The organism is Cellulomonas phragmiteti (assembly GCF_016862775.1).
GTDB classification, from domain to species: domain Bacteria; phylum Actinomycetota; class Actinomycetes; order Actinomycetales; family Cellulomonadaceae; genus Cellulomonas; species Cellulomonas phragmiteti.
The window spans coordinates 1-55,077 of sequence record NZ_BONP01000025.1 but is presented as its reverse complement, the minus strand read 5'-3'; the positions used below and the strand labels follow the sequence as shown (position 1 = coordinate 55,077).

Below are 55,077 nucleotides of genomic sequence, written 5' to 3'. Positions count from 1 at the left end.
CGGTCGGCCGGTCGTCTGGTCGGTCGGCCGGTCGTCTGGTCGGCTCGTCGGCTGCTCGGGCGGGCACAGCGGTTCCACGTCGAGCATCGGCGCGACCACCCTGTGTCCTCCGGCATGGGATGTCCCGCCGCACGGCGGGACCGACCGGTGAGGCAAGGCGGGCATCACTCGAGGGCTGGTAGTCGCCCGGTCGCTCAGGATGGACGGCGACCTGCGCCCGCCTCGCGGCGTGGCCCGGAGCCACCGTCCCCCGGGTCGGGCGCCCGCCGGTCGGCGCCGTGCCTTCCTCCCTATGGCCCACGGTGGTTCCGTGGGAGCCGTGCTGCGTTGACACGACACGGACGCGGACCGCAGCCCTCTGCGGGGGAGGCGTCGCGCTCACTCGCCGCTCGCCCACGACGAGCGGTGTGATGAGGTCGAGACCGCGGCGTGCTGGGCACGAGTGGCGCAGGGTCATCCAGGGGGAGACGACCACTCCTGGTCGAGACGAGCGTCGACCAGCCCGGGTGCCGCGTCCTTGGCGGACATGCCCCGGGCGCAGGCCGCCCGCGGCGCATGTGGACGGTCGATCGAGGACGTGCCGGACACGCGACGCGGGCCTGGACGCCAGCCCCTAACGCCCCGGCGCGAGGTCGTCGGCACGATGGACCGCCAGGGCCGGCCTCTCCCACGATCCCCGTGCCCCGTGCCCCGAGCCCTGTGCTCCTTGCCCCTTGGTCCCTGCCACTTGCTCCGTGCTCCTTGCCCCCTGCCACTTGCTCCGTGCTCCCTGCCACTTGCTCCTCGCTACTCGCTCCTTGCTCCGTGCCCGTCCTCCTTGCTCCGTGCCCCGCCCTGCGTGCCCCGTGCTCCGTCCTCCTTGCTCCGTCCTCCTTGCTCCGTCCTCCTTGCTCCGTCCTCCTTGCTCCGTGTTCCGTGTTCCATGCCTTGCACCACGGACGCCGCCCGTCCTCACGCGACCACGCACGGCGGGAGTGGCCGCAGATGCCAGCGGGGCGGCGGTCGCATCCGCGACGACAGCGTCGACAGGTGTCGATGTGCGCAGACGACCACGACCACGACCACGACCGAGACCCCAGCGGCGGCCGACCGACACGGTGGCCGGTGGTTGCCCCCTGCTGGCGGGTGGCTGGACGATCGGGTCTCGGCCACGCGCTCCGCCGAGGTACGCACCGAAGTCCACGGCCAGGGGCGGTCCACCCGGTGCCACGCGATGGTCGGCAAGGACGCATTCTCCGTCGAGCCCGACGTCAGCAAAGCAAGCGCGAGACACCCGGCCTCTTGCGACTGAGGAGTCGACGGGATCCCCGCTCGCCAGAAGGGCTCCGCGCGCTCCTCCACCCCAGCGCGACGCCGCCAGCCTGCTGTGGCAGCCCTGTCGTCGAGTGTCGGAGTGCCTCGCCCGAGCAGCACCGACGACCGGCTGCTCGCCACCACGAGGTCGCCGTCATACGGGCGGGATCCCCGTCCTGGCTGTCGACGTCCCCCGGTCGCCGCATCGGGGCACTCCTCCGGGCGGCCGGCGGAACGGGCCCCATCCGCCGGCCGGCTGACGCCGTCCCGGTCGTGCCCTGCTTGATCCCGAGGCACAGCTTCTCGGTCTGCTGCGCTCACGTCGTGCCACCCACGCGCGGACAGGTCACAACGGATCATGGCGAGGCACCCACCCGGCGCGGAGCGGCCCAGTCACACCCTGCCCCGGAGACGCCAGCCGGAACCAAGCTCTGGTGTCATCGATCACCGACACAGCTGACGCCCGGCGCCGGGCGGCCCCGGTCGCCATGGCAACTGTTCCGAGCGACCCGACCTGAGCGGCCTCAAGAGCACTCCGGAACGTCCCTGAAGTGGTGCCTCCCCCCTCGGGACGACCTCGTCGTTCTCAGGACGAGCTCGTCGTTGGCCGCCCACCAGCGGGGCGTGAGAGTTGGCCGCCCACTAGCGGTGCATGAGAAGGGATGACCGGTGATCCGGCCGGAGGCAACCAACGAATGATCTGAGCGTCGAGATGACTGAGCGCACCGAAACGTCTCCTGCCACTCGACGATCCGAGCACGGTCCACGTGAAACCTCACAACGGCCATCCACCGGGCCGGGGCGCCATCCTCGTTGGACATCCCGCTCCCCCCACCATCGCGGCTCCTGCCGGTGGGGCGCCGTCCATCGGTGCTCGCCCACGTCCGGTGTCCTCGCGGATCCCCGCCTCGCCGACTAGCCACCGCGTCGCAGCGGGAGCCGGGTGGTGTCCGCCGGGGCAGGCCGTTCCTGCCGACGTCGCCACACTCACCAGGGTCGGCCCAGAGCGCCTTCTTCTACGACGCTCAGAGTGAGCCGACCGACAGCGAAGCACAGGCCCGACGACGAGAGGAGAGGCCGACACAAGAGACCGGCCCGCACGAGCTCGCGACGTGCGCGACGATGCGAGAACGTCGCAGCCCTGGTTCGGAGCCGTGGCGCTCTGGCGAGCTACACGTCGGAGGGCGCGATGACCTCCACGAGGAACGGGCCTCCGGCGAAGTCTCTCGAGCGCCTCCGACGTTCCACGTGAAACACGCGCGTTCCGCGCACTCAGAGCCCTGTCATGCCTCCACTGCGCGGCCCGGCCGGTTGCAGAGGCCCTTTGCGCCGAGAGACCGCCACCGTCACCGCTCACGGCTCAGGGGCGTCGCTCCGAAGAGCGCGGAGCGGACTTGGGCAGATCGGCCGCCTCGAGGGTCAGACGCAACTCCCGACCATCCTCGGGGGCGACCTCGATCGCTGTGGCTGAACGGACCCGGAGGTCCGTGCCCAGATGACGAGAGTGGTAGCGGGACGAGGAGACGCTCGCCCAGGTCGAGCCGGCACTGGCCCCGTGTGCTCTCGGACGTCGCGCCGACAGTCGTCGCTGGAACTCGGTGGCAGCGTTCGCTCCCTAATCCCCTGGTGGCGGTCCACCGTGGTGTCGGACTCGTGGAGCGGTCGACGAACCACACCTCGTCGACCGATGCAGACGCTTCGTCGCAGGTCACGAGGCCGCCGTACTACCGCAACCGATACTGCCGGCCACCTCCGCCCTCGCTCGCGCCTCAGAGCAGGTGCTTGGCCATGAAGAGACACGGGGTACCGGGCCAGAGGTCGGTGAACTCCTCGAGCCGCACGAACCCCTGGGCCTCGTAGAACAGCCGGGTTCGGCGGTACCCCTCGTCGGGGTCGGCTGCCCCGAGCGTCTTCACGGTCAGCATGCGCGTGCCGCGGGACAGGAGATCGCCCTCGACCTTCGTGAGCAGGGCGCTGCCGACGCCCTGGCGGTGCCAGGCGCGCTTCACGGCCATGAGGTGGATCTCCGCCGTCTCGGGAAAGTGCTGCTCGATGAGCACGACGCCGATCTGGTCACCGGCTGGGGTAACCGCGACGTAGTTCGGGAACCTGTCGGCAGCGGTGATGTACGCCTCGGTGGATTCGGGACGTCCGAACCACTGCGGCAGGTCCTCCAGGATCGTCCGGACAGCGTCACGGTCCCCGGCCTTGTGCCGTGCGATCTGTAGGCGTGGCTCCCTCATGCGTGGAGGCGAGATGACGAGGTTCAGCTCTGGAGCCAGGTGAGGATCGAAACCGGGACCGACGCCGCAGGAGGGCCGGGGAGCTACGGCTTCACCGTCACGGGTACCGAGGCTCGCATCAGTGCTCGCACCGGGCACTCCCCTGTTCCACGTGAAACGCTGGCGCGACCGCCGTCGCGAGGTCGCTCGGCCACCGCCCCGAAACAAGCGAAAGGGCGGATGGCTCCTGCCATCCGCCCTTCTCGCCCGACCGTCAGCTCACGCGGTACGGATCACCACGCGCCGCTCGGGTTCGACGCCCTCCGAGTCGCTGACGAGCCCCGCCTCTGCGACGGCGTCGTGCACGACCTTGCGCTCGAACGGGTTCATCGGTGCCAGCGACTCCGGTGCACCCGACGTCTTGACGCGCTCGATGGCATCGCGAGCGATCGCGATGAGCTCGACACGACGTGCGGCACGGAAGCCGGCGATGTCGAGCATCAGGCGGCTCCGCTCGCCCGTCTTGGTCTGCACGGCCAGGCGCGTGAGCTCCTGGAGCGCGTCGAGCACCTGTCCCCCGGGGCCGACCAGTCGCCGCAGCGAGTCGTCCGTGGCGTCCTCGGCCACGATCGCGACGGCCGCACGACCGTGATCGACGTCGATGTCGATGTCGCCGTCGAGGTCCGCGATGTCGAGGAACTCCTCGAGGTAGTCGGCCGCGATCTCGCCCTCCTCCTCGAGGCGCGTCACGAGGTCGCCGTCTGCAGCTGTGCCTGGCTCAGTTGTCGCCATGTCTTCTCCGTTCAGCGAAGTCGCACCGGCGCCGCCCGGCATCGGACGGCGCCCGGTGGGTGGTCAGGGTGCGGCGGGACCGTCCGTGGGTGCCGAGGACGTTCCCTTGCGCTTCTTCTTCGGGGCCGGCGCGGGGAGGATCTCGTCCACGGGGGCGTCGGAGATCGCCTCGGGCGTCACGTCGTCCGCGGGCACGTCATCAGGGACGGCCGCGGTGGCGCCCGCCGGACCCTGGACCGGGCGGGGCCGGTTGCGGTCCTTGCGCTTGGGCTGCTGCCGCTGCCCGCGCGGCTTCTCCTCGATGACGGCGGTGGTGGCCACGTCCTCCGTGACCTCGCCGCGCGCCGACGCCTTGCGCGACTGCCGGGCCTTGAACGCCTTCTCCGCCTCCGACCCCGGGGTGGGCATCCGCCGGATCGTGTAGAACTGCTGACCCATCGACCAGAGGTTCGTCGTGGTCCAGTACAGGAGCACACCGATCGGGAAGTTCACGCCGGAGAACGCGAAGATCAGCGGGAGCATGTAGAGCAGGATCTTCTGCTGCTGCGCCATGGGGCCCTGCAGCGCGGCCGGCGGCATGTTCTTCATCGTGAGCTGCCGCTGCGTGGTGAACGTCGTGACGGACATCGCGATGATGAGGACGACGGTGACGATGCGGATGTGCCAGTTGTCGCCGGCCTGCAGGAACGTGCCCGACAGCGGGGCTCCCCAGATCGTCGCCGCCTCGGCCTGAGCCGCGAGCTCCGCCGTCATCGGGCCGATCGCGTCAGCGCGGGCGTACGTCCCCTCGGCGAGCCGCGGCAGCTCGAACAGCACCCGGAACAGCGCGAAGAAGATGGGCGACTGCAGGAGGATCGGCAGGCACGACGCGAACGGGTTGGTGCCGTGCTTCTTGTACAGCTCCATCATCTCGCGGCTCATGGCCTCACGGGACGCGGGGTCGCTCTTGCCCTTGTACTTCTTCTGCAGCGCCTGCATCTCGGGCTGCACGAGCTGCATGCCGCGCGAGGCCTTGATCTGCTTGAAGAACAGCGGGATCAGCAGGATCCGCATGACGATCACGAGCCCGACGATCGACAGACCCCAGGCCGCGCCGCTGGTGGGGTCGAGGCCGGCCCACGTCAACAGCTCGTGGAACCGGACCATGATCCAGGCGACCACGACCATGAGGGGGAACAGCAGGCCGTCCATCCAGTCCATGAAGCAGTGCTCCTCGCGAGCGTCAGTGCGCGGCCGTGGCCGCGTCGAGAGAGTGGTGCTGGTGGCGCGACGGTGGAACGTCGTCGACGCCGCCGGGGTTCCAGGGGTGGCAGCGCGCGACCCGGCGGACGGCGAGCCATCCCCCGCGCAGCGCCCCGTGCCGGGTGACGGCGACGACCGCGTACTGGGAGCACGACGGGTAGAACCGGCAGGTGGGCGGCGTCCACGGCGAGATGACACGCTGGTACACCCACAGGAGACCGAGCAGCGTCGCTGTCGGCAGCCGTCGCACGGCGCGCCACGCCCGGGTCCAGGTCATCGCCGCGCGGACCCGTCCGTGCGGCGCTCCAGGCGACGGGACGCCGTGGCCACCGCGCCGTCGAGCTCGCGGCCCAGGCTCGCGGACGTCGCCGACGCCGCCGGCGGCTGGGCCCGGACGACCATCAGGGCGCCGTCGGGCAACGAGGTCATCCTCGCCGCCACGAGGGCGCGCAGACGTCGCTTGACCCGGTTCCGCGTGACCGCGTTGCCGACGGCCCTGGACACGACGAGACCGACCGCCGGCGGGCCGGGGTCGGTCGTGGTCGTCAGGTGCACGACGAGGGTGTCGCGTCCCCCGCGCGCGCCCCGGCGCACCGTCTGCTGGAAGTCGGCAGAGCGGCGCATCCGGTGCGCTGCGGGGAGCACCGGGACGTGCGTCAGGCCGAGAGCTCGGTGCGCCCCTTGCGGCGACGCGCCGCGAGGATGGCGCGACCGGCACGCGTGCGCATGCGCAGACGGAAGCCGTGGGTCTTGGCCCGGCGCCGGTTGTTCGGCTGGAAGGTGCGCTTGGTCACGACGTTCTCCACACGTTTGTCGTAGCGATCGCACGCAGTCGCGCGACCAGGTCCTGGTGCCGGGCTCCACAGCTCCAGGGAACGCACGCGGTGAGGCGTGCGACGGCGTCTGGGCGCGCCGGACGGAGCCGTTGAAAGGCTGGACCACGCTACGCTCCATGCCCGGACGCGGTCAAATGGAGCCACCCCCGAGGCGGGAGTGCGCGGGCCATACCCCAGATCACCGCTCACAGCGTAGCCCTCGCCCCGGCGTGTCGGCCCTCTCACCCGCACGCGCGCTTCTGCCGGGCGACCCTGCCCGTTAGCATCGGGTTCGTCGTGCGTCCTCGACCGGATCCCTCCGGGCGGACCGTACGGGCAGCAGGACGTGGGAGCGCCGCCGGGGCAGGCGGCGGACGCCCCGGGCACCGGCGACAGCTCATCGGACGACCCGTTACCACGCGCGCGCACAGGTGTGGACAACTGTGTGGACGACGGTCGCCCGTGCCACACTCAGCCACCCCGCAGCACCGACCATCGAGGTAGACGTTGTCACAGGACGAAGAGCCGGCCCGCCTCTGGGGTCACGTGGTGACGAGCCTCGAGGCGAGCCCTGACATCACGCCCCGTCAGCTCGCGTTCGTCCGCCTGGCCCACCCCCTCGGGCTGCTCGACGGGACCATGCTGCTCGCGGTCGGCAACGACCTCACCAAGGAGTACCTGGAGACGCGGGTGCGGTCCGAGGTGACGCAGGCGCTCACCGAGGCGCTCGGGCGTGAGGCCCGCTTCGCCATCACCGTCGACGCGGACGTCGCCGACGACGTCCCGCCGGCGCTGCGCGTGGTACCGCCCTCCCCCACCGGCTCGGGCTCCTACGAGCGCAACGGCGAGCAGCGGCCCGACCTCGCGCTCGTCACGTCGCACCCCGGCTTCGGCCGTGACGACTCGGGCGACGGGGCTCCGGCCGCCGACGACGACGGGCACGGAGAGCGGCACGCCGACGCCCGTCCCAACCTGCGGGCGATCGCGGGCTCCGCGCACGACGCGCCGGCACCGCGGCGAGGGCTGTCCGAGCCCGCACGCCTGAACCCCAAGTACCTCTTCGAGACCTTCGTCATCGGGTCGTCCAACCGGTTCGCGCACGCGGCGGCCGTCGCGGTCGCCGAGGCGCCGGCCAAGGCGTACAACCCCTTGTTCATCTACGGCGACTCGGGGCTGGGCAAGACCCACCTGCTGCACGCCATCGGGCACTACGCGCAGAACCTCTACCCGACCGTGCGTGTGCGGTACGTGAACTCCGAGGAGTTCACCAACGACTTCATCAACTCCATCGGCGAGGGCAAGGCGGGCGCGTTCCAGCGCCGCTACCGCGAGGTCGACGTCCTGCTCATCGACGACATCCAGTTCCTGCAGGGCAAGGAACAGACGATGGAGGAGTTCTTCCACACGTTCAACACCCTGCACAACGCGAGCAAGCAGGTGGTGATCACCTCCGACGTCCCGCCCAAGCAGCTCAACGGGTTCGAGGACCGGATGCGCTCACGCTTCGAGTGGGGACTCATCACCGACGTCCAGCCGCCGGACCTCGAGACCCGGATCGCGATCCTGCGCAAGAAGGCCGCCAGCGAGCGGCTCCAGGCCCCGGACGACGTCCTGGAGTACATCGCGTCACGCATCTCGACGAACATCCGCGAGCTCGAGGGTGCGCTGATCCGTGTCACGGCGTTCGCGAACCTCAACCGTCAGCTCGTCGACGTGTCGCTCGCCGAGATCGTCCTCAAGGACCTCATCACCGACGACCAGACGCAGGAGATCACCGCGACCACGGTCATCGGCCAGACCGCCGCGTACTTCGGCCTGTCGATCGAGGACCTGTGCGGGTCGAGCCGCTCGCGCGTGCTCGTCACCGCCCGCCAGATCGCCATGTACCTGTGCCGCGAGCTCACCGATCTCTCGCTGCCGAAGATCGGGCAGGCGTTCGGTGGCCGGGACCACACGACGGTCATGCACGCGAACCGCAAGATCCGCGAGCTGATGGCCGAGCGGCGCTCGATCTACAACCAGGTCACCGAGCTCACCAACCGGATCAAGCAGCAGCACCGCGGCTGACGGGGGCGCTCCCCCACCCCCGGGCGCGTCGGCGATCTGCACCGCTTGCGACGGATCGACCGTCTCGATCCACCGCGCCCCCGACTTATCCACAGGTTTGCCCACTGCCTGGGGACACTTGTGAACGGCTTCACCCAATCGGGCCAATCGGACACGCCACACTGTGCACAGAGCTCCCTCCGCATGGCGCTGACCTGCAACGACGCACGCCGCTCGCATCCCCCGCCACCACGTGGCGACCCTCGTCGGGCTCTCCCCCGGGGCCGATTCGATGAGAGGACTCTCACTACCAAACCGGACGAACCACTTGACGACCCTGTGAGGGACCGGGTGAGACATGCATGGGACGAATGTTCACACCTGTGCACACACCTGTGGACGACGGTGGACGACACGCCATCGCCATGTGGACGCAGCACCCCTGGCCGGTGGACGGTGGAGGACGGCGCTCGGGCCGTCCACCGACGTCCACCGGTCGCACGGCGTGGCGTCCCCACCGACCGCACAGGCCGACACGCCTGCTGACCAGCACCAGGACCGCTTGTCCACATCATCAACAACCCCGATGACGATGACGACCCATCTATCTCAGAGGGATCCACACACCGACGTTGGGCGACCGGCGGCCGACGCCCCGGCGAACGGCAGGTGCCCGCACCCGCACGGTGCCCCGACGGTGTACCGAGCGTCGGACCTGTCGCGTAGTGTTCGGACCAGCCCCGCCAGCGCCCGCTGACGTGCCCCGACGTGCTCGCACCCGCCCGCACCGAGGAGCACCCGCTCCTCGGGCCGGACGACGAGAAGGTGAAGCATGAGGTTCCGCGTCGATCGTGACGTGCTCGCCGATGCCGTCACGTGGACCGCACGCAGCCTGCCGACGCGCCCGCCGGTGCCGGTCCTGGCCGGTGTCCGCATCGAGGCGGACACCACGGGCACCGTCCAGCTGTCGAGCTTCGACTACGAGGTCTCGGCGCGTGCGCAGCTCCCGGCGGACGTGAGCGAGCCCGGGACCGTGCTGGTCTCGGGCCGCCTGCTCGCCGAGATCTCCCGGTCGCTGCCGGCCAAGCCGGTCGACGTCGTGCTCGACGGCACCAAGGTGCAGGTCACGTGCGGTGCGAGCCGCTTCACGCTGCTGACGATGCCGGTGGAGGACTACCCGAACCTGCCCGTCATGCCCGAGCTCACGGGCACGGTCGACGGCGACGAGCTGACCCACGCCGTCGCCCAGGTGTCGGTCGCCGCGAGCCGGGACGACACGCTCCCGCTGCTGACCGGCGTGCGCGTCGAGATCGAGGGTGAGCGCGTCACGCTCCTGGCGACCGACCGCTACCGCCTGGCGCTGCGCGAGATGACCTGGAAGCCCGCGAACCCCGGGGTCGAGGCGGTCGCGCTGGTGCGCGCCCGCACGCTGTCCGACGCGGCCAAGTCGCTCGGTGGCTCGGGCTCGGTGTCCGTCGCGCTGTCCACCGGTGGTGGGGTGGACCTCATCGGCTTCGAGGCCGCGGGGCGGCAGAGCACCAGCCTGCTCGTCGACGGCGACTACCCGCCCGTGCGCCGGCTGTTCCCGGACGAGACGCCGATCCACGCGATCGTCAACCGCCAGGCCCTCGCCGAGGCGGCCAAGCGCGTCGCGCTCGTGGCCGAGCGCAACACGCCGATCCGGTTGACCTTCACCGACGGCCAGGTCGTGCTCGACGCCGGCCAGGGTGACGACGCCCAGGCGTCCGAGGCGCTCGAGGCCGTGCTGTCGGGTGACGACATCTCCGTGGCGTTCAACCCGCACTTCCTCGCCGACGGCCTGGGAGCGCTCGACACGACGTTCGTGCGGATGTCGTTCACGCACCCGAACAAGCCCGTCGAGTTCACCGGTCAGGAGTCCCTCGAGGGCGACGACCGCAAGGACTACCGCTACCTGCTGGTGCCGATCCGCTTCGCGAGCTGAGACCCGCGCGCGACGCGCAGGTGAGCCGCAGGTGCGGCACAGTGGCCGGGACAGCCGTGGGCACGACCACGGCGCACGGCGGAGAGGGGCGAGGCATGCACATCGGTCTGGTGGGCCTGGGCAAGATGGGCGCGAACATGCGCCAGCGGATCCGGGACGCGGGTGTCGAGGTCACGGGCTTCGACCGCAACCCCGAGGTCACCGACGTGCCGACGCTCGAGGACCTGGTCCGTGCCCTGCCGGCCGGTGAGCGCGTGGTGTGGGTCATGGTCCCGTCGGGTCCGATCACCGACGCGGTGATCCGGGACCTGGCCGGCCTGCTCGCCCCGGGGGACCTCGTCATCGACGGCGGAAACTCCTACTACCAGGACGACGCGCCGCACGCCGCGATCCTGGCCGAGCACGGCGTCGGCTTCATCGACGCCGGGGTCTCGGGTGGCATCTGGGGCCTCGAGAACGGCTACGGCCTCATGGTGGGTGGCGCCCCCGAGGACGTCGCGCGCGCGATGCCGGTGTTCGACGCGCTGCGCCCGCCCGGCGAGCGCGCGGACGGGTTCGTGCACGCGGGCCCCGTCGGCGCCGGCCACTACGCCAAGATGGTGCACAACGGCATCGAGTACGGGCTGATGCAGGCGTACGCGGAGGGCTACGAGCTGCTCGCGGCGAAGGACCTGGTCACGGACGTGCCCGCGACGATGCGCGCCTGGACCACGGGGACCGTCGTCCGGTCCTGGCTGCTGGACCTGCTGGTCCAGGCGCTCGACGAGGACCCGCGCTTCGGAGCGATCGACGACTGGGTCGAGGACTCCGGCGAGGGCCGCTGGACCGTCGACGAGGCGATCGACCTCGCCGTCCCCGCCCCGGTGATCGCCGCCGCGCTCTTCGCGCGGTTCGCGTCCCGCCAGGGCGAGTCCCCGGCGATGAAGGCCGTGGCGGCGCTGCGGCAGCAGTTCGGCGGGCACGCGGTGCGCGCCGCGGGCGCCGAGACGGTCACCCCGGCGGCTCCGCCCACGTCGGAGGCCTGAGCCGCGTGTACGTCGCGCACCTGTCCCTCACCGACTTCCGGTCCTACCCGCAGGTCGAGCTCCCGCTCGAGCCGGGCATCACCGCGCTGGTCGGCCCCAACGGGCAGGGCAAGACCAACCTCGTCGAGGCGGTCGGGTACGTGGCGACGCTGGGCAGCCACCGGGTGCCGTCGGACGCGGCGCTGGTCCGCGCGGGGGCGAACCGCGCGGTGGTGCGCGCCAAGGTGGTGCGCGACGACCGGTCCACGCTCGTCGAGGTCGAGGTGACGCCGGGGCGGGCCAACCGGTCGCGCATCAACGGGGGCTCCCCCGGGCGGGCGCGCGACGTGCTGGGGATCCTGCGGACCGTGCTGTTCGCGCCGGAGGACCTGGCGCTCGTCAAGGGCGACCCCGACGGCCGGCGCCGGTTCCTCGACGACCTGCTGGTGCAGCTGACCCCGCGCATCGCCGGGGTGCTGGGCGACTACGAGCGCGTGCTGCGCCAGCGCTCGGCCCTGCTGAAGTCCGCCGGTGCGGCCGCGCGGGCCCGCGCGGGCGCCGACCTGCGCACGCTCGACGTCTGGGACGCGAAGCTCGCGCAGACCGGCGCCCAGGTCGTCGTGGCGCGCCAGGCCCTCGTGGCGGCGCTGCGCCCGCGCGCGGCTGACGCGTACGAGCAGGTCAGCGCAGGGCAGGGCGAGCTGCACCTGCGGTACCGCTCGTCGCTGGACTCGGCGCTGGGGCCCGACGCGGACGAGCCGGCGCTGGACCCGGGCGCGGGCGTCGAGCTGGTCGAGGCCCGGCTGCTCGACGCGATGGGCCGGCTGCGTAGCAAGGAGATCGAGCGCGGCGTGTGCCTCGTCGGCCCGCACCGCGACGACCTGGCCCTGAGCCTGGGGGACCTGCCCGCCAAGGGGTACGCGAGCCACGGCGAGTCGTGGTCGGTGGCCCTGGCGCTGCGGCTCGCGTCGTACACGCTGCTGACCCACGGCGTCGACGACGCGGGCGCGTGGTCCGCGGACTGGGGGCCGGACGGCGAGCCCGTGCTGATCCTCGACGACGTCTTCGCCGAGCTGGACACCCGGCGCCGGGAGCGCCTCGCGGGGCTGGTCGCCGGTGCGCGGCAGGTGCTGGTGACGGCGGCCGTGCCGCAGGACGTCCCCGAGCCGCTGGCCGGTGCGCGCGTCGACGTCATGGGCGGTGAGGTGGCGCGTGTCCTCTAGCGACCGCCACGGCCGGGACGACGACGCGCTGCTGCCGGCGCCGACGGCGGTGCCTGACGGCGTACCGGTGTCCGAGCTCGTCGCCCTGACCCCGCCGGAGCAGGTGGTGCGTGCCGCCCTCGCGCGCGCGAAGGCCGCGGCGCGGGCGCGCGGGCTGCGGCCCGGGGTGGTCCGCAGCAGGCCGGTGACCAGCGGGTCCGCCCCCGGGCCGCGCGATCCGCAGCCGCTCGCGGTGTCCGCCGGCCTGCTGGCGCGGGACCTGGGCTGGGAGCCGGGCCTCATGGTGGGCGACCTGGTGCACCGCTGGGCGCAGATCGTCGGGCCGCAGGTCGCGGACCACTGCGAGTTCGTGTCGTTCGCGTCGGGCCTGCTGACGGTGCGGGCGTCGTCGACGGCCTGGGCGGCGAACCTGCGGCTGCTGGCGCCGACCATGCTCGCGCGGTTCGACGAGACCCTCGGGGAGGGCGTCGTGGTGCAGGTCGACGTCATCGGGCCGGCCGGTCACGGGTTCGGCAGGGGCCCGCGGCGCGTCGCGGGGCGCGGTCAGCGCGACACGTACGGCTGACGGGCCGGGCGACCGCTCCGACGGCGCGCGCCCCCGCTGCCCGTGACGGGGCATCCAGCGGGTAGACTGGACAGGTCAACGAAGGCGCCTGCGCGCCCCCGTGAGCCCAGAACTTCGCCGCTGTGGGGTGATCCGGACTCTCGGGGAGTTCGCAGCCGCTCACGACGCGCCTGGCGCGTATCGAGCTCTCGAGGAGAACCGCCGCCCGTGGCCGACCAGAGCACCCCTCGCGACCCGCACGACGAGACCGCCGAGGGGCAGGACGCGGCGGCCCCCTACCGCGAGCGTCTGACCGACGACGGGTCGTACGACGCCAGCGCGATCACCGTCCTCGAGGGCCTCGAGGCCGTGCGCAAGCGCCCCGGCATGTACATCGGCTCGACGGGCGCCCGCGGGCTGCACCACCTCGTCTACGAGGTCGTCGACAACTCCGTCGACGAGGCGCTGGCCGGGTACTGCGACACGATCGACGTGACCCTGCTCGCCGACGGCGGCGTGCGCGTCACCGACAACGGCCGCGGCATCCCCGTGGCGATCCACCCGACCGAGGGCCGGCCCACGGTCGAGGTCGTCATGACGATCCTGCACGCGGGCGGCAAGTTCGGCGGCGCCGGGTACGCGGTCTCGGGCGGTCTGCACGGCGTCGGCATCTCCGTGGTCAACGCCCTGTCCTCCCGGGTCGAGACGGTCGTGCGGCGCGACGGGTACGTGTGGAGCCAGGACTTCGCCGACGGCGGCAAGCCGGTCGGCGAGCTGCGCCGCGGCGAGCAGACCGACGTCACGGGCACGTCGCAGACGTTCTGGGCCGACGGGACCATCTTCGAGACCGTCGACTACGACTTCGAGACGCTGCGCGCGCGCTTCCAGCAGTACGCGTTCCTCAACAAGGGCCTGCAGATCTCGCTGACCGACGAGCGCCCCGCGCACACCGGGACCGAGGACGAGGTCACGGGCGACGGCGGAGCGGAGCAGGCGGCGACGCCGGCGCGCCGCGTCACGTACCGGTACGACGGCGGCCTCGTCGACTACGTCACGCACCTGAACTCGGCCAAGAAGGTCGACCACGTGCACCCCGACGTCATCGACTTCGAGGCCGAGGACACCGCGCGCCGGATCTCCGTGGAGATCGCGATGCAGTGGACCACCGCCTACTCGGAGTCGGTCCACACGTTCGCCAACACGATCTCGACGACCGAGGGCGGCACGCACGAGGAGGGGTTCCGGGCGGCGATGACGTCGCTGATGAACCGCTACGCGCGCGAGAAGGGCATCCTCAAGGACAAGGACGAGAACCTCACGGGCGACGACATCCGCGAGGGCCTGACGGCCGTCATCTCCGTCAAGCTGGGCGAGCCGCAGTTCGAGGGCCAGACCAAGACCAAGCTCGGCAACACCGACGCCAAGCGGTTCGTGCAGCAGGTCGTCAACGACCAGCTCGGTGCCTGGCTCGACGCGCACCCGGTCGAGGCGAAGGACGTCATCCGCAAGTCGATCCAGGCCGCGGCTGCCCGCATGGCGGCCCGCAAGGCCCGTGAGGCGACGCGCCGCAAGGGCCTGCTGGAGTCCAACTCGATGCCCGGCAAGCTGCGCGACTGCCAGTCCAACAACCCCGCCGAGTGCGAGGTGTTCATCGTCGAGGGCGACTCCGCCGGTGGCTCGGCCGTGCGCGGCCGCAACCCGCGGACGCAGGCGATCATGCCGATCCGCGGCAAGATCCTCAACGTCGAGCGGGCGCGGCTCGACAAGGCCCTGGGCAACGCCGAGGTGCAGGCGCTCATCACCGCGTTCGGCACGGGCATCGGCGAGGACTTCGACGTCTCCCGCCTGAGGTACCACAAGATCGTGCTGATGGCCGACGCCGACGTCGACGGCCAGCACATCCGCACCCTGCTGCTCACGCTGCTGTTCCGCTACATGCCGCAGCTCATCGCGGGCGGGTACGTCTACATGGCGCAGCCCCCGCTGTACCGCATCAAGTGGAGCAACGCCCCGCACGACTACGTGTACTCCGACCGGGAGCGGGACGCCGTCATCGCGGACGGGCGCGCGAACAACCGCCGCCTGCCCAAGGAGAACAGCGTCCAGCGGTACAAGGGCCTGGGCGAGATGGACTACACGGAGCTGTGGGAGACCACGATGTCCCCGGAGCACCGCACGCTGCTGCAGGTGACGCTGGACGAGGCCGCGGCCGCCGACGAGACGTTCTCCGTCCTCATGGGCGAGGACGTCGAGGCCCGTCGCGCGTTCATCCAGCGCAACGCCAAGGACGTGCGCTTCCTCGACATCTGACGCGGACGCCGGGGTGACCCCGGCGACGCGACCGAGCTGGTACCGACGACTGGAGTGACCCGCACGTGACCGAGACCCCGGGCGAGATCGAGCACGGCCGTATCGACCAGGTGGACCTGCAGCTCGAGATGCAGCGGTCGTACCTGGACTACGCGATGGCCGTCATCGTCGGCCGCGCGCTCCCCGACGTGCGCGACGGCCTCAAGCCCGTCCACCGCCGGGTGCTGTACGCGATGTACGACGGCGGGTACCGCCCGGACCGGCAGTTCTCCAAGTGCAGCCGCGTCGTCGGCGACGTCATGGGCAAGTACCACCCGCACGGTGACACGGCGATCTACGACGCCCTCGTGCGCCTGGTGCAGGACTGGTCGCTTCGCTACCCGCTCGTGGCCGGCCAGGGCAACTTCGGCTCCCCCGGCGACGACCCCGCGGCCGCGCCCCGGTACACCGAGTGCAAGATGGCGCCGCTGGCCATGGAGATGGTCCGCGACATCGACGAGGACGCCGTCGACTTCCAGGACAACTACGACGGCCACACGCAGGAGCCGTCGGTCCTGCCCTCGCGGTTCCCGAACCTCCTGGTCAACGGCTCGGCCGGCATCGCGGTGGGCATGGCGACCAACATCCCGCCGCACAACCTGCGCGAGGTCGCGGCGGGCGTGCAGTGGCACCTGGCGCACCCGGAGGCGTCCAAGGAGGAGCTCCTCGAGGAGCTCATGAAGCGCATCAAGGGGCCGGACTTCCCCACTGCTGCGACGATCCTGGGCCGGCGCGGCATCGAGGACGCGTACCGCACAGGACGCGGGTCGATCACGATGCGCGCGGTCGTCGAGGTCGAGGAGATCCAGGGCCGCCAGTGCCTCGTGGTCACCGAGCTGCCGTACCAGGTCAACCCCGACACCCTGGCCAAGAAGATCGCGGACCTCGTCAAGGAGAACCGCGTCCAGGGCATCGCCGACATCCGCGACGAGACCTCCGGCCGCGCGGGCCAGCGCCTGGTCATCGTCCTCAAGCGGGACGCCGTCGCCAAGGTCGTCCTCAACAACCTGTACAAGCACACCCAGCTGCAGGACACGTTCGGCGCGAACATGCTGGCGCTCGTCGACGGCGTGCCGCGCACGCTGAGCATCGACGCGTTCGTCCGGCACTGGACCTCGCACCAGATCGACGTCATCCAGCGCCGCACGCGGTACCGCCTGCGCAAGGCGGAGGAGGACATCCACATCTACCGCGGGTACCTCAAGGCGCTCGACGCGCTCGACGAGGTCATCGCGCTCATCCGCCGCTCCCCCGACGCCGAGCAGGCCCGCAACGGCCTCATGGAGCTGCTGGAGATCGACGAGCTGCAGGCCCAGGCGATCCTCAACCTGCAGCTGCGCCGGCTGGCCGCGCTGCAGCGCCAGGAGATCCTCGACAAGCACGCCGAGCTCGAGGCCGTCATCACCGAGCTCAACGCGATCCTCGCCTCCCCCGAGCGGCAGCGGCAGATCGTCAGCGACGAGCTCGAGACGATCGTGGAGAAGTTCGGCGACGAGCGGCGCACCCACATCCTGCCCTTCGACGGCGAGGTGTCGATCGAGGACCTCATCGCCGAGGAGGACGTGGTCGTCACGATCACGCGCGGCGGCTACGCCAAGCGCACGCGCGTCGACGCGTACCGGGCGCAGCGCCGCGGCGGCAAGGGCGTGCGCGGCGCGCAGCTGCGCGAGGACGACCTGGTCGACCACTTCTTCGTCACGACGACGCACCGCTGGCTGCTGTTCTTCACGAACCTCGGCCGCGTGTACCGGGCCAAGGCGTACGAGCTGCCCGAGGCCGGCCGCGACGCGAAGGGCCAGCACGTCGCGAACCTGCTGGCCTTCCAGCCGGGCGAGAAGATCGCCCAGGTGCTCGACCTCAAGGACTACCAGCAGGCGGAGCACCTGGTGCTGGCCACCAAGCGCGGGCTGGTGAAGAAGACGCGCCTGACGGAGTACGACTCCAACCGCAGCGGCGGGGTCATCGCGATCAACCTGCGCGAGGACGACGAGGGCCGGCCCGACGAGCTCGTCGCCGCGCGGCTCGTCGACTCGACGCAGGACGTGATCCTGGTCTCCCGGCTCGGGCAGTCCGTGCGGTTCACCGCGTCGGACGAGGCGCTGCGGCCGATGGGCCGGGCGACGAGCGGCGTCACGGGCATGAAGTTCCGCGACGACGACGACCTGCTCGCGATGGACGTCGTGCGGGAGGACGCCTTCCTGTTCACGGTCACCGAGGGCGGCATCGCCAAGCGCACGGCCCTCACGGTCGAGAACTACCGCCAGCAGGGACGCGGCGGCCTCGGCATCAAGGTCGCGAACCTGCCGGAGGCGAACGGCGAGCTGGTCGGCGCGCTCGTCACCGACAGCGACGACGAGGTCCTCGTCATCATGGAGCGCGGCAAGATCGTGCGGTCGGCGACGTCCGAGGTCAACGCGACGGGACGGACCACGCAGGGCGTCATCTTCGCCAAGCCCGACGCCGGCGACCGGATCATCGCCGTCGCCCGGAACAGTGAACGACACCTCGAGGACGATGGCGGTACCGTGGTGGAGAACGTGCCCAACCACGACGCAACCGACGTTCCGGACCCGGACGGGTCGGTTCCTGACAGCGCCGACCGGCCTGCGGAGGACGCATGAGCGACACGCCCCCCTCGATACCGCCCCGCAAGCGGCCGACCACGCCCGTGACGGGCAGCAGCGGTCGCTCGGGCGAGCAGGGCGGCTCGGTGCAGGCGGCCGACCACGACGGCAGCTCGTGGGCGTCGATCGGCTCGACGGACGGCGCCACTCCCCCGACCTACACGGTCGACGTGCGCAGCAGCGCCGTCCCGACGTCGGGGCGGTCCTCCGCGCCGTCGGGCCCGCGTGCGGACGACCGCGCGCGGCCGGCGTCGGCGGAGCCCCGCCGGGCACCGCTCGCGGCTCCGACGGCGGGTGAAGACGGCACGGGGGACGAGCAGCCGTCGCCCCTGGTCACCGCGGTGGACGCGACGACGGTCTGGCTGAAGAAGGCGGCCGAGGTCACCGGATCCGGCTTCACGAGGGCGTACTCTCAGCTGACCCGCCCCCGCACCGAGGACGCCTCCATGACCACGACGCCGACGACAGCAGGTGCCGCCACCGCCCAGCGCCCCGCGCAGCGGTCCACGGCGCCCGTCACCGGAGCGACCCCCCGCCCCGCGACCGGCCGCATCCCCAGCGTGGGCGGCGGTCCGCGCCGCGTGCGGCTCGCGATCTCCCGCGTCGACCCGTGGTCGGTGATGAAGCTCGCGTTCCTGCTGTCCGTGGCGATCGGGATCATGATCGTCGTCGCGGCGATCGTCGTCTGGTTCACGCTCGACAGCCTGCAGGTGTTCTCGCAGGTGGACGGCCTGATCCAGCAGGTCGTCGGGCCGGAGAGCCCGCTCGACATCATGGCGTACGTATCCTTCGAGAAGACCGTCTCGGCGGCCACGCTGGTGGGCGTCATCGACGTCTTCCTGCTCACGGCGCTCGCGACGATCGGCGCGTTCCTCTACAACATCGTGGCGGCGCTCGTCGGCGGCGTGCACGTGACGATGACGGACGAGTGACGGCACCGATCCACCCTGCGGGACTCCCCGGCGGTCCCGCGCCCGTCGGTTTGGGCGCGGCGCCTCCGCTGGGGTAGTCTCGACCGTCGCGCCCACCGGTGCTGATCTCCTCGCCGAGGTCGATCCGGCGGTCGTGTCACGGGCCTATAGCTCAGACGGTTAGAGCGCTTCCCTGATAAGGAAGAGGTCACAGGTTCAAGTCCTGTTAGGCCCACGCTGCCGGCACGCACGTCGTGCCGCGGATTGCCGGCACCCACCCGAGACGGGGGATCCGATGAAGAAGCTCTTGCTCCTCGCTGCGGTTGCGGCGGTCGGCTACATCGCCTGGCAGAAGTACGCGGAGGACCGTGACGAGCGGGACCTCTGGGCCGAGGTCACCGACACCTTCGAGTGACCGGGCCCGACCGGGGGCCATGGCGCAATTGGTAGCGCACCTGCTTTGCAAGCAGGGGGTTAGGGGTTCGAGTCCCCTTGGCTCCACGTCGACGACGAGGCGGGACATCGGTCACGATGTCCCGCCTCGTCGTTTCCGTGGCTGTTCTTTCGAGAGTGCGCGCCCGTCGGCGCAGCGGCCCGGGACCGCGGACCGGCTCAGAGCACCGGGAACGTGGCCCAGATGTTCTTGGTCGTCTCCGTCGTGTACCAGCCGACGCTCAGTGACAGCTGACGGGCGAGGTGCAGACCGAGGCCGCCGGCCCCGGTGATGCGCGTCCCCGCGTACACGGGCTGCGACTCCGGGTCGTGGTCGGCGACGTCGAGCAGCCACTGCTCGTCCGTCCGCGACAGCACGACGATCGTCGGCGGCAGACCGTGCGTGAGCGCGTTCGCCGCGAGCTCGGTGGCGATGAGCACGAGCTTGTCCGGCGTCGCCTCGAGGTCCTGGCGGTCGCGCGTCGTGCTGGTACCGATCTGGTCGGCCAGCTCGTGGCGCAGCGTCCGCAGCTGGGCCGTCGACGAGAGCGCCCACGTCCGGACCGGCTCGAAGCCGTCCGGCGGGTGGCTGAGGTGCAGCCCGGCGTCCGAGTCCGTGAGCTCGAGCCGCTCGGGCTTGGGGTCAGTCACTCTGTTCCTCCTGTGTGCTGGAGCACCGAGCATCACAGCCCCGGCGGCCGTGCGCATCCGGAGTCATCGTCGCAGGAAAACCTCGGGACACCGGGTGTCACGGTCCGCGATCCTCGTCGCACCACCCCGCACGCCCGGCGGGCGCACCCGCGCCCGGGCTGGCGCGCGACCACGCCCCGAGGAGGGACGAGATGACCAGCACGTTCCCCGTCGAGCTGCGCGGCGCCGTGGCGCCCACCCTCATGTGGGCCCACGAGCACGACGTCGAGCCCGCCGCGCTCCAGCAGCTGCGCAACATCGCGGCACTGCCCTGGGTGCACGGGGTCCGGGTGATGCCGGACGTGCACCTCGGCAAGGGCGCGACGGTGGGTTCCGTCATCGCCATGCGCGACGCGGTCTCCCCTAACGCCGTCGGCGTCGACATCGGCTGCGGGATGATCGGCGTGCGCACCTCGCTCACGGCCGACGACCTCCCCGACGACCTGCACGCGCTGCGGACGGCGGTGGAGTCCCGTGTGCCGGTGGGCTTCCGTGCGCACGACGAGCCGGTGGACCTGCGCCGGCTGCGCCCGATCGGTGCACGTGCCCGCACGGCCGAGGCGCTGCGGGGAGCGGACGGGTTCTGGGCGCGCTTCGACGCGCTGACGCCGCGGGTCCGGGACCTGGAGGGTCGCGCGCGGCGTCAGCTGGGCTCCCTCGGCGGGGGCAACCACTTCCTCGAGGTCTGCCTCGACGACGACGGCACGGTGTGGCTCCAGCTGCACTCGGGCTCGCGGAACATCGGCAAGACGCTCGCGGACGTGCACGTCGCGGTCGCGAAGGACCTGCCCCACAACCAGGGGCTGGTCGACCGCGACCTCGCCGTGCTGCTGGCCGGGACGCCGCAGATGGACGCCTACCTGCACGACCTGTGGTGGGCCCAGGAGTACGCGGCACGGTCGCGCGCGGTGATGATGACGCTGTTCGTCAACGCCGTGCGGGCGACGTTCGCCGACCGTGACGTGACCTTCGAGGAGGTGGCGAACGTCCACCACAACTACGTCGCGACCGAGCGCATCGACGGCGCGGACCTCGTCGTGACCCGCAAGGGCGCGATCCGTGCCGGCGCGGGCGACGTGGGCCTGATCCCGGGGTCGATGGGCACCGGCTCGTACATCGTCCGTGGGTTGGGCAACCCGGCGTCGTACTGGTCGGCGTCGCACGGCGCGGGGCGGCGCATGTCGCGCAACGCGGCCAAGCGGGCGTTCACGCTGGAGGATCTCGCGGCCCAGACCGCCGGCGTCGAGTGCCGCAAGGACGCCGGCGTCCTCGACGAGATCCCCGGGGCGTACAAGGACCTCGACCAGGTCATCGCCGCCCAGGAGGACCTGGTCGAGGTGGTCGCGCGGCTGCGCACGATCGTCTGCGTGAAGGGCTGACCACCCGCTGACCTGCGCACACACGCCCCTGGCGCCCCGGGACCCCGGGGCGCCAGGGCCGCCGGGGGTGCGACGACGAGCCGTCGTGTACAGTCGTTGATGCGTCATGCCGCGCGAACACGTCCGCGGCGCACTTCGGGCCCTCCGCATCGAAGCGAGGACCATGCGCACCCGGCAGCACCACCGCCGGCCAGGATCTCCGCCCCACCGGGTGCGGAGCGGAAGCAGAGAACATCACACACACCATCTTCGAGAGTCCCTCGACCGCCACGGCGGCGAAGGTGACCTCCGGTCCGGCCGCAGTCTGGCGCGCCGCTGACGACGACCTCTGGGTCGGCACCGTCAGCGGTGAGTACGCCGGTCTGATCGCCCGCCACCCCGACGGCTTCCACGCTCACGACCGCTGGACGCGGCCCGTGGGCGTGGCCCCGACGTTCGACCGTGCGACGTGCCTCCTGGCACCGGCCCGCACGAGCTCTCCCCGAGCGCGTCGCTCGTCGACCCTCCATCGTCTGCGCCCTTCGGGGCGCGGCAACCGGCGCCGCACCAGCGCGCCGGCAGACACAACGAGAGAAGACATCATGGCCACCGGCACCGTGAAGTGGTTCAACGCTGAGAAGGGCTTCGGCTTCATCGCCCCCTCGGACGGCTCCGCCGACGTCTTCGCGCACTTCAGCGCGATCGTCTCGACGGGCGGCTTCCGCACGCTCGAGGAGAACCAGCAGGTCGAGTTCGAGGTCACGCAGGGCCCCAAGGGTCTGCAGGCGTCGGACATCCGTCCGCTCTGAACCACGAGCACCCGAAGGCCGCGCAGCGACTCGCTGTGCGGCCTTCGTCGTCCCCGGGCCGCACGCGGGGCGTCCCTCAGCGGGCCGCTCCCCGGCGGGCCCGCGCGACGACGCTCGCCAGGACCTCGTCGGTGTACACCGGGACGGGCTCGTCGGTGACGGCACCGTCCTCGAGCGTCGCCCACTGCCAGTGGGGGAGCACGTCCGCGGTCGTCGCGTCGTCGGCGAGCCGCAGGTCGAGCAGCACGGCGTAGCGGTACCCGAACCGCTGCTGGATGGCGCGGGCCACGGCGAGGTCGGCCGCGCCGGGCGCCGCCGCGGTCGCGTCGGCCGTCAGCTCCACCAGCAGCAGGTTGTGCTCGGGCCCCAGCCGGCCGCGCTGGTGGACGATGAGGTGCGGCGGTCGGTGCGTGGCGCCGTCGAGCCGCACCGACGACTCCAGGACCATGCCCGAGCGGTCGTAGTCCGCGTCGACGTCCCACGTCTTCTCGATCGAGCCCCGCAGGGCCCAGCCGAGGTGGAACGAGATGGTGCGTGCGGAGGGGCGGCTCGTGCCGGCGGAGGGCGCGAACAGCGTCCACTCGTCGACGAGCGTCGTGGTGAGCGCGATACGCACCCGGGCCTGCAGGTCGGCGAGCAGCATGACGGGACGCTACTCCCGGACGTACCGGCACGGACAGGACCTCCGGCGGATGGGACGCGCGTCACACGGCGCGTCCCATGGCGCGTCCCACCGCGTCACACCATGCCGAGCTGCTCCCGCACCGGCGCGAGGCCCTCGATCCGGACGTCGAGCCGCAGCGCGTCGGGCCGCGCGTCCCAGTCCGCGCGGTCGAGGACGAACAGCTGGCTGTCGACGGGCCCGCCCTCGCGCGCCTGGTGCAGGATGCCGTTGGGCCGGTAGCCGATCTTGCGGCTGACGCCCGACGAGCCGGGGTTGTCGACGAACGCCGAGCTGGTGGCGTGCAGCGCGTCGAACCCCTCGAAGAGCAGGTGCAGGATCAGCAGCCGCATGCGCGTGCCCACGCCGCCGTGCTGGTGCGCCAGCCCCAGCCACGAGCCGGTCTCGGCCGTCCGCGTGACCAGGTAGTCCTTGCCGTAGACGCCCTGCGTGCCCAGCGGACGGCCGTCGCGCACCACCGCGAGCTCGAACGCCCAGTCGGTGGGGGACATCCGCTGCCGCAGGCCCCACTGGTAGGTCATGACGCTGCGCGCCACCTGCGTCGGCGTGCCACGCGTCCACGGTACGAGGAACGGCATGGCGTCCGGACGGTGGACGCCCTGGGCCGCGAGCCGTGCCAGGTCGAGCAGCATCCGGTCGTCCGGTGCGCGCAGCTCGAGGTCCCCGCTGACGACCCGCAGGCCGGTCAGCGGCCAGATGTCGACGTCGGTGAGGTCCGTGGCGGACGGCGGGGCGGAGGTCGTGTCACTCACCCCCGCAGCGTCCCGGTCCGGCGTCGACGCGTCAACCGACGGACCACGAGGGCGCCGCGCGCAACACGCGACGCCCTCGCGCGGCGTCCGACCGCCCCCGCGCCGGACACCGGGCCCGGGCGGACGGAATCGGGCCGCCCGCCCGGGTCGTGAATCGGTCCCGGTCCGGCGACCTCGGGGATCGAGCCGGACCGGGACCCGTCTGTCACCCCGCCGCGCAGGTGGCGCCGTTCACCGTGAACGACGTCGGTGCGGGGTTCTGGCCGGTGTGCGACCCGTTGAAGCCCAGGTCGACCGACGCGCCGGGCGCCAGCGTGGCGTTCCAGGCGGCACCGGTCGCGGTGACCCGGGTGCCCGTCTGGGACCACGTCGCGCTCCAGCCCTGCTGGACCTGCTGCCCGGCCGTGAGGTCGAACGCCAGGGACCACGTCAGCGGTGCCGTGCCCGTGTTCCGCAGCCGCACGGACGCCGTGAAGCCGGTGTTCCAGCTGCTGGCGGTGTACGTGACGGCGCACGTGGCCGGGCCGGAGGTCGGCGTGGGTGTGGGTGTCGGTGTGACCGTCGGCGTCGGCGTGGGTGTCACCGTGGGCGTGGGTGTCGGTGTGGGTGTCACCGTCGGTGTGGGTGTCGGCGTCACCGTCGGCGTCGGTGTCGGCGTCGGAGTCGGCGTCGGCTCCACCGACCCGTCGGGCACCGTGCCCCACAGCAGCGTGGCGCCCTCGTGCAGCGTGATGCCCCGGGTCTTGACCGGGTCGCCCGTCGCCGGCAGCCCGACGAACGACGGGTCGTTGGTCGCGTTCCACTGCAGGGTCCCCTGGACGCGGAACTGGATCTCGCGCCGGTGCTGCGACTGTCCGCCGGGGTGGATGTTCTGCCCCGCGCAGCCGATCTCGGCGTAGTAGAGCGACCCGGACGCCTGCTTGACGGCGGCGGGCTGGCTGCCGCACTCGCTGTAGTTCGTCGAGACGGACAGGCTCGAGGCCGGCACGCCCTCGTCGAGCGTGAACCAGTAGCGGATCGACGCGTTGGTCAGGGAGCGGGCGGGGAAGGCCGAGCGGTTCCGGATGATGGCCTTGACCTCGGTGAAGGCGCCGGACTGCGGCTGGTTGAGCTTCGCCTCGACGAAGAACTCGTCCTGGTCGGGCGTCTCCGGCTGCGGGAAGGACGCCAGCGGCGTGCCGCCGTACTCGGCCGTGAGGTAGGCCAGGGCGCTGGTGAACCCGGCGTTGTAGTCCGTGGCGACCTCGTTGGCCACGTAGTCGCCGCGGTCGTCGACGTACGCGTCGTTGGCCGAGCCCGGACCGCCGACGAGCGCGCCGTACAGCACGTGCCGTGTCTCGACCGGGTCCTTCAGGGAGTCGAGCCAGGAGCCGTGGGCCGTGCGGTGGTGCGGGTTCTTCGGCGGGTTGGCCCCGAAGCCGACGACGTACGACGACTTGCGGGGGTTGTCACCCAGCGCGTAGTTGATCTGCCGCACACCGAAGTCGTGGTAGCGGGCCTTGCGGGTCGCGTCGGTCAGCCAGTCCGCGTAGACGAGCGCGACGAACGAGGTGTTGGCGGCGTACCGCAGCGCGCCCCAGGAGTCCAGGACGGCCATGCCGCCGGGGGAGTAGGTCACGCGCTGGCCGTTGACCCCGACGGTCCAGTAGTCGAGCCAGCGGTTCGTGTCGTCCACGTACTTCTGCTTGCCCGTCTCCATCGCCAGCAGCGCGTACGCGGCGTAGGACTTGTCGTCCCAGGCCACGGTCCACTTGTACGACTTCGTCGACGTCTGGTTCTCGTTGCTGAGCTTGTCGTACTCCGCCTCGGCCTTGGCCAGGTACGTCGCGTCACCCGTGGCCTTGTACAGCCAGTACGCGCCCCAGACCAGCTCGTCCTGGTAGCCGGACCACGACCGGTAGAACGACTGGGCGTCGGTGACGCAGTCGGAGTACTTGCCCCGGTAGGTGTCGGCGAACGTGTAGAGCTGCTTGGCGTGGGTCAGCAGGGTCGCGGAGTAGGCGGGGTCGGCCTGCCGGAAGACGAGCGACGCGGAGGCCATCGACGCGGCGGTCTCGGCGGCGGCGTCGGACCCCGGGCACGCGGCGGTGATCTTGTAGGCGGGGCGCGCCATGGTCATGACCTCGGCGGGGCCCCACCACTTGTGGTCGTCGTCGCCCTTGCCGACCTGCACGTAGAGCTCGTTGGGCGCGGTGTGCGCCTTGATGAAGTAGTCGTTGACGGTGCGCAGGTTGTCGCGCAGCTCGTCGGTCTGGCCGGCCTGGGTGTAGCCCGCAGGGCTCTCGAGGGCGCCCCACGCGAGCATCGTCGCGGTGAAGGCCATCGGCAGGCCGAACTTCACGTGGTCGCCGGCGTCGTACCAGCCGCCGGTGAGGTCCTTGCCGACGTCCTTGCCGTCGTCGAGCGCGGAGTCGCCGCGCCACGAGACGGGGTAGTTCGCCGGCAGGTCGCCCGAGCGCTGCGCCTGGTAGAAGAACATCGACTTCTGCAGCGCCTCGGCGTAGTTGTACGCGGGCGCGGCCTGCGCGGCCTGGGCCGGCAGCGTGACGGCTCCGGCGACGACCGCGACGGCGGCGGCGCCGGCCCACAGCGCGCGTCCTCGCGAGCGGCGGGTGGAGGTGCGGGGCATGGCACGTCCCTTCAGACGGGGAACGAGCGCTGGTGGAGCGCTCCCACGGGCGCGGCACGCGGGACGACGCCGACGTCGCACCAGGTGGGGGCCCGCGCTGATGGTGCTGAGGCGGGGCGGCGGCGGTCAACGCCTGAAACATTTAGCCATCACGCACGCCGGCCCCGGACCGTCGAGGACGGGCCGAGGCCGGTGGTGCGGTGCGCCGTGCGGCGCGGTGCGTCAGGACGCGGGCGTCTCGCCGGCGTCCGGCGTCGTGTCGGGCGTCTTCGGGGTGGAGCGGCGGGTGGCCTTGCGCGCGGTCTCCTGCGCGACCTCCTTGGCCTCCTTGGCCTTGTCGCCGATCTCCTCGCTCGCGTGGGCCACCGCCTCGGCCGCCTTGTCGGCTGCCTCGCGGCCCTTGGCGACGGCCGTGCCGGCGGCCTCGCCCACGGCGTCCGCCGCGTCGCCGACGGCCGTCTGGGCGCGCGCCTTGAGGGACTCGCCACCCAGGGAGTCGGCCGGCTCCCAGGGCTCGGCCCACGGGTCGGTCGTCGAGCGCGAGCGCATCCAGGCGAACGCGGCGGCGCCCGCTCCGGCGAGACCCGCGACGACCCAGAACACCTTGGCGCCCGAGTGCTTGCGCTCGGCCTTGGCGGCCTGCTTGGCGGCCTTCTTCGCGGCCTTGGCCAGCTTCTTGGAGTGCTTGCCGGCGTGCACCGCCGCCGCGTCCGCGGCGTGCTCCACCTGGGCGCCGGCCTTGACGGCAGCGTCGTTGAGAGCGGCCACCAGCTTGGGGATCAGCTCGTCCACGAGCTTGTCGTGGGCGTTGTCGATGGCCGGGGTGGCCTTCTTCGCGGCCTTCTCGACCTGGGGCGCCGCGGACTTCACGCTCTCCTTGTAGAGGTGGTCGACGCGCGGCAGCAGCCAGGCGACGAACGCCTCGACCTTGGGCGTCGTCCACTCCTTGGCGTGCCCGGCGGCGTCGCCGGCCCGCGCGGCCGCGTCCTTGGCGCCGTCGGCGAACGAGGCGCCGAGGTCGGCTGCCTGCCCCTTGAGGCGTTCGGTGTCCACGTCGATCTTCGGACGATGGGTCATGTGCCACTCCCGCGCTGTGTTGGCTGGTCTCGGCTTGATCGGTTCGACGCTGTGACCTCCCACTCTGCCACTGTCCCCGTCGTCCCGCTCGGCGCGCGCCGGTGGTTCGCCCGCGGCGAGTCCGCCGCCCGCCAGGGCGCGGGGTCGGCGTCGGGTGCCAGACTGGACCCATGTTCGCGACCATCCACACGTCCGCCGGTGACATCCGGGTCGAGCTCTACGAGAACCACGCGCCGCGCACCGTCGAGAACTTCGTCGGTCTGGCCACCGGCTCCAAGGAGTGGGTCGACCCGTCCACGGGCGCACCCCGCACGGACCCGCTGTACGCCGGCGTCGTCTTCCACCGCGTCATCCCCGACTTCATGATCCAGGGCGGCGACCCGCTCGGGAACGGGCGCGGCGGCCCGGGCTACCAGTTCGACGACGAGATCCACCCCGAGCTGACCTTCTCGGAGCCCTACCTGCTCGCCATGGCCAACGCCGGCAAGCAGCTCAACCCGGTGACCGGCAAGGTCGGCGGCACCAACGGCTCGCAGTTCTTCATCTCGGTGGCGGCCACCACGTGGCTCAACGGCAAGCACACGATCTTCGGCAAGGTCGCGGACGACGCGAGCCGCGCGGTCGTCGACGCGATCGCCGCGACGCCCACGCGCCCGGGCGACCGCCCGGTGCAGGACGTCACGATCACCTCGATCACGGTGGAGGACTGAGATCAGCACCCCTGGCGTGCCGGGCGGCCCCCTCGCGGGGCCGCCCGCCGTGCCCGGTGACGGCACCGGGCCACCGCCCGTGTGCCCGCGTCACCCCGACCGCGAGGCCTACGTCCGCTGCCAGCGGTGCGCGCGACCCACGTGCCACGACTGCCAGCGAACCGCCCCCGTCGGTGTGCACTGCGTGGACTGCGTCGCGCAGGCCGCCCGGACCTCGCGCGAGGGGCGCACGCTCTTCGGTGGCCGGGTGCGCGGCGGCCGACCGGTCGTCACGCTGACGCTGATCGGGCTGTGCGTCGTCTCGTACGTGCTGCAGCTCGCCGTGCCGGCGTGGACGCCGCAGTGGTGGTTCGTCCCGGCCTGGGGCGCCCTCGAGCCGTGGCGGTTCCTCACCGCCGCCTTCCTGCACTCGCCCGGGCAGGTCTTCCACATCCTGTTCAACATGATCGCCCTGTGGATGATCGGCCCCTACCTGGAGTCGACGCTGGGACGGGCCAGGTTCGCCACGCTGTACCTGGTCAGCGCCCTGGGTGGCTCGGTCGGCGCCGTGCTCCTGGCCCCGGTGACGGGGACGTGGGGGACGGCCATGGTCGGGGCGTCCGGCGCCGTGTTCGGCATGTTCGGCGCCGTGCTGGTCGTGCTGCGGCGCACCGGGCGCGACGCCGGCCCCATCATCGGGATCCTCGTGCTCAACGGCGTCCTCGGGTTCGTGCTGCCGGGGATCGCCTGGCAGGCGCACCTCGGCGGCCTGGTCACCGGCGCGCTGCTCGGCGCCGCCTACGCGTACGCGCCGCGGGAGCACCGCGCGGTCGTCGGGTGGGCCGCGCCCGTGGCCCTGCTCGTCGTCCTGCTGGGGACGACGTGGGCGATGTACGCGTCGTACGGGCTGGCGTGACCCCGACCGGCACGATGCCGCCGGTGCGAACTACACCGGTGTAGTTCTCCACAGGTGTGTGCACCGCCTGTGGACGACGAGCGGCGCGGGATGTGGACGAGGCTGTGGGTACGCGGACCCACAGCCTCGGCACGGCGCCACCGCGGACCGCGAGGTCAGCGCCAGCGGGTGAGCATGCTGAAGCCCGCGATGATGATCGCGAACCCCACGGCCAGGTTCCACTGGCCGATGCCGGGGACCGGGTACGCGGCGCCCGGCGACAGGTACGTGACGACCAGCCACACGAGGCCGAAGATCATCAGGCCCAGCGACAGGGGCAGGAACCAGCGCGGCAGCGGCTTGGGCGCGGACGCCTTCGAGGGCGGCGGGGTGTACGTCGCCTTCTTGCGCGACTTCGACTCGGGCACGGGCGTGGCTCCTGTCTGCGACGGTGCGGTGAGCAGGCGGGGTGTCGACGTCACCGGACCGTCGGTACGGTGGGCCGTCCGGGTTCCCTGGTGTCGTCGACCTGCGGACCGGTGTCGGCGGGCCGCCGAACGTGACCTAGCGTAGTGCTGTCGTCCCGGTCCCCGTGCGGGGGCCCAGCGGAAGGAGGCGGTGATGACCCCGACCGCCGATGCCCGCGCCCCGCGCCCGCGCCGTCGAGGGCTGGGTCGCGGCGCCGTGTCCGTGGGCCTGGTGCTCGGGATGTCCGGCCTGCTGTTCACGGTCAACGCCCGCAGCTCCGGGACCGACGAGGTCCGCCACCCGCAGAACCTGCGTGAGCTCACGCAGAAGCAGGCGGCCAACGTCGAGCGGCTGTCCACCGAGGTCGACGCGCTGCGCGCGGAGGTCGAGGGGCTCACGGCCGAGCAGAACGCGCTCGCCGGCCGTCCCACGCTGACGGTGGGCGCGGGCGACCTCGTCGCGGGCGGCTCGACCCCCGTCACCGGGCGTGGGCTGACCGTCACCCTCGACGACGCCCCGGTCGACGCCCGGCGTGAGGAGCTCAACCCCGACCTCCTGGTGGTGCACCAGCAGGACATCCAGTCGGTGATGAACGCGCTCTGGGCGGGCGGGGCGGAGGCGATGGGGCTCATGGACCAGCGCGTGGTGTCCACGACGGGCGTGCAGTGCCAGGGCAACGTCCTGCGCCTGCACGGACGCATGTACTCGCCCCCGTTCGTCATCACCGTCATCGGCGATCCGGAGCGGCTGCGCGCCGCCCTGGACGAGGACACGGCCGTGCGCAACTACGTCCGCGACGCCGGCGAGCTGGGGCTGGGCTGGAACGTCGAGAACCGGGCGAGCGTCGAGCTGCCTGCCTACTCCGGGGCCACGGAGCTGACGTGGGCCCGGGTGCCCGACGACGTCGAGGTGCTGCCGTCGCAGCCCGCGCAGGCGGCCGTCGCGCGCGACCCGCGCTCGGGGGGTGACCTGTGAGCAGCCCTCCGGTCACGGTGCGCCCGCCCGCCCACGCGCGCACCGCGCGCACGCCCACCGCCTCGTCCATCGCCTACGGGATCGTCGGGGTCGTCGGCGAGCTGCTCATCACCGTGGGCGTGCTGCTGCTCGGGTTCCTCGTGTGGCAGCTGTGGTGGACGGACGTCGAGGGCAACGCCGCGCAGGCGGAGATCGTGCGCGACCTGGGGTTCGCGCCGCCGGTCGTCGCGGAGGAGGACGACGGCGTCGCCGAGCCGCGCCGCGACGAGCCCCCCGTGATCGACGAGCCCCCGCACGCGACGTCGTTCGCGACGCTGCAGGTGCCGCGCTGGGTCGGCGAGCAGGAGCGCCCGATCTCCCAGGGGACCGACCGGCCGACGGTGCTCGACGTGCTGGGCATCGGCCACTACGAGGGCACCGCGATGCCGGGCGGGGTCGGCAACTTCGCCCTGGCGGGTCACCGCGTGACGTTCGGCAAGCCGTTCAACCGGATCGAGGAGCTCCAGGTCGACGATGCGCTGGTCGTGCGCACGGCGGACACCTGGTACGTCTACAAGGTCACGGAGATGGAGGTCGTCACGCCGGCCGACGTCCGCGTGATCGCACCCGTGCCCAACGAGCCCGGCGTCGAGCCCACCGAGCGGTTCATCACCCTGACCACGTGCCACCCGATGTTCTCGGCGCGCGAGCGGTACATCGTCCACGGCGTGCTCGACTACTGGGCCCCGGTGTCCGACGGGACGCCCGCGGAGCTGCTCGGATGACGGCCCCGCTGACCGGCACGCGGGACCCGGCTGGGCGGACGACGACGGGAGGCTCATGATGTACGGATGGTTGTGGCGGCACCTGCCGGGCCCGGCTCCCGTGCGCGTGCTCCTCTCGGCCGTGCTCGCCGCCGCGGTGCTCGCGGCGTGCTTCCTGTGGGTGTACCCGGCGATCGCGCCGTTCATGCCCTTCAACGAGACCACGGTGGGTGAGTGATGACGCGGATCCTCGTCGTCGACAACTACGACTCGTTCGTCTACACGATCGTCGGCTACCTCGACCAGCTGGGCGCGACGACGGAGGTCGTGCGCAACGACGCCGTGCCGCCGGCCGAGGAGCGCGCCGGGTACGACGGCGTGCTCGTGTCCCCCGGTCCCGGCACGCCGGCCGACGCGGGCGCGAGCATCCAGGTGATCCGCGACTGCGCCGCGAGCGGCACGCCCATGCTGGGCGTGTGCCTGGGCCACCAGGCCCTCGGTGAGGTGTTCGGTGGCACCGTCACGCACGCACCGGAGCTCATGCACGGCAAGACGAGCCCCGTCGAGCACGACGGGCAGGGCGTGCTGACCGGCCTGCCGACCCCCTTCACGGCGACGCGGTACCACTCGCTGGCGGTCGTCGACGGCACGTTCAGCGACGAGCTGGTCGTCACCGCCCGCACCCACGGCATTGTCATGGGCCTGCAGCACCGTGAGCTGCCGCTGCACGGCGTGCAGTTCCACCCCGAGTCCGTGCTCACCGAGGGTGGTCACCGCCTGCTGGCCAACTGGCTGCAGGTGTGCGGCGCGGACGACGCCGTCGAGCGGTCCGTGGGTCTGCACCCGCTCGTGCGCCTCTGACGCACGCCACCACCCCCGACGACGAACCCCGCGACGACGAACGCCCCCGGCCACGCGGCCGGGGGCGTTCTCGTCGTGCTGCGGACTCAGCCGCCGTTGTTCCCGCCGCCCTGCGTGGGGCTCGGGCTGGCAGTCGGGTTGTTGCCGCCGCCCGGCCCGCTGGGTCCGCGGGACACCCGCAGCGTGACCCGCTGCTCCTTGGCGATCTGCGTGCCGCCGCTGGGGTCGGACGACACGACGGTGCCCGCGGGCTCGTCGGACTGCACCTCCTCGCGCGCCACGTTCGTCAGGCCGGCAGCCGTCAGGGCCTGCACCGCCATCTCGTACGTCATGCCCCGCAGGTTCGTCGGGACGGCCGCGGTGCTCGGCGCCTCGGCGATCCCGAGCCGCACGGTCGTGCCCTGCGGCACGATGTCGCCCTCCGCGCGGTCCTGCGAGACGACGTTGCCCTCGGGCTCCGTGGACTCCACGCCCGAGGTGTTCACGCGCAGCCCCAGGGCGGCGAGCTCCTCGGTCGCGACCTCGACGTTCTTGCCGGTGACGTTGGGGACCACCACGTTGCCGGACGACACGTACAGCGTGACGGTCGCACCGGCCCGCACGGGCGCGTTCGCCGCCGGGTCCGTCTTGGTGACGCGGTCCTTGGGCACCGTCGGGCTGTCCTCGCGCTGCCGGGTGGGCGACACGACCAGGCCGGCGGCCTCCAGCAGGTCGACGGCCTCGGCCTCCGTCCTGCCCGCGACGTCCGGCACCGTGACCTCGGCCGGGCCCGTCGAGATGTAGACGAGGACCTCGGACTCCTTGTCGACGACCGTGCCCTCGGCGGGGTCGGTGCGCGTCGCGAGGCCCGCCTCGAGGTCGCTGGTCTCCTGCGCGGGCTTCGGGAGCAGGTCCGCCTCGCGGATCGCCGCGAATGCCTCCTCCTGGGACAGGCCGGCGACCGCGGGGACCTCGACGGTGGTCTCGGGCGGTGGCGCCTGGTTCGCGACGATGGCCCAGATGATCCCGCCGACCGCGAGGATCGCGACGGCGGCGAGCACCCAGATCAGCCAGGGCCGCTTGTTCTCGTCCTCGTCCTCCGGCTGCTGAGTCGTCGTCGCCAGGCCCGTCGCCCCCCAGGGCGCGGTGGCCGGGGGCATGGCCTGCGTCGTGGCGACGGGCGGGGCCATCACCTGCGTGGCCTCGGAGGCCGGCACGGCGGCCAGCGCCGCGCCGACGGCCGGCGCGTTGACGTGGCCCCCGCGCAGCACGGCCTCGAGGTCCGCGCGGAACTCCGCGGACGACGAGTAGCGGGCGTCGCGCTCCTTGGCCAGGGCCTTGAGCGTGATGCGGTCCAGCGCCTCCGGGACGTCGGACGCGATCGTGCTCGGCACCGGCGGGATCTCCCGCACGTGCTGGTAGGCGACGGCGACGGGGGAGTCGCCGACGAACGGGGGACGCCCCGTGAGCAGCTCGAACAGCAGGCAGCCCGTGGAGTACAGGTCGGAGCGTGCGTCCACCTGCTCGCCGCGCGCCTGCTCGGGGGACAGGTACTGCGCGGTGCCGATGACGGCCTGCGTCTGCGTCATCGTCGCGGCGGAGTCCGCGACGGCGCGCGCGATGCCGAAGTCCATGACCTTGACCGCGCCCGTGGGCGTGATCATGACGTTGGCGGGCTTGATGTCGCGGTGGACGATGCCCGCGTGGTGCGAGTACTCCAGCGCGGAGAGCACGCCCGCGGTGATCTCGATGCCCTCGTCGATCGGCACGGCGTGCCCGTCGCGCAGGATGTCCCGGACCGTGTGGCCCTCGACGTACTCCATGACGATGAACGGCACGTGCGCGACGGTGCCGGTGGGCTCGGTGAAGACGTCCTCGCCGGTGTCGTAGACGGCGACGATCGCGGGGTGGTTCAACGCGGCGGCCGACTGCGCCTCACGGCGGAACCGTGCCTGGAAGGTGGGGTCGCGCGCCAGGTCGGAGCGCAGGATCTTGATGGCGACCGTGCGGCCCAGGCGCGTGTCGTGCCCGATGTGCACCTCGGCCATGCCGCCGCGACCGATGAGCTCGCCGACCTCGTACCTGCCGGCGAGGATGCGGGATCCGTCGTCCACCACTAGGAGTCCTTCACTTCCGTCGGTCGGGGGTCGTCGGCGCGAGCCGGTCCCCCGTCTGCCGGGGCGGACGTGCCGTTCCCGGTCGGTTCTGCGGCGATCATCCCACCTGGTGGGCCGCCACGAGGGTACTCGGCGGCCACCGTGCGGACGGGGAGGTCCTCGGCACCCGAGCCCAGGAGCCGGTCGGCCAGGGCCGCACCCAGCAGGGCGACCAGCACGAGCACGAGCGCGACCAGCGGCAGGCGCAGCCGTCGCACCCAGGCGAGCGCGGTGGCGAGCAGCCCGTCGACGCCGGCCGAGGCGTCCGACCCGTGGCGGCTGCGCCGCGACCCGTCGTCCGTGGCCGTGCGGCCCGCGCGCTCGCGGCGCGACGGCGGGTACGACGGGGGCGTCCCGGGGCCGTCGGCGTCGGCGCGGTGCGTGGCTGCGTCGGGGTCCGTGCGGGGGCCCGTGGCCGCGCGGCGGTCCTCGCGGGCGCGGGACGGCTTGCCGACCAGCACGGCGACGCCCGACGGGGGGGTCTGGGGCACGAGCCGGTCGAGGAGGTCGGCGAGCTCCTCACCCGAGGAGGGTCGCTCCGTCGGCTCCTTGGACAGCAGGCGCAGCACGAGTGCCGCGAGCTTCTTGTCGACCGACGCGGGCAGCGGCGGGACGGGGTCGTTGACGTGCGCGACCGCGATGTCGACGGCGGTGGGGCCGGTGAACGGCCGCTTGCCGGCCAGGCCCTCGTACGCCACGACGCCCAGCGAGTACAGGTCGGACAGCGGCGTCGCGGGACGCCCGACGGCCTGCTCGGGCGACAGGTACTGGGCGGTGCCCATGACCATGCCCGTCGCGGTCATCGTCTTCTGGTCGGCGGCCAGCGAGACGCCGAAGTCGGTGATCTTCACCTTGCCGGACCGTGCGAGCAGGATGTTGCCCGGCTTGACGTCGCGGTGCACCACGCCCGCCAGGTGGGCGGCGTGCAGGCCGCGGGCCGTCTGGGCGAGCATCGGCAGCAGGCGGCGCGGCGGCAGGACGGGCTCGCGCTCGAGCAGGTCCGACAGCGGCTCGCCGACGACGAGCTCCATGACCAGGTACGCCGAGCCGTCCTGCTCGCCGTAGTCGAACAGCGCGGCGATGTGCGGGTGGTGCAGCGCGGCGGAGTTGCGCGCCTCGGTGCGGAACCGCTCGAGGAACCCGACGTCGCCGGCGAACTCGTCGCGCAGGACCTTCACGGCCACGGCACGTGCGAGGGCGTCGTCGTTGGCCTCCCACACCTCGCCCATGCCGCCGACGGCGATGCGGCGCAGCAGCCGGTAGCGGCCACCGCCCAGCGCGACACCCGGTGCGGTCCTCATGAGGCCAGCACCGCCTGGATCACGGCGCGGGCGATGGGCGCGGCGACCGCGCCGCCGGTCGCCTCGTTGCCGAGGCTGCCGCCGTTCTCGACGATCACGGCGACCGCGACCCGCGGGGCCTCGGCCGGCGCGAAGGCGGTGAACCACGCGTGCGGGGGCTGTCCCTCGACGGTCTGCGCCGTGCCCGTCTTGCCCGCGACCTGGACGCCGTCGATGCGGGCGGAGCGCCCGGTGCCGGACTCGACCACACCCACCATCATCTGCGTGAGGGCGCTCGCCGTGGCCGCCGACACGGCGTCGGAGTACGTCTGGGGCTCCGTGCGCGACACGACGGTGAGGTCCGCGGCGCGCACGGTGTCGACGAGGTAGGGGGTCATGAGCCGGCCGCCGTTGGCGATCGCGGAGGCGACCATCGCCATCTGCAGCGGCGACGCCTGCACGTCGCGCTGCCCGATCGAGGACTGCGCGAGCACCGCCGGGTCGAGCCCGCTGGGGAACACCGACTCCACGACGGGCATGGGCACGCGCTGCTCGGCGTCGAGGAACCCGAAGCGCTGCGACTGCTCGCGCAGCGCGTCCTCGCCGAGCGTCATGCCCAGGCTGGCGAACGCCGTGTTGCAGGACGTGCGCAGCGCGTCCGCGAGGGTCACCTGGTCGCCGCCGCAGCTGCCCCCGCCGAAGTTGCCGATGGTCGCCGACGTCTGGGGCAGCTCGAGCTGCACCGGGGACGGCACCGGGGTGTCGGCCGTGTAGGCGCCGGACTCCAGCGCGGCCGCGGCGGTCACGAGCTTGAACGTGGACCCGGGCGCGTAGCGCTCCTGGGTGGCGTTGGAGCGCAGGGGGTTGCCCTCCGCCTGCGCGAGCGCCCGGTACTGCGCGGCCGCCTCGCTGGTGGAGTGCACCGCCAGCACGTTGGGGTCGAACCCGGGGGTGGACACCAGCGCGAGGATCCGGCCGGTGGAGGGCTCGAGCGCGACGACGGCCCCGTGCTGGTCGCCCAGGCCGTCGCGTGCGGCCTGCTGCGCGGCGGGCAGGATCGTCGTCTCGACGGCGGCACCCTCGGGCCGCTTGCCCGTCAGCAGGTCACGGATGCGGGTGAAGAACAGCTGGTCGGAGCGGCCGGTGAGCTGGTCGTTCTCGTGCTCCTCGATCTGGCTGCGTCCGTTGGAGATCGAGTAGAAGCCGGTGACGGCGGAGTACAGGTCGCCGTGCGCGTACGTGCGCTGGTACCCGAAGGGGTCGTCGACGGGCACGGAGGACGCGACGGCCTCGCCGCCCACGACGATCGGCCCGCGCGCGTTGCCGTGCTCGCGGTACAGGGTGCGCACGTTGCGCGGGTCGGTGTTCAGCGACTCGGCCTGGAAGAACTGGACCCACGTCGCCGAGCCCATGAGGGCCACGAACATGACGAGCGTGATCGTCGCGAGGCGCCGCAGCGGGGTGTTCATCGCGTCCGACCTCCTCGTTCGTCCGTGCCCGGCTCGGTGGTGCTGGTGCCGTCGGTGCCCAGGTGGGCGGTGGGGCTGTCGTCGGGGGCGGGCCCGTCGCCGTCGTCGGCCCGGGTCGCGGTCGACGTGCGGACCGGCGCCTCGCCGACCACCACCGGGGTGCCGACCGCGGGTGTCCCGGTGCGGCCGGTGCTGCGCCCGCCGCCGACGGGCCGGGAGCGGCCGGGGGCGGACAGCGGGATGCCGATGTCGGGTGTCGCGACCGCGCGCACCGCGGGCACGGGCCGGCGCGCCTCGTCGGAGATGCGCAGCAGGAGCGCCGCGATGACCCAGTTGGCGACCAGGGACGAGCCGCCGTACGCGAGGAACGGCGTCGTCAGGCCCGTCAGCGGGATGAGGCGCGTCACGCCCCCGACGACGACGAACAGCTGGAACGCCATGACGAACGACAGGCCGCCGGCGAGGAGCTTGCCGAACCCGTCGCGGACGCCGATCGCGGTGCGCAGCCCCCGGGACACGAGGATCGTGTAGAGCAGCAGGATCGCCAGCAGCCCCGTCAGGCCGAGCTCCTCGCCGAGCGCCGCGACGATGAAGTCGGAATAGGAGAACGGAACCAGGTCCGGGCGGCCCTGGCCCAGCCCGGTGCCGAACAGGCCGCCGCTGGCCATCCCGAACAGCCCGGCGACGAGCTGCCCGGACCCGCCGGGCGACCGGTTGTAGATGTCGCTGTCCAGCGCGTGCAGCCACACGTCGAAGCGTGCGCCGACGTGCCCGAACGTGGCCGCCGCGGCGGCCGCACCACCGACGAACAGCACGAGGCCGATGACGATCCACGACGTCCGCTCGGTCGCCAGGTACAGCACGGCGACGAACAGCCCGAAGAAGAGCAGCGACGTGCCGAGGTCGCGCTGCAGGACGAGGACCACCAGGGACGCCGCCCACACGAGGATGATCGGGCCGAGGTCGCGCGCGCGGGGCAGCTGCAGGCCCAGCACGCGCTTGCCGGCCAGTGCGAGGGTGTCGCGGTGCGTCACGAGGTAGCCGGCGAAGAAGACGGCCAGCGCGATCTTCGCGAACTCGGCGGGCTGCATGCCGACAGGCCCGACGCGCACCCAGATCCGGGCGCCGTTGATGGTCTGCCCGAGGCCGGGGACGAGCGGCAGGAGGACGAGCACCAGACCGGCGACCATCGCGGTGTACGTGTAGCGGCGCAGGGTGCGGTGGTCGCGCAGCAGCACCAGCACGGCGATCGCCAGCGCGACGGAGATCGCGGTCCACGCGAGCTGGCGGTCGGCGATGTCCGCGTCGGCGCGGCCGCGCGCCGCGTACGCGATGGAGATGCGGTAGATCATCGCCAGGCCGATGCCGTTGAGCGCGACGACGACGGGCAGGATCACAGGGTCCGCGTAGGGCGCGCGCAGGCGCAGGACCACGTGCACGACGAGCGCGAGGACGGTGGTGCCGACGGCGTACGCGATGACGTGCGGGGGCACCGAGCCGGTCACGCCGAGGCCGGCGAGCACGTACCCGGCGATGCCGATGCCGAGGGCGGGCACGAGCAGCAGCAGCTCGGTCCCGCGCCCGGGCCGGACCCGGTGGGGCTGGACGCTGGCCATCACAGCGCGGTGGTGACCGCTGGGGGGCCGGGGGTCGGCGCGCCGGCCTCCGGCACGGGGTCGGCCGGGGGCGGGATCACGGGCTCGACGGGCTGCTCGGGCAGGGTCGTGTCCGGTGCCGGCGTCAGCGCGGGGCTCGGGGTCGGCAGCGGCGTGGGCGTCGGGGAGGGCTCGACGACGCCGTCGGCGAGCATCTCGACCAGGCGCCGTGCCTCGTCCAGCGACCCGGCGGTGATGGCCCCCTGGACGCGCTCGCGCAGGTAGCCGGGCAGGTCCTCGGCCTGGACGTCGGAGGTCTCGACGAGCGACGCGAGCTCCAGCGGGCCGAGCGTCTGGGGGATGCCGCGGTAGATCGCGACGGTGCCGTCGGGGGCGCCGACGTAGTACTGGGTCTGCGTCCACAGGTACCCGCCGGTGACGGCGGCGACCAGCGCGATCCCCACGGCCAGCCACGTCAGCACCAGGCCGCGGCGCCGCGGGGAGGGCTCGAGCGGCTCGTCCTCACGGCCGGGGGCGTCGCCGTCGGCCGGCTCGTCGGGGGTGTCGTCCTCGCCGGCCGGCGGGTCGGCGTCGGCGTCGGCGGGTGCGCCGCCGGCCCGGGCCTGGCGCGAGAGCCACGCGGCTCGGGCCGCAGGCCCGTCAGCCGCCGCCGAGGGGCGGTTGCGGCTGACCGCGGCGGCACCGACGACGGAGCTGGCGGTGGACGGCATCTTGCCGTCGGGGAGGTCGTCGAGCTCGACGACGTCGGCGAGGACGACGGTGACGTTGTCCGGCCCGCCGGCCCGCAGCGCGAGCTGCACCAGCCGGTCCGCGCACGCGTCGATGTCCTCGAGCTCGGCGAGGGTCTCCGCGATGGTCTCCGCGGAGACGTACCCGGACAGGCCGTCCGAGCACAGCAGCCACCGGTCGCCGGGGCGTGCCTCGCGGACCGACAGGTCGGCGGTCACGTCGCTGTCGAAGTCCCCGAGCACCCGCATGACGACGGACCGCTGCGGGTGGTGCTCGGCCTCCTCGGGCGTGATGCGGCCCGTGTCGACGAGGTGCTGCACGAACGTGTGGTCGGTGGTGACCTGCGTGAGGGTGCCCTCGCGGAACAGGTACCCGCGCGAGTCACCGAGGTGCACCATCGCCAGCTTGTTGCCGGTGCGCAGGATCGCCGTGACGGTCGTGCCCATGCCGGCGAGCTCGGGCTCGGCGTCGCTGCGCGCGATGATCTCGGAGCGGGCGTCGTCCAGGGCCGTCTCGAGCTCGTCGAGCGCGTCGTCCGGGCCGTGCGACTCCCCGTCGAGGGGCGCGAGCGCCGCGACCGCGACCGACGAGGCGACGTCGCCACCGGCGTGCCCCCCCATGCCGTCGGCGACGACGAGCAGGTGCGGCCCGGCGTACGCCGAGTCCTGGTTGTCCGAGCGGACGAGGCCGACGTCGGAGCGTGCGGCGTAGCGGAGGGCGACCGTCACTCCGCTACCTCTGCAGCTCGAGCAGGCTCTGGCCGATCCGCACCGCGGTACCGGTGGGGACGGGCGTGGGCTGCTCGACGCGCGTCTCGCCGACGAACGTGCCGTTGGTGGAGCCCAGGTCCTCGACGAACCACTGCTCGCCCTGCGGGAAGATCCGCGCGTGCCGGGACGAGGAGTAGTCGTCGTCGAGCACGAGCGTGCAGCTGGGCGCGCGGCCCACGAGCACGGCGGACGAGCCCAGCGGCAGCGTGGTGCCGCGCAGCGGTCCCTCGGTCACGACGAGGCGCGTCGGACCGCCGGCGCCGCGCGGGCGACGCGGTGCGCGCGGCGTCTCGCCGACGGGCACGGGGGCCTCGGCCGCGGGCGCGGCCTTGCCGCCGGGCCGGCGGCGGTCGATGATCCGCGTGCCGTACAGGTCACGGCGCAGCACGGTGATGGCCGACAGGACGAGGAACCACAGCAGCGCGAGGTATCCCAGGCGCAGCAGGGTGATGGTGAGCTCACTCATGCCGCGGCATCACTCGTCCCCGTCCGTGTCGCCGCCGGTCCAGAACAGGATGCGGGTGCGACCGATGGTCAGGGTGTTGCCGTCGAGCAGCGTCGCCGCGGGCACCTGGTGCCCCTCGACGAACACCCCGTTGGTCGACCCCATGTCGCTGGCCACGACGCCGTCGGGCGTCACGCGGATCTCCAGGTGCCGGCGGGAGACGCCGGGGTCGTCGACGATGATGTCGGCCTCCGAGCCGCGGCCGATGACCGTGACCGGGCCGGTGAGGATGTACCGCTGCCCGTCGATGTCGATGAGCGGGTGCCGCGGGCTGGGCGCCGCGTTGCTCGTCGCCGGGGCGACCGCGCCGCGCACCGTCGCGCTGTGCACGGCGAACCGGCCGGCGTCCTGCTCCGTGTTCTCGGAGAAGGACACGGTCACGGGGCCGACGAACGCGTAGTGCTGGCCCGACGCGTGCTCGGTGACGTTGGCCGCGAGCTCCTCGGCGAGCGCCTCCGCGCCCCACGCCTCGACCTGGTCGTAGTCCGGGGTCGACAGCTCGATCGTGAACTCGTTGGGCACGACGGTGCGGTCGCGGCCCACGACGGCGGCGCGGTCGTCGAGCTCGCGGCGCAGGGCGTCGGCCAGCTCGATGGGCTTGACCTCGCTGCGGAAGGCGCGCGCGAACGCGTTGTTGACGACGCGCTCCACGCCGTTCTCGAACTTGTCGAGGAATCCCACGTCCACCTCCTCCCGTCGATGAGCGGGCCGGTGGCCCGTCCCCCGTGCTCGTCCGGCTCGTCCGACGCGGTGCGACGGCGGTCCGCGTCGATGGTATCCGTGCGACGGCATGGACGGGTGCCCATGGGAGTGATCGGTGCACGTGGCGCGTGTGCGCAGGGCCTGGGGGCGGCTCGGTGAGCCCGGCGGCGAGGGGCAGGGCGGGTCGTGACCGCACCGGGCGGACGCAGGGCTGGGCGGGCGGTTCGGTCCCGAGGGCTCCGCCGTGCTAACGTTCTCCGGCGCGCGCGAGTGGCGGAACGGCAGACGCGCTGGCTTCAGGTGCCAGTGTCCGAAAGGGCGTGCGGGTTCAAATCCCGCCTCGCGCACAGTGGGGTGGTTCCCGATGGAACTGCTCAGGTGGTACCGAAACTCCCGGTCAGGGTTCTCTGACCGGGAGTTTCGTGGTTCTGGGGGTGCTGGGGGCGGCTTCGGGGCGCTCGCGGGCGTCGAGAAGCCCTGCCGAGAGGGCTCGGCAGGGCTTCTGGGACCAGATTCCGCGCGTTGGGGCGGTTCGGCGGCAGGCTGACGCCGACGTGGAGAGCTGTCGTGCGTCCCGGTCGGCGACCGGGCGGTCAGACGTCGGTGCTCAGGCGGCTATCCGCGGTACGGGCGGCGCCGGCCTTTCGTCCAGGTGTGGCGGTCCATCGGTTCGGTCGACGGTTCTTCACCGAGCTCGACCTGCCACGGGTCCGGCTGGTGCCGGGCGAGGTGCCAGCCGCGGAGTCTCTCGATGTTGTGCGCGGCGAGCGTCACCGCCATCAGGAGGGTGGTGGCGACGAGCCCGGGTACGCGGAAGTAGCCGCGGTTGACGTTGCGCACCTGGTAGCGCAGCTGAGCGTTGAGGCCCTCGATCAGGCTGCGACGGTTGAACGACAACGCCCACCGGGTCGACTGCCACGCCAGCGGCTGACGGTCGCGCTCGAGGTCGGTGTCACGAACCGTGACGGTGTTGCCGCATGCGCAGTTCCCGCCGCGCAGGCACCGGGCTGTCGGCAGGTAGCGTCCCAGCCGCATGGACGCCGGGGTGTTGGGGCAGCGCAGGTGCCCGGCGAGGGCAGGTCCCTTCCACCGCTGGCTACCGCGCTCATCGCGATGACGAGCCAGCGCGGTGAACCGGTAGGCCTCGCGCTTGTCGAACAGCTCACGGGCGCGGGCCTTCTGGGTGGCGGTGTCGCCGATCTTGGGCGGCTCGAGCTGCCGCAGCGGTTCGGGTAGCGCGTCGGAGTACAGGGCGCCGTCGATCCACAACGACCCGGCGATCGGCCCGGGTCGCACGCCGCGCTGCGTGGAGTGCAGGTCCATCGTCACCGCAATCCCGCGCTCACGTAGCGGTCGGGCGAGGTTCTCCGCGCGGGAGGTGGTGTAGCCGCGGTCGAGGAGGACCTCCTTGACGTGCCGCAAGGCGTCCAGGATCCCGAGTGCAGCGCCGGCCCTGTCCCGGACGCCGGGACGCATGGCCAGGCCGGCGGCCAACTGGGGCAGCGGTTCACCTGCGGGCTCGGGTGCGTAGGTCGCGATGTGCGCCTCGTAGCCGAAGTACAGCTCGCTGGGCCGGCGGTCGGTCCCGGTGCGCTTGGCCCACCGTGCATCGGGGTCAGCGGCCGGCCGATCGTCCGCGTCCGTTCCGGTGTTCGTGGTGCGGGCCCTGTAGGCGGACTCGACGTCGGTCCCGTCGATCGCCACGACGCTCGGCGGCGTCCACGTGGACGGGATGCTGGCCTGGACCAGCCCGGTGGCGACCTCGTCGAGGCTCGCCGGCGCGAAGGGGCAGCCCTCGGGGCACTCGTCGACCTCGCCGGTCTCCGGGTCCGCGGTCAGCTCGTGGTCGTGGGGGACGAAGAAGCCCACGCCCAAGGCGTCCTCCAGGGCGTGGAACCCGGACAGGACGGGCCGGTACCGGATCACGGTCTTTGGCGGGAAGCCCAGCGCGAACCTGTCGCTGGGCGACGCTGACAGCAGGGTGCGGGTGACCCCCGCGAGGGTGAACGCCGTCGGGCTACTCAGAGCATGCAAGAACATCCCCGCGGCGATGGCGTCCAGCGGGTAGGCGCGGTGGCGGCCGACATTGTGCATCCGAGCCGTGACGAGCCGGGAGACGACGTCGCTCTCGGCCCAGGCTCGAGCGCGCCGGACCTTCTGCGCGGAGGTCAGCGGCGGCGGCTTGTAGATGATGCGGCTGATGCCGGTGGACGACGTCATCGGCCAGGACTGTCCGGCGCGGCGGGCCTTCATCGCCGCACCATCGAGGCGAACACCTCGTGCTCGGGCAGCGGGGTCATGAACGGCATCACGTAGCCGAAGGTCTTCGACGAGGTGACGCCGGCGAGCTGGGCGAGTGCGCCGAGGTGCACGCCGTGCTCGAGGTGCTCCTTGAGCCAGGTGACGCGCAGGCGGCTCAGCCGCAGCGGCGGGCAGTCTGGTGGGAGTTCGATCCCCTGCATCAGCCGGGACAGGCGCGAGCGGTCCCAGTTCGCGGCGAAGAAGCCCAGCAGCAACGAGCCCGGGTCCTCCTCCCTGATGAGTTGCAGCGTGCCGTCGTGCGGCGGGCTGATCGGGATGGTGCGGGCCAACTTGCCCGGTACGGCCAGGCAGAGGTGGCCGTGGCGCCCGACCAGGTTGTCGGTCGTGACGTGCCAGATCTCGCGCGGGTAGAGCCCGGCGCCCAGACCCATCGCCAGGAACGACTGCATCCGGCGCTGCTGCAAGGGCGTGCGCTGCTGGGTGGCGACCTCCAGGAGTCGGGCTACCTCGTCTGCGGTGTAGGGGACGATTCGCTGGTTGGCGCGCAGCCGCTCCTCGGGCGGTTCCCATGGCGCCTTCGTCGTCACGGCTGCGCCGAAGCGGCGCAGGTCCGAGCGGCGGGTGGCCCGTGAGGGTTCGGCGAGGTGGGTGCAGCCGACCTGGATGTACCGGCTGACCACGTCCGGCGTGAAGATCTGCTCGCGGTCCAGCGGGAGCCCTTCGCGGTGTGCCCACACGAGGAACTGCGACAGCGTCCGCATCGTCTCGACGGCTCGGCGGTCATCGATTGGGTGCACCTCGACGGCCACGGCGCGCGCGAACGCGGCGACCGGTGCCCAGTCCTCGGGGCGTAGCGCTTTGGGGGCGTAGCCGGCCACGGCCTGCGCGGGGGTGAGCGGGCTGGCGGCGTGTCGGTTGACGGGAGTAGTTCTGGAATCTGAAGATGGGCGCACGAAAGCTCCTCATGTCGAGTGACGGTCTTTCGATCAGCGGCTGCAACCGCTGTGAAGGCGATCGGGCCGGGATCCCACTCCCGGCCTTTCGCGTGTCAGAGGATCGGCGCCCTGCGCCGAGCAGCTCAGGCCATGCCGCCCCTGGCGTCGTCGGCGAGGGCGGAAGCCAGGAGGTCTGAGGCGACGGCGCTCACGGGACGCCTCGCGGCGCATGCGCGCGCAAATAGGGGCCCGGCCACGGCGGCGGGCATGCGGATCTCCACCCGGACGAGCTCGTGGGGCTTCAGGTCACGGGAGCGCGACGGGGGCCGGCCGGATCGGGCCGGTGCTACGTGGACTGTGAGATCTGGATCGTTCATGTCACCCACCTCCTGCGATATGCCTGGCCTGCGTGCGAAGTACTGCTCATGCCCTGGTCAGGGATCGCACGGCTGGTCAGACCGTCAGGAGGTGGAACAATTCAGTTATAACACCGCGCCACAGGCAGAACGCCTAAGAAGTGACTCGACGCGCCGCACCGCGGTACGGGGCCGTGCTTGCACGCTACCGCGCAGCGCCTCGATCTCGTGGACGACACGCCCCGGTCTGAACCGTCGAGAGAAGATCAGAGGCGACGGCCGCCTGCGCGCCGGAGCAGGGCAGCACACCGGTGCCACTCGCCGAGAATCGCCCACTCCTATCCCGTGGCCTGCTCGAGCCGTGCGGCAGGATGAAGCCGTGCCAGAGACGGTGATCGACAACCCTGTCCTCAACGGTCCGTTCGACGCCCCGACCAGGCACTGGATGCTCGACGAGCACGGCCAGCTCACGTCCGACATCGCCACGCGACGACGGCCGAGCGAGTCGTGGATCCCAGTGCCGCGCCAGCGGAAGGGTCGCGGTGCCAAGGCGTCGCAGCCGACGCTGGGCATCCAGGAGGAGCTCGACGTCACCCGCACGCATGAGCGCAAGGACGTCAACGACACGATCAACCGCCTGCGCACCGATGTCGATGCGTGGCGCTCGACGGGTTACCCCGGGGTCACCGCGACGACCCTGCGCCTCCTGCGCCACTGGTCGGACCCCGCGCGGGAGAACAGGGTCTTCTTCGCCCAGCGGGAGGCCGTCGAGACGGCGATCTACCTCGGCGAGGTAGCGGGCCGGCTCAAAGCGTCTGAGGCCGGCCGTACGGCGCGCGTCGCGCAGTCGGGCTGGATCCAGGACGCTCTCGACGAGCACAACGCCGAGTACAACGCGGGTCTGCCACGTACGGCGCTCAAGATGGCGACGGGAACCGGCAAGACCGTCGTCATGGCGATGCTGATCACCTGGCAGACGCTGAACAAGGCAGCGCGAGCCAAGGACCCGCGCTTCACCAACCGGTTCCTGCTCGTGACACCGGGCATCACGATCAAGGACCGCCTGCGCGTGCTGTTCCCGTCCGACGCCGGCAACTACTACCGCGAGCGGGACCTCGTCCCAGCAGACCTGTGGCCCCAGCTCATGCAGGCACGCGTCGCGGTGACGAACTACCACGCGTTCATGCGTCGCACCCGGCACGACGGGCAGGGCGTCTCAGCGACGACGAAGAAGCTGCTCACAGCCCGCACGGGCGTCGACCCCTTCATCGAGACCGACGCCCAGATGGTCGCGCGGGTTCTGCGTGACCTGGGGGGTACTCGCGGCCGGCAGGCGACGGGCCAGATTATGGTGATCAACGACGAGGCGCATCACTGCTACGCACCGCGGGACGCGGAGGCGGAGGTCAAGCAGCTCGAGGCTGCGGAGCGCAAGGAGCTCAAAGAGGCCAACCTCGAGGCCGGCGTCTGGTTCACAGGCCTGCAGCGCATCCACGCGGCCGTGGGCATCAAGACGGTCTTCGACCTGTCGGCGACGCCGTACTTCCTCAACGGCTCGGGCTACCCGCCTGGGTACATCTTCCCGTGGGTGGTGTCGGACTTCTCGCTCATCGACGCAATCGAGTCGGGCCTCGTCAAGATCCCCCGGCTGCCGGTGGACGACGACGCCTCGGGAGACGACCCGTCGTTCCTGCACCTGTGGGAACACGTGAAGGACGACCTGCCGAAGCGTGTCGGTAAGGACTTCGACACGTCCCGTCCGCTGCCGGCGATGCTCGCAGGCGCCATGCAGAGCCTGTACTCCTCGTACGAGCGCGCCTTCGAGCGGTGGCAAGCGAGCGGCGAGGCGGACACCCCGCCCGTCTTCATCGTGGTGTGCCCCAACACCACGGTTTCCAAGTGGGTGTACGACCAGATCGCCGGCTACGAGCAGGTGCTTGACGCGGACGGCGAGACTGTCACGCGCCGCATCTCCGGGCAGCTCTCCTTGCTCTCGAACTACACCGACGGCAACCGGCTACCCCACCCGCGCACGATCCTCGTCGACTCCGCGGAGCTTGAGTCGGGCGAGGCCGTGAGCAAGGAGTTCCGCGACGCGGCGGCCGACGAGATCGAGGCGTTCCGTCGTGAGGTCGTCACCCGCACGGGGGCTGCGGCGGGCGAGATGGACGACGGGCAGCTGCTGCGCGAGGTCCTCAACACCGTCGGCAAACCGGGGCGGCTCGGAGGGCAGGTCCGGTGCGTCGTGTCCGTCTCGATGCTCTCGGAAGGGTGGGACGCCAACACCGTGACGCACGTGCTCGGTGTCCGCGCCTTTGGCTCCCAGCTCCTGTGCGAGCAGGTCGTCGGGCGTGGTCTGCGGCGACGCTCGTACGCGCTGGACGACGACGGCCTACTCCCGCCCGAGTACGCCGAGGTCTACGGCATCCCGTTCTCGTTCATCCCGTCCAGCCGGCCGTCGGAAGACCCACCTCCACGCCCGCCCGCCACGCAGGTCCGGGCGGTCGAGGGTCGGGAGTCCGCCCGAATCGAGTTTCCCTACGTAGACGGGTACCGCTTCGAACTCCCGGACGAGCCGCTGCACCTCGATCTCGACGCTGTCGGTCCCTACGTCTTGGATCAGGGCGCCATCCCGACGATGACCGAAGTGGCGGGCGTCATCGGTGAGCACGAGGAGCACAGCCTCGACGCGCTGCGCGCGATGCGGCCTCGTGAGGTGGCGTTCAAGCTCGCTGTCCGCCGAGTGCTTCCGCTCTTCGCCGACGGCCAGAACGTGCCCAAGCCGTGGCTCGTCCCAGAGCTCGTGCGCATGACCCAGGCCTGGCTCGAGACGAAGGTCGAGCTCAAGGGCAACGCGTTCCTTGGCATGCTGCTCCTCGGCGCGCACGCCAGCCAGGCTGCCGAGCAGGTGCAGCGGGCCGTCATCACCGTGGGCGGCACGCGCGAGCCGATCGTCCTGCCGATCATCAGGCCGGACGCCCCCACGGGCTCGACCGACTCCGTCGACTTCCAGACCATCAAGAACACGTTCGTCACCAACGGCCGCAGCCACGTCTCGCACGTGGTGCTCGACAGCGGCTGGGAGCAGACCGCGGCGATGATCCTCGAGGACCACCCCGATGTCGACGCCTACGTGAAGAACGACCACCTCGAGTTCGCGATCCCTTACACGCACAAGGGCATCGGACACATCTACCGGCCGGACTTCCTCGTCCGGCTCACCCAGCGACCCGACGACGCGGTGCGCACGCTCATCGTCGAGGTGTCGGGAGGGCTCAAGGACCAGGTCGCGCGCCAGGTGAAGGCTGACACCGCGCGGAACCTGTGGTGCGCAGCGGTCACCGCGGACGGCCATTTCGGCCGCTGGGGGTACGTCGAGGTCGACGACCCCTACCTCTTCAAGAACGTCGTGGACGCCGCCATCGCCGACCTCTACGCCGATCGGCCGATCACCGGACATCCGATCGCCTTCGACCTCTTCGCGGGTCTGGACGACGACCCCGCGCTCGCGCTGACCGGCGCGCCCGACGAAGGAGCACGCTGACATGCCCGCCGCCGACCGCACCACGCCCGTCGAGTCCCACCAGCACGACGACCGGCGGGTCAACATCCCCACCGCGGACGCGGAGTACTTCGTCGACGACGCCGTCGCCGCGCCGCGCAACGTAACGTGGGCTCGCCGCGACCCTGCACTCGACCCGCAGCTGGTCTGGCGCGGCAAAGACGCGCAGTCTGACGTGCTCGACGTCGTAACCCCGCCGATCTACATCCAAGAGAAGATCGATCCACGGGCGCTCATCGAGAACCTGCGCCAGACCGCGGCCAAATCCGAGGACGAGCCGGAGTTCACGCTCTTCGAGGAGTTCGACGACCTCGGCCCGTTCGAGTCCGTCGAGTTCTACGAGCACGAGTCCAAATGGGCCAACCGCATGATTCTCGGCGACTCGCTCGCTGTGATGTCTTCCCTCGCCGACCGCGAGAACCTCCGCGGGCAGGTGCAGGCCATCTACCTAGACCCTCCTTACGGCATCAAGTTCGGATCGAATTGGCAACCGAGGGTCGATAAGCGCGATGTCAAAGATGGAAGCTTGTCCGACATGGCGCGAGAGGCTGAGCAGATAAAGGCCTTTCGCGATACCTGGGAGGATGGAATCCACTCCTACTTGGCCTACCTTCGGGACCGCCTAGCCATCGCACGAGAACTCCTCACAGATTCGGGTTCGATCTTTGTTCAGATCGGAGACGAGAACGTGCACCTTGTCAGGAGTTTACTCGATGAGACTTTTGGCCGGGAGAATTTTGTTTCAATCATCACCTATAACAAGACGGCAGGCCAAACAGCAGAATACCTCAGTGGGGTGTCGGACTTCATCTTGTGGTTTGCCAAGAGTCGCGAATCGATGAAGTTTCGACGCTTATTCACAAAGCGAACGCTTGGTGAAGCCGGCTCGTCGAAGTACGATCAGGCGGAACTGCCGGACGGGACCCGAATGCCGCTCTCGCGGGTTGCTAAAGGGCAACACTATCGAGTGTTTCGCGTCGACAATATGACAAGCCAGAGTGCCGGTCGAGAGAAAGGGATCGGCGCCGCTTCGTGGTTCCCCGTCGAGATCGATGGAAAGACGATTCTTCCGACCTCGCAGACCCGCTGGAAGACCAATGAAAAGGGTATGGCGCGACTGCAGATCGCGCGGCGCGTGACGCTCACGGGGCGCTCGATTGGGTATGTCAGATACCACGACGACTTTCCCGCGATGACTCTCACAAATGCGTGGAGCGACATCGGTGGTATCCAGAGCAGGGCCGATCCAAAGGTGTACGTAGTCCAGACAGCCACCTCGGCGATCGAGCGATGCCTACTGATGACCACGGACCCCGGCGATCTCGTGCTGGACCCGACGTGCGGATCGGGCACCACGGCTTATGTCGCCGAGCAGTGGGGTCGACGGTGGATCACCATAGATACCTCCCGGGTAGCAACTGCACTAGCTCGTCAGCGGCTCATGGCGGCGCGCTTTCCGTACTACCTGCTAGCGGACTCCGCAGAGGGCGAGGCGAAGGAGCGCAGCCTCGGCGCGCAGATGAAGTCGATCGGCTCGAGCCACCAAGGTGATGTTCGCCAGGGCTTCGTCTACGACCGCATCCCGCACATCACGCTGAAGTCGATCGCAAACAATCCCGACATCGTCGAAGGTATGTCGCGAGACGAGATCGATGCGGCGGTCCGGCGCCACGCTGACGTCGAGTACTTGTACGACCGGCCGTTCGAGAACAAGAAGAAGGTCCGCGTCTCTGGCCGCTTCACCGTGGAGTCGCTCTCACCGCATCGGTCGTCGTCGTTCGACGCGGCGTTCCCGCACGGGCCCGAACCCACTGAGACGAGCCAGCCGGTCGGTGCGGGCTACGAGTCGACGATTGTCGACAACCTCCGGACCGCGGGTGTGCAGAACGGCCGTCGCCGGGAGCGAACGGTCTTCACCTCAATCGATCCCAATCCGGGGACGTTCGTGCAGTACCTCGGCTCGGCTGCGTCGCAGGCTGACGTCGATGCAGCCAAGGCCATCAGCACGCACGCCGAGCCTGCGACGCGCAAGGTCGCGATCTGCCTGGGTCCGGAGTACGGGACAGTCGACGCGCGAATGGTCAAGGCTGCCGCACGCGAGGCGCTGGAGATGTCGGACGTGGAGCAGCTCTTGGTGCTGGGGTACGCGTTCGAGGCGAACGCCCTGGACGCCGTCGGGGAGACGCAGCGCGAGGGCTTCGCGTCCGTAGCTGCGGAGCACAAATTGGGCCGCTTGCCGGTCGTGCTCGTGCGGATGAACGTCGACCTGGCGATGGGTGACGAGCTCCTGAAGAACTCGAAGGCCGCCAACCTGTTCACGGTTTTCGGTGAGCCCGACATCGACGTGCGAGTGACCGAGGCGGGCGTCGTCGTCGAGATCAAGGGTGTCGACGTGTACGACCCGACGACAGGCGACGTGCGCAGCGACAGCGCGGACGGGATCGCGCTGTGGATGGTCGACACGGACTACGACGAGGAGCAGTTCTTCGTCCGCCACGCGTACTTCTCCGGCGCGGGAGACCCGTACAAGAAGCTCAAGACGTCGCTGAAGGCCGAGATCGACCCCGAAGCTTGGGACTCGCTGTACGGGACGGTCTCGCGACCGTTCCCGGCGCCCTCGACGGGGAAGATCGCGGTCAAGGCGATCAACTACTACGGCGACGAAGTGCTCGTCGTCCGTGAGGTCACGGCCTGACGACGATGCCCACGTACACGCCCGCTCAGCAGGAGGCCATCGCCTGCCTGGACGCCCCGTTGCAGATCATCGCCTGTGCCGGGTCCGGCAAGACGCAGGTGATCTCGCAGCGCATCTCGGAGATCCTCAAGCTGCCGGGCGTCGAGCCGCGCCACGTCGCCGCGTTCACCTTCACCGAGAAGGCCGCTGCCGAGCTCAAGGACCGGATCCTGTCGATCGTCGAGCAGGAGCACGGCTCGGCGACGGGGCTGGCGGAGATGTACGTCGGCACGATGCACGCCTTCTGCCTCAACCTGCTGCAGACCTATGTGCCGGAGACGTTCAAGTACTCGGTGCTGACCGAGCAGACCCAGAGGCTCTTCATCGACCGCAACAGCAGGCGTAGTGGCCTGACGGAGTGCCCGACGCTCTCGGCCGGCACGCCTCACCTACGGCGGTTCATCCACTCGCGTCTCTACACCCAGGTGATGTCGATCCTCACCGAGGACGAGACTGATCTCTCGCTCGTCTGCGAGGAGGTCAAGGCCGCCGTCGGCAAGTACCGAGACCTGCTCGAGGCAAACGCGTACTTCGACTACACCTCGATGGTCGACCGGGCTGTGCGGTTCCTCGAGTCGCCCGATGAGGGGATCGGCACGGCGGCGCACGCGCTGCTGCAGCACGTGCGCGACGACGTGAAGTTCGTAGTGGTGGACGAGTACCAGGACGTCAACCCGCTGCAAGAGCGGCTGATCCGTGGGCTCGTGCAGTTCGGCGCGAACCTCTGCGTGGTCGGCGACGACGACCAGACGATCTACCAGTGGCGCGGTTCGGAGGTCGCGAACATCCTCACGTTCGCCGGCCGCTACGAGGGCATCCGATCGGTCACCCTGGCTCACAACTTTCGCTCGTCCCAGGGCATCGTGGCGCTCGGACGTCGGGTCGCCGAGGGCATCTCGGTCGGGAACCGACTGCCGAAGTCGATGGAGCACGCCTCGCACCAGACGTGGGACCGCGGCGACATCATCGCCGGTGCCTATCTGACTCCGGAAGACGAGGCAGCTGCGATCTGCGAACGGATCCAGGACCTGCGGGGGGTCGCGTTCACGGATCGCCCGGGCACCGAACCGCGGGGTCTGTCCTGGTCAGACGTCGCCGTGCTCTACCGATCCGTGGCCGCAGACGCCGGGCCTCTGGTCGCCGAGATGGAGCGGCGCGGGATCCCCTACATCGTCAAGGGTCTGACCCGGCTGTTCGACTCTCGGGAGATCTCCGCCGTCGTCAGCCTGTTCCGCTACATGACGGGCCACGCGGCCTTCGCCGACGTCGAAGCGCTGTGGGCCGTCTCGGGACTTCTCGCGCCAGGCGTGAGCGTCGCGGCGGCCAAGCCGCTTCTGGACGCGGGTGCGGACTTCGGTCGCGGCGAGCGCTGGGGCACGTACAACCTCCAGCGCCTCTATCTCGACGTTCTCGACGCGCTTGGGATCCGCGAGGACACGGTGCCCGGCGACCCGGTCCGCGGCGAACTGGCGATGTACCAACTCGGCAAGTTCTCGCAGGTCATCTCGGACTTCGAGGCCATCTACTTCTCATCGAACCCAAAGGACAAGTACGACTCGTTCGTCGGGTGGCTCGAGTACCAGGCACCCGGCTACTACGACGAGGCCGACCTCGACACCGGGTACGCCACACCCGACGCGGTCACGATCTCCACCGTTCACCAGGCCAAGGGCATGCAGTGGCCGGCGGTGTTCGTGCCATGCCTGCGGGCTAACCGGTTCCCGTCCAAGCGTCATGGCGGACTGGGGGTCTTCCACGTGGTGCCGGACACGGCTGTCCCCCACGCAGACCGGTACCGCGGCACCGTCGAGGACGAGCGTCGCCTCTTCTACGTCGCGGTCACCCGCGCACAGAAGTTCCTCTACCTCAGCTTCTCGCCCGGGACGTCGCGCCTGTTCCAGAAGGCATCCGCGTTCTTCGGTGAGGCGACGACCGTGCCCTTCGTCTCGACCGCCGCGCCGCTGCTCGGAGCGAGCGTCGCCCGCCTCGAGCCTCACCCCCGCGTCGAGGTCCCGCAGGTCACGCTGTCCTTCTCAGAGCTGAAGTACCTGTTCGAGTGCCCGTACCAGTTCAAGATCCGATTCCTCTACGGCTTCAATCCGCCGATCCACGAGGCCCTGGGGTACGGCAAGGGCCTGCATGACGCCCTTGCCGAGATGCACAAGCGTGCGCTCGACGGTGACGTGCTCGATGCCACCGCGGTCGACGAGCTCGTCCAACGCCACCTGCACACCCCGTACGCATACCCGCTGCTGCGCGAACAGCTGGAGCGCGCTGCCCGGGCGGCGCTCAAGCGCTACTTCGTCCTCCACGGTGACGACCTGCCTCGCACCCTGCACTCCGAGAAGCAGATCCAGGTTCACGTCGCCCCCGGAATCACAGTGGACGGCCGCATCGACCTGATAAAGCGGCTCGAGACCGACGAGGTCTCGATCGTCGACTTCAAGTCCACCTACCGAGCCCAGGCCGAGGACGTGACCCGCGACCAGCTGCACGTGTATGCCGTCGGCTACCAGGAACTGACCGGGACGTCCGCTGACGTTGTCGAGGTGCTGAACCTGGACGAGGATGGCAAGAACACCCGCGAGACGGTCGTCGGTCAGCTCCTGATCGACGTCCGCGACCGAATCCACGATGCAGGTGAGTCCTTGCGCACCAACAAGCTGGATCGACTCCCGACGTGGTGCAGCACGTGTGCCGCCTGCGACGTGCGGAGCTTGTGCCGAAGCGCGGAACCGGTGTCGCAGGTCTTGACGCCGTGACGACGGCGGGGCGTGGCGTCGGTGCTGTGACGACCATGCTCGATCCGGAGCGGTACGGGCGCGACTTCGCGCGCACCCAGCAGGAGGTTCTCCAGCACCTGGAGGCGGCTCCTGGCACCCGTCTGGAGGTCAGCATGAGATCCAAGCCGTGGACGCTGACGGCTTCAGCGCCGGGACGGTGCGCACGGTCCGTGAGAACGGGACGGCGCTGCGGTTCGACGCCAACGGCTTCGAGGAGACGTAGGGGCTCACCGCTCACCAGCGCCGGGCCGGTCCTTCGTCCGTTGACGCGGGCCTCCGCTTGGTGCCATTAGGTACGGAGCTGCAGGTCAATCGAGTGATCTCGACTCTATCAATATCCGGCATCGCGTAACCGGCGCTACGGTCGGGCAAGACGTGAGCTGCCCTGGCGGGCAGTACCGAGGAGAGGAGTCCCCGTGGCCAAGGGGCACGAGTGTCCGGTGTGCGGGACGTACACGCTCCAGCCGTGCACCACCAACCAGTTGAAGTGCACCAGCTGCAGCACCATCGTGAGGAAATAGCTATCCGGCGACGGACACCAGTTCGATACGCGCTCGTACTGTCGTGGGTCCGTGCGCACCTCTAGCCCGGGGATCTTCGGTACCCAATCGAGTCGCCGCGATGCTGCGTCAGCGACGCCGGGCAACTTCGGCGAACGCACGGTCGATGCGGGAGCGAGCCGCAGCGCTGCAGCGGGGGTCGGCGCTCAATGCCGCCAGATACTCCTTGGCGCCCTGCGCGATGCCCGACTCAGGTTCGGCCTGCACCGCGGCACGTTGCGTAGCTGGATGGAGCAGGTGGCTGCACAAGTCGATGTCGGACCGCGACGCCGGGAGGCCGCGAGTCACGAGCGCGGGCGTCACGAGGATGTGACCGCGGACGTAGTCACCGTCGGGCGTCCTGCACGTGTCTTCCTGCTCCCTTGAGCAAGCCACGCAGATGATGACGCCTGCCATCTTCCGCGGGTAGCGGCGACGCCACTCGTCGTCGACGACGTACACGTCAGCCTGCTGGCCGATGGGGCGTCGGCACGCGGCGCAGGTGAGTCGAAACCGGGGTCGCACTGGACTCGTCACGACCGGCTCCCTTCCGCTTCACGATGACAGTAGCGGCCGTCCTGGTCTACCCGGCACGGGGTTGTCTCCGCACGG

Annotated in this window: 42 protein-coding genes and 3 tRNA genes; 23 read left to right on the top strand and 22 right to left on the bottom strand. The window is 71.2% G+C overall.

Annotated features, from left to right (window positions below; translation table 11 throughout):
- Positions 1-3,062: 3,062 nt before the first annotated feature.
- From Cph01nite_RS16085 to rpmH, 6 genes are all read right to left on the bottom strand, one after another.
- Positions 3,063-3,536, bottom strand: a complete 474-nt coding sequence (locus Cph01nite_RS16085; protein ID WP_203675698.1) for a GNAT family N-acetyltransferase — start codon at positions 3,534-3,536, stop codon at positions 3,063-3,065.
- Between the two features lie 258 nt (positions 3,537-3,794).
- Positions 3,795-4,307 carry a Jag family protein gene (locus Cph01nite_RS16080; protein ID WP_203675704.1) on the bottom strand — a complete coding sequence of 171 codons (513 nt, stop codon included), beginning with the start codon at positions 4,305-4,307 and terminating at the stop codon, positions 3,795-3,797.
- Between the two features lie 63 nt (positions 4,308-4,370).
- Positions 4,371-5,507: a membrane protein insertase YidC gene (gene yidC / locus Cph01nite_RS16075; RefSeq protein WP_203675697.1), complete on the bottom strand. Its 1,137-nt coding sequence runs from the start codon at positions 5,505-5,507 to the stop codon at positions 4,371-4,373.
- A 22-nt stretch (positions 5,508-5,529) separates the two neighbouring features.
- A complete protein-coding gene (gene yidD, locus Cph01nite_RS16070) occupies positions 5,530-5,826 on the bottom strand; it encodes a membrane protein insertion efficiency factor YidD (protein ID WP_203675696.1) in 297 nt (98 codons plus the stop codon).
- Positions 5,823-6,194: a ribonuclease P protein component gene (gene rnpA / locus Cph01nite_RS16065; RefSeq protein ID WP_203675695.1), complete on the bottom strand. Its 372-nt coding sequence runs from the start codon at positions 6,192-6,194 to the stop codon at positions 5,823-5,825. The genes yidD and rnpA overlap by 4 nt, the downstream gene beginning before the upstream one ends.
- Positions 6,195-6,205: 11 nt before the next feature.
- On the bottom strand, positions 6,206-6,343 hold the full coding sequence (rpmH, locus tag Cph01nite_RS16060) for a 50S ribosomal protein L34 (RefSeq protein ID WP_191783193.1): 138 nt from the start codon (positions 6,341-6,343) through the stop codon (positions 6,206-6,208).
- A 528-nt stretch (positions 6,344-6,871) separates the two neighbouring features.
- Between rpmH and dnaA the strand changes: the two genes are divergently transcribed.
- The 11 genes from dnaA to Cph01nite_RS16010 all read left to right on the top strand — a co-directional run bounded on the left by dnaA (position 6,872) and on the right by Cph01nite_RS16010 (position 19,529).
- Positions 6,872-8,431 (top strand): chromosomal replication initiator protein DnaA, encoded by a 1,560-nt coding sequence (gene dnaA, locus Cph01nite_RS16055; protein WP_203675694.1) that lies wholly within the window; start codon positions 6,872-6,874, stop codon positions 8,429-8,431.
- An 811-nt stretch (positions 8,432-9,242) separates the two neighbouring features.
- Positions 9,243-10,373 carry a DNA polymerase III subunit beta gene (gene dnaN / locus Cph01nite_RS16050; RefSeq protein ID WP_203675693.1) on the top strand — a complete coding sequence of 377 codons (1,131 nt, stop codon included), beginning with the start codon at positions 9,243-9,245 and terminating at the stop codon, positions 10,371-10,373.
- A gap of 95 nt (positions 10,374-10,468) precedes the next feature.
- The gene (gene gnd, locus Cph01nite_RS16045) at positions 10,469-11,398 is read left to right on the top strand and encodes a phosphogluconate dehydrogenase (NAD(+)-dependent, decarboxylating) (RefSeq protein ID WP_203675692.1); all 930 of its coding nucleotides are present in this window, start codon (positions 10,469-10,471) and stop codon (positions 11,396-11,398) included.
- A 5-nt stretch (positions 11,399-11,403) separates the two neighbouring features.
- Positions 11,404-12,600, top strand: a complete 1,197-nt coding sequence (gene recF, locus Cph01nite_RS16040; protein WP_203675691.1) for a DNA replication/repair protein RecF — start codon at positions 11,404-11,406, stop codon at positions 12,598-12,600.
- Complete coding sequence (locus Cph01nite_RS16035) at positions 12,590-13,165, top strand: DciA family protein (protein ID WP_239069315.1); 576 nt, start codon at positions 12,590-12,592, stop codon at positions 13,163-13,165. Before recF ends, Cph01nite_RS16035 begins: the two co-directional genes overlap by 11 nt.
- 288 nt (positions 13,166-13,453) lie before the next feature.
- Positions 13,454-15,454, top strand: a complete 2,001-nt coding sequence (gyrB, locus tag Cph01nite_RS16030; RefSeq protein WP_203675702.1) for a DNA topoisomerase (ATP-hydrolyzing) subunit B — start codon at positions 13,454-13,456, stop codon at positions 15,452-15,454.
- Positions 15,455-15,519: 65 nt separating this feature from the next.
- Positions 15,520-18,114 carry a DNA gyrase subunit A gene (gene gyrA / locus Cph01nite_RS16025; RefSeq protein ID WP_203675690.1) on the top strand — a complete coding sequence of 865 codons (2,595 nt, stop codon included), beginning with the start codon at positions 15,520-15,522 and terminating at the stop codon, positions 18,112-18,114.
- Positions 18,111-19,049 (top strand): DUF3566 domain-containing protein, encoded by a 939-nt coding sequence (locus Cph01nite_RS16020; protein WP_203675689.1) that lies wholly within the window; start codon positions 18,111-18,113, stop codon positions 19,047-19,049. Before gyrA ends, Cph01nite_RS16020 begins: the two co-directional genes overlap by 4 nt.
- 140 nt (positions 19,050-19,189) lie before the next feature.
- A tRNA-Ile gene (locus Cph01nite_RS16015) sits at positions 19,190-19,263 on the top strand.
- Between the two features lie 60 nt (positions 19,264-19,323).
- Positions 19,324-19,443 (top strand): DLW-39 family protein, encoded by a 120-nt coding sequence (locus Cph01nite_RS19135; protein ID WP_239069314.1) that lies wholly within the window; start codon positions 19,324-19,326, stop codon positions 19,441-19,443.
- 13 nt (positions 19,444-19,456) lie between these two features.
- Positions 19,457-19,529: transfer RNA gene (locus Cph01nite_RS16010), tRNA-Ala, on the top strand.
- Positions 19,530-19,640: 111 nt separating this feature from the next.
- Here Cph01nite_RS16010 and Cph01nite_RS16005 read toward each other — a convergent pair.
- On the bottom strand, positions 19,641-20,111 hold the full coding sequence (locus tag Cph01nite_RS16005) for an ATP-binding protein (RefSeq protein ID WP_203675688.1): 471 nt from the start codon (positions 20,109-20,111) through the stop codon (positions 19,641-19,643).
- A gap of 191 nt (positions 20,112-20,302) precedes the next feature.
- Between Cph01nite_RS16005 and Cph01nite_RS16000 the strand changes: the two genes are divergently transcribed.
- Entirely contained in the window at positions 20,303-21,529 is a 1,227-nt protein-coding gene (locus tag Cph01nite_RS16000; protein WP_203675687.1) for an RtcB family protein, read from the top strand.
- A 581-nt stretch (positions 21,530-22,110) separates the two neighbouring features.
- Entirely contained in the window at positions 22,111-22,317 is a 207-nt protein-coding gene (locus Cph01nite_RS15995) for a cold-shock protein (protein WP_089802810.1), read from the top strand.
- A gap of 76 nt (positions 22,318-22,393) precedes the next feature.
- Here Cph01nite_RS15995 and Cph01nite_RS15990 read toward each other — a convergent pair whose 3' ends face one another.
- From Cph01nite_RS15990 to Cph01nite_RS15975, 4 genes are all read right to left on the bottom strand, one after another.
- Positions 22,394-22,960, bottom strand: a complete 567-nt coding sequence (locus Cph01nite_RS15990) for a hypothetical protein (protein WP_203675686.1) — start codon at positions 22,958-22,960, stop codon at positions 22,394-22,396.
- A gap of 95 nt (positions 22,961-23,055) precedes the next feature.
- On the bottom strand, positions 23,056-23,751 hold the full coding sequence (locus Cph01nite_RS15985) for a GNAT family N-acetyltransferase (RefSeq protein ID WP_203675685.1): 696 nt from the start codon (positions 23,749-23,751) through the stop codon (positions 23,056-23,058).
- Between the two features lie 205 nt (positions 23,752-23,956).
- Positions 23,957-26,380: a glycoside hydrolase family 9 protein gene (locus Cph01nite_RS15980; RefSeq protein WP_203675684.1), complete on the bottom strand. Its 2,424-nt coding sequence runs from the start codon at positions 26,378-26,380 to the stop codon at positions 23,957-23,959.
- A 222-nt stretch (positions 26,381-26,602) separates the two neighbouring features.
- Complete coding sequence (locus Cph01nite_RS15975; RefSeq protein WP_203675683.1) at positions 26,603-27,457, bottom strand: hypothetical protein; 855 nt, start codon at positions 27,455-27,457, stop codon at positions 26,603-26,605.
- Positions 27,458-27,627: 170 nt separating this feature from the next.
- On the opposite strand from Cph01nite_RS15975, the gene Cph01nite_RS15970 reads away from it, so the two are divergent.
- Both Cph01nite_RS15970 and Cph01nite_RS15965 read left to right on the top strand, forming a co-directional pair.
- Positions 27,628-28,167 (top strand): peptidylprolyl isomerase, encoded by a 540-nt coding sequence (locus Cph01nite_RS15970; protein ID WP_203675682.1) that lies wholly within the window; start codon positions 27,628-27,630, stop codon positions 28,165-28,167.
- Positions 28,168-28,351: 184 nt separating this feature from the next.
- Positions 28,352-29,062 (top strand): rhomboid family intramembrane serine protease, encoded by a 711-nt coding sequence (locus Cph01nite_RS15965; protein WP_308439447.1) that lies wholly within the window; start codon positions 28,352-28,354, stop codon positions 29,060-29,062.
- A gap of 155 nt (positions 29,063-29,217) precedes the next feature.
- Here Cph01nite_RS15965 and Cph01nite_RS15960 read toward each other — a convergent pair whose 3' ends face one another.
- Entirely contained in the window at positions 29,218-29,523 is a 306-nt protein-coding gene (locus tag Cph01nite_RS15960) for a cell division protein CrgA (RefSeq protein WP_373307594.1), read from the bottom strand.
- A gap of 139 nt (positions 29,524-29,662) precedes the next feature.
- Here Cph01nite_RS15960 and Cph01nite_RS15955 point away from each other — a divergent pair, with 139 nt between their 5' ends.
- Genes Cph01nite_RS15955 through Cph01nite_RS15940 form a run of 4 tightly spaced genes read left to right on the top strand, consistent with a single transcriptional unit; the run spans position 29,663 to position 32,088 of the window.
- Entirely contained in the window at positions 29,663-30,484 is an 822-nt protein-coding gene (locus tag Cph01nite_RS15955) for a DUF881 domain-containing protein (RefSeq protein WP_203675681.1), read from the top strand.
- Positions 30,481-31,248: a class E sortase gene (locus Cph01nite_RS15950; protein WP_203675680.1), complete on the top strand. Its 768-nt coding sequence runs from the start codon at positions 30,481-30,483 to the stop codon at positions 31,246-31,248. The genes Cph01nite_RS15955 and Cph01nite_RS15950 overlap by 4 nt, the downstream gene beginning before the upstream one ends.
- A 55-nt stretch (positions 31,249-31,303) precedes the next feature.
- Complete coding sequence (locus Cph01nite_RS15945; protein ID WP_203675705.1) at positions 31,304-31,465, top strand: hypothetical protein; 162 nt, start codon at positions 31,304-31,306, stop codon at positions 31,463-31,465.
- Positions 31,465-32,088: an aminodeoxychorismate/anthranilate synthase component II gene (locus Cph01nite_RS15940; protein ID WP_203675679.1), complete on the top strand. Its 624-nt coding sequence runs from the start codon at positions 31,465-31,467 to the stop codon at positions 32,086-32,088. Before Cph01nite_RS15945 ends, Cph01nite_RS15940 begins: the two co-directional genes overlap by 1 nt.
- 86 nt (positions 32,089-32,174) lie before the next feature.
- Here Cph01nite_RS15940 and pknB read toward each other — a convergent pair whose 3' ends face one another.
- From pknB to Cph01nite_RS15905, 7 genes are read right to left on the bottom strand one after another with little or no spacing between them, the layout of a single operon-like run.
- A complete protein-coding gene (gene pknB, locus Cph01nite_RS15935; RefSeq protein WP_203675678.1) occupies positions 32,175-34,184 on the bottom strand; it encodes a Stk1 family PASTA domain-containing Ser/Thr kinase in 2,010 nt (669 codons plus the stop codon).
- Positions 34,184-35,524 carry a serine/threonine-protein kinase gene (locus Cph01nite_RS15930; RefSeq protein WP_203675677.1) on the bottom strand — a complete coding sequence of 447 codons (1,341 nt, stop codon included), beginning with the start codon at positions 35,522-35,524 and terminating at the stop codon, positions 34,184-34,186. The genes pknB and Cph01nite_RS15930 overlap by 1 nt, the downstream gene beginning before the upstream one ends.
- Positions 35,521-36,972, bottom strand: a complete 1,452-nt coding sequence (locus Cph01nite_RS15925) for a peptidoglycan D,D-transpeptidase FtsI family protein (RefSeq protein WP_203675676.1) — start codon at positions 36,970-36,972, stop codon at positions 35,521-35,523. Before Cph01nite_RS15925 ends, Cph01nite_RS15930 begins: the two co-directional genes overlap by 4 nt.
- Complete coding sequence (locus Cph01nite_RS15920) at positions 36,969-38,588, bottom strand: FtsW/RodA/SpoVE family cell cycle protein (RefSeq protein ID WP_239069313.1); 1,620 nt, start codon at positions 38,586-38,588, stop codon at positions 36,969-36,971. Before Cph01nite_RS15920 ends, Cph01nite_RS15925 begins: the two co-directional genes overlap by 4 nt.
- A complete protein-coding gene (locus tag Cph01nite_RS15915; protein ID WP_203675675.1) occupies positions 38,588-40,045 on the bottom strand; it encodes a Stp1/IreP family PP2C-type Ser/Thr phosphatase in 1,458 nt (485 codons plus the stop codon). Before Cph01nite_RS15915 ends, Cph01nite_RS15920 begins: the two co-directional genes overlap by 1 nt.
- Before the next feature lie 4 nt (positions 40,046-40,049).
- Complete coding sequence (locus Cph01nite_RS15910; RefSeq protein ID WP_203675674.1) at positions 40,050-40,553, bottom strand: FHA domain-containing protein FhaB/FipA; 504 nt, start codon at positions 40,551-40,553, stop codon at positions 40,050-40,052.
- A gap of 9 nt (positions 40,554-40,562) precedes the next feature.
- On the bottom strand, positions 40,563-41,273 hold the full coding sequence (locus tag Cph01nite_RS15905) for an FHA domain-containing protein (RefSeq protein ID WP_203675673.1): 711 nt from the start codon (positions 41,271-41,273) through the stop codon (positions 40,563-40,565).
- 285 nt (positions 41,274-41,558) lie between these two features.
- On the opposite strand from Cph01nite_RS15905, the gene Cph01nite_RS15900 reads away from it, so the two are divergent.
- A tRNA-Leu gene (locus Cph01nite_RS15900) sits at positions 41,559-41,641 on the top strand.
- A 268-nt stretch (positions 41,642-41,909) separates the two neighbouring features.
- Here the strand turns inward: Cph01nite_RS15900 and Cph01nite_RS15895 are convergent.
- Both Cph01nite_RS15895 and Cph01nite_RS15890 read right to left on the bottom strand, forming a co-directional pair.
- Positions 41,910-43,514 (bottom strand): hypothetical protein, encoded by a 1,605-nt coding sequence (locus Cph01nite_RS15895; RefSeq protein ID WP_239069312.1) that lies wholly within the window; start codon positions 43,512-43,514, stop codon positions 41,910-41,912.
- Positions 43,515-43,543: 29 nt separating this feature from the next.
- The gene (locus Cph01nite_RS15890; RefSeq protein WP_239069311.1) at positions 43,544-44,434 is read right to left on the bottom strand and encodes a site-specific integrase; all 891 of its coding nucleotides are present in this window, start codon (positions 44,432-44,434) and stop codon (positions 43,544-43,546) included.
- Positions 44,435-45,208: 774 nt separating this feature from the next.
- Here Cph01nite_RS15890 and Cph01nite_RS15885 point away from each other — a divergent pair.
- Genes Cph01nite_RS15885 through Cph01nite_RS15875 form a run of 3 tightly spaced genes read left to right on the top strand, consistent with a single transcriptional unit; the run spans position 45,209 to position 53,905 of the window.
- A complete protein-coding gene (locus tag Cph01nite_RS15885; protein ID WP_373307596.1) occupies positions 45,209-48,391 on the top strand; it encodes a BPTD_3080 family restriction endonuclease in 3,183 nt (1,060 codons plus the stop codon).
- Position 48,392: 1 nt separating this feature from the next.
- Positions 48,393-51,104, top strand: coding sequence for a site-specific DNA-methyltransferase (locus Cph01nite_RS15880; RefSeq protein ID WP_203675670.1), 2,712 nt, complete (start codon positions 48,393-48,395; stop codon positions 51,102-51,104).
- Between the two features lie 5 nt (positions 51,105-51,109).
- The gene (locus Cph01nite_RS15875; RefSeq protein WP_203675669.1) at positions 51,110-53,905 is read left to right on the top strand and encodes an ATP-dependent helicase; all 2,796 of its coding nucleotides are present in this window, start codon (positions 51,110-51,112) and stop codon (positions 53,903-53,905) included.
- A 650-nt stretch (positions 53,906-54,555) separates the two neighbouring features.
- Here Cph01nite_RS15875 and Cph01nite_RS15870 read toward each other — a convergent pair.
- Positions 54,556-54,927 (bottom strand): hypothetical protein, encoded by a 372-nt coding sequence (locus Cph01nite_RS15870; protein ID WP_203675668.1) that lies wholly within the window; start codon positions 54,925-54,927, stop codon positions 54,556-54,558.
- Between the last annotated feature and the right edge of the window lie 150 nt (positions 54,928-55,077).

Excerpts from the sequence above, each read along its gene's own strand:
- Cph01nite_RS15980 (WP_203675684.1), bottom strand. The coding sequence starts at position 26,380 with ATGCCCCGCACCTCCACCCGCCGCTCGCGAGGACGCGCGCTGTGGGCC.
- Cph01nite_RS15970 (WP_203675682.1), top strand. The coding sequence starts at position 27,628 with ATGTTCGCGACCATCCACACGTCCGCCGGTGACATCCGGGTCGAGCTC.
- Cph01nite_RS16020 (WP_203675689.1), top strand. The coding sequence starts at position 18,111 with ATGAGCGACACGCCCCCCTCGATACCGCCCCGCAAGCGGCCGACCACG.
- yidD (WP_203675696.1), bottom strand. The coding sequence starts at position 5,826 with ATGACCTGGACCCGGGCGTGGCGCGCCGTGCGACGGCTGCCGACAGCG.
- Cph01nite_RS15955 (WP_203675681.1), top strand. The coding sequence starts at position 29,663 with ATGACCCCGACCGCCGATGCCCGCGCCCCGCGCCCGCGCCGTCGAGGG.
- Cph01nite_RS16080 (WP_203675704.1), bottom strand. The coding sequence starts at position 4,307 with ATGGCGACAACTGAGCCAGGCACAGCTGCAGACGGCGACCTCGTGACG.
- dnaN (WP_203675693.1), top strand. The coding sequence starts at position 9,243 with ATGAGGTTCCGCGTCGATCGTGACGTGCTCGCCGATGCCGTCACGTGG.
- Cph01nite_RS15875 (WP_203675669.1), top strand. The coding sequence starts at position 51,110 with ATGCCCACGTACACGCCCGCTCAGCAGGAGGCCATCGCCTGCCTGGAC.
- Cph01nite_RS15925 (WP_203675676.1), bottom strand. The coding sequence starts at position 36,972 with ATGAACACCCCGCTGCGGCGCCTCGCGACGATCACGCTCGTCATGTTC.
- Cph01nite_RS15940 (WP_203675679.1), top strand. The coding sequence starts at position 31,465 with ATGACGCGGATCCTCGTCGTCGACAACTACGACTCGTTCGTCTACACG.
- Cph01nite_RS15920 (WP_239069313.1), bottom strand. The coding sequence starts at position 38,588 with ATGGCCAGCGTCCAGCCCCACCGGGTCCGGCCCGGGCGCGGGACCGAG.
- gnd (WP_203675692.1), top strand. The coding sequence starts at position 10,469 with ATGCACATCGGTCTGGTGGGCCTGGGCAAGATGGGCGCGAACATGCGC.
- Cph01nite_RS15990 (WP_203675686.1), bottom strand. The coding sequence starts at position 22,960 with ATGCTGCTCGCCGACCTGCAGGCCCGGGTGCGTATCGCGCTCACCACG.
- Cph01nite_RS15975 (WP_203675683.1), bottom strand. The coding sequence starts at position 27,457 with ATGACCCATCGTCCGAAGATCGACGTGGACACCGAACGCCTCAAGGGG.
- Cph01nite_RS15930 (WP_203675677.1), bottom strand. The coding sequence starts at position 35,524 with ATGAGGACCGCACCGGGTGTCGCGCTGGGCGGTGGCCGCTACCGGCTG.
- Cph01nite_RS15910 (WP_203675674.1), bottom strand. The coding sequence starts at position 40,553 with ATGAGTGAGCTCACCATCACCCTGCTGCGCCTGGGATACCTCGCGCTG.
- Cph01nite_RS15945 (WP_203675705.1), top strand. The coding sequence starts at position 31,304 with ATGATGTACGGATGGTTGTGGCGGCACCTGCCGGGCCCGGCTCCCGTG.
- Cph01nite_RS15995 (WP_089802810.1), top strand. The coding sequence starts at position 22,111 with ATGGCCACCGGCACCGTGAAGTGGTTCAACGCTGAGAAGGGCTTCGGC.
- Cph01nite_RS19135 (WP_239069314.1), top strand. The coding sequence starts at position 19,324 with ATGAAGAAGCTCTTGCTCCTCGCTGCGGTTGCGGCGGTCGGCTACATC.
- Cph01nite_RS16000 (WP_203675687.1), top strand. The coding sequence starts at position 20,303 with ATGACCAGCACGTTCCCCGTCGAGCTGCGCGGCGCCGTGGCGCCCACC.
- Cph01nite_RS15895 (WP_239069312.1), bottom strand. The coding sequence starts at position 43,514 with ATGACGTCGTCCACCGGCATCAGCCGCATCATCTACAAGCCGCCGCCG.
- Cph01nite_RS15880 (WP_203675670.1), top strand. The coding sequence starts at position 48,393 with ATGCCCGCCGCCGACCGCACCACGCCCGTCGAGTCCCACCAGCACGAC.
- Cph01nite_RS16085 (WP_203675698.1), bottom strand. The coding sequence starts at position 3,536 with ATGAGGGAGCCACGCCTACAGATCGCACGGCACAAGGCCGGGGACCGT.
- yidC (WP_203675697.1), bottom strand. The coding sequence starts at position 5,507 with ATGGACTGGATGGACGGCCTGCTGTTCCCCCTCATGGTCGTGGTCGCC.